41 protein-coding genes (1 of these 41 running past the window's edge) are annotated in these 48613 nt (G+C 65.4%); 26 read left to right on the plus strand and 15 right to left on the minus strand.

Annotated elements, in window-relative coordinates:
• From UB48_RS16090 to UB48_RS16165, 16 genes are all read left to right on the plus strand, one after another.
• Positions 1-689, plus strand: partial view of a class II aldolase/adducin family protein gene (locus tag UB48_RS16090; RefSeq protein ID WP_045198799.1) — the 3' portion only. The gene continues 67 nt to the left of window position 1, outside the view; the window shows 689 of its 756 coding nt (coding positions 68-756); its start codon lies off the left edge, out of view; it ends in the stop codon at positions 687-689.
• Positions 690-895: 206 nt separating this feature from the next.
• Positions 896-1540 carry a TetR family transcriptional regulator C-terminal domain-containing protein gene (locus tag UB48_RS16095; protein WP_045198801.1) on the plus strand — a complete coding sequence of 215 codons (645 nt, stop codon included), beginning with the start codon at positions 896-898 and terminating at the stop codon, positions 1538-1540.
• 69 nt (positions 1541-1609) lie between these two features.
• On the plus strand, positions 1610-2326 hold the full coding sequence (locus UB48_RS16100; RefSeq protein ID WP_045198803.1) for a response regulator: 717 nt from the start codon (positions 1610-1612) through the stop codon (positions 2324-2326).
• Between the two features lie 4 nt (positions 2327-2330).
• On the plus strand, positions 2331-3104 hold the full coding sequence (locus tag UB48_RS16105) for an ABC transporter substrate-binding protein (protein WP_045198805.1): 774 nt from the start codon (positions 2331-2333) through the stop codon (positions 3102-3104).
• Positions 3101-5356: a hybrid sensor histidine kinase/response regulator gene (locus UB48_RS16110; RefSeq protein WP_045198806.1), complete on the plus strand. Its 2256-nt coding sequence runs from the start codon at positions 3101-3103 to the stop codon at positions 5354-5356. The genes UB48_RS16105 and UB48_RS16110 overlap by 4 nt, the downstream gene beginning before the upstream one ends.
• A gap of 202 nt (positions 5357-5558) precedes the next feature.
• Positions 5559-6962 carry an amino acid permease gene (locus UB48_RS16115; RefSeq protein ID WP_045198808.1) on the plus strand — a complete coding sequence of 468 codons (1404 nt, stop codon included), beginning with the start codon at positions 5559-5561 and terminating at the stop codon, positions 6960-6962.
• Positions 6963-7198: 236 nt separating this feature from the next.
• Positions 7199-7990: an enoyl-CoA hydratase/isomerase family protein gene (locus UB48_RS16120; RefSeq protein ID WP_045198810.1), complete on the plus strand. Its 792-nt coding sequence runs from the start codon at positions 7199-7201 to the stop codon at positions 7988-7990.
• 31 nt (positions 7991-8021) lie between these two features.
• Positions 8022-9182 carry an acyl-CoA dehydrogenase family protein gene (locus tag UB48_RS16125; protein WP_045198812.1) on the plus strand — a complete coding sequence of 387 codons (1161 nt, stop codon included), beginning with the start codon at positions 8022-8024 and terminating at the stop codon, positions 9180-9182.
• Between the two features lie 14 nt (positions 9183-9196).
• Positions 9197-11287, plus strand: a complete 2091-nt coding sequence (locus tag UB48_RS16130) for an acetate--CoA ligase family protein (RefSeq protein WP_045198813.1) — start codon at positions 9197-9199, stop codon at positions 11285-11287.
• Between the two features lie 10 nt (positions 11288-11297).
• Entirely contained in the window at positions 11298-12905 is a 1608-nt protein-coding gene (locus tag UB48_RS16135; RefSeq protein ID WP_045198815.1) for a 5-guanidino-2-oxopentanoate decarboxylase, read from the plus strand.
• A 28-nt stretch (positions 12906-12933) separates the two neighbouring features.
• On the plus strand, positions 12934-14124 hold the full coding sequence (locus tag UB48_RS16140; protein ID WP_045198817.1) for a pyridoxal phosphate-dependent aminotransferase: 1191 nt from the start codon (positions 12934-12936) through the stop codon (positions 14122-14124).
• Complete coding sequence (locus UB48_RS16145) at positions 14117-15532, plus strand: aldehyde dehydrogenase family protein (protein WP_045198819.1); 1416 nt, start codon at positions 14117-14119, stop codon at positions 15530-15532. Before UB48_RS16140 ends, UB48_RS16145 begins: the two co-directional genes overlap by 8 nt.
• 40 nt (positions 15533-15572) lie before the next feature.
• Complete coding sequence (locus UB48_RS16150; RefSeq protein WP_045198821.1) at positions 15573-16274, plus strand: NAD(P)H-dependent oxidoreductase; 702 nt, start codon at positions 15573-15575, stop codon at positions 16272-16274.
• A gap of 113 nt (positions 16275-16387) precedes the next feature.
• Complete coding sequence (locus tag UB48_RS16155) at positions 16388-17491, plus strand: polyamine ABC transporter substrate-binding protein (protein ID WP_045198823.1); 1104 nt, start codon at positions 16388-16390, stop codon at positions 17489-17491.
• A gap of 32 nt (positions 17492-17523) precedes the next feature.
• Positions 17524-18942: an aminotransferase gene (locus tag UB48_RS16160; protein WP_045198825.1), complete on the plus strand. Its 1419-nt coding sequence runs from the start codon at positions 17524-17526 to the stop codon at positions 18940-18942.
• Positions 18943-19015: 73 nt separating this feature from the next.
• Complete coding sequence (locus tag UB48_RS16165) at positions 19016-19837, plus strand: helix-turn-helix transcriptional regulator (protein ID WP_045198827.1); 822 nt, start codon at positions 19016-19018, stop codon at positions 19835-19837.
• A 7-nt stretch (positions 19838-19844) separates the two neighbouring features.
• Here the strand turns inward: UB48_RS16165 and UB48_RS16170 are convergent, their stop codons facing one another.
• From UB48_RS16170 to napE, 10 genes are all read right to left on the minus strand, one after another.
• Positions 19845-20741: a universal stress protein gene (locus UB48_RS16170; RefSeq protein WP_045198828.1), complete on the minus strand. Its 897-nt coding sequence runs from the start codon at positions 20739-20741 to the stop codon at positions 19845-19847.
• Between the two features lie 74 nt (positions 20742-20815).
• Positions 20816-21361 carry a PqiC family protein gene (locus tag UB48_RS16175; protein WP_045198831.1) on the minus strand — a complete coding sequence of 182 codons (546 nt, stop codon included), beginning with the start codon at positions 21359-21361 and terminating at the stop codon, positions 20816-20818.
• A 16-nt stretch (positions 21362-21377) separates the two neighbouring features.
• Complete coding sequence (locus tag UB48_RS16180; protein WP_045198833.1) at positions 21378-23030, minus strand: intermembrane transport protein PqiB; 1653 nt, start codon at positions 23028-23030, stop codon at positions 21378-21380.
• Entirely contained in the window at positions 23023-23649 is a 627-nt protein-coding gene (locus UB48_RS16185) for a paraquat-inducible protein A (RefSeq protein WP_045198835.1), read from the minus strand. Before UB48_RS16185 ends, UB48_RS16180 begins: the two co-directional genes overlap by 8 nt.
• Entirely contained in the window at positions 23646-24245 is a 600-nt protein-coding gene (locus UB48_RS16190; protein ID WP_045198836.1) for a paraquat-inducible protein A, read from the minus strand. The genes UB48_RS16185 and UB48_RS16190 overlap by 4 nt, the downstream gene beginning before the upstream one ends.
• Before the next feature lie 205 nt (positions 24246-24450).
• Positions 24451-25047 (minus strand): cytochrome c3 family protein, encoded by a 597-nt coding sequence (locus UB48_RS16195; protein WP_045198838.1) that lies wholly within the window; start codon positions 25045-25047, stop codon positions 24451-24453.
• A gap of 9 nt (positions 25048-25056) precedes the next feature.
• Positions 25057-25542: a nitrate reductase cytochrome c-type subunit gene (locus UB48_RS16200; protein ID WP_045198840.1), complete on the minus strand. Its 486-nt coding sequence runs from the start codon at positions 25540-25542 to the stop codon at positions 25057-25059.
• Positions 25543-25553: 11 nt separating this feature from the next.
• On the minus strand, positions 25554-28058 hold the full coding sequence (gene napA, locus UB48_RS16205; RefSeq protein WP_045198842.1) for a nitrate reductase catalytic subunit NapA: 2505 nt from the start codon (positions 28056-28058) through the stop codon (positions 25554-25556).
• The gene (locus UB48_RS16210) at positions 28055-28315 is read right to left on the minus strand and encodes a chaperone NapD (protein ID WP_045198844.1); all 261 of its coding nucleotides are present in this window, start codon (positions 28313-28315) and stop codon (positions 28055-28057) included. The genes napA and UB48_RS16210 overlap by 4 nt, the downstream gene beginning before the upstream one ends.
• Before the next feature lie 22 nt (positions 28316-28337).
• A complete protein-coding gene (gene napE, locus UB48_RS16215) occupies positions 28338-28508 on the minus strand; it encodes a periplasmic nitrate reductase, NapE protein (RefSeq protein ID WP_045198846.1) in 171 nt (56 codons plus the stop codon).
• A 150-nt stretch (positions 28509-28658) separates the two neighbouring features.
• Here napE and UB48_RS16220 point away from each other — a divergent pair, with 150 nt between their 5' ends.
• Together UB48_RS16220 and UB48_RS16225 are read left to right on the plus strand one after the other, a co-directional pair.
• A complete protein-coding gene (locus UB48_RS16220) occupies positions 28659-29027 on the plus strand; it encodes a DUF3302 domain-containing protein (RefSeq protein WP_045198848.1) in 369 nt (122 codons plus the stop codon).
• Positions 29028-29029: 2 nt separating this feature from the next.
• A complete protein-coding gene (locus UB48_RS16225) occupies positions 29030-29989 on the plus strand; it encodes an HlyD family secretion protein (protein ID WP_045198850.1) in 960 nt (319 codons plus the stop codon).
• Between the two features lie 28 nt (positions 29990-30017).
• Here the strand turns inward: UB48_RS16225 and UB48_RS16230 are convergent, their stop codons facing one another.
• Positions 30018-30758, minus strand: coding sequence for a Crp/Fnr family transcriptional regulator (locus UB48_RS16230; protein ID WP_045198852.1), 741 nt, complete (start codon positions 30756-30758; stop codon positions 30018-30020).
• A gap of 60 nt (positions 30759-30818) precedes the next feature.
• The gene (locus UB48_RS16235; protein WP_045198854.1) at positions 30819-39410 is read right to left on the minus strand and encodes a glycoside hydrolase family 94 protein; all 8592 of its coding nucleotides are present in this window, start codon (positions 39408-39410) and stop codon (positions 30819-30821) included.
• 155 nt (positions 39411-39565) lie between these two features.
• Here UB48_RS16235 and UB48_RS16240 point away from each other — a divergent pair, with 155 nt between their 5' ends.
• The 4 genes from UB48_RS16240 (at position 39566) to UB48_RS16255 (ending at position 43298) form a co-directional block, all read left to right on the plus strand.
• Positions 39566-40126, plus strand: a complete 561-nt coding sequence (locus UB48_RS16240; protein ID WP_045198856.1) for a YSC84-related protein — start codon at positions 39566-39568, stop codon at positions 40124-40126.
• Between the two features lie 66 nt (positions 40127-40192).
• A complete protein-coding gene (gene xth, locus UB48_RS16245; RefSeq protein WP_045198857.1) occupies positions 40193-40972 on the plus strand; it encodes an exodeoxyribonuclease III in 780 nt (259 codons plus the stop codon).
• A 132-nt stretch (positions 40973-41104) separates the two neighbouring features.
• Complete coding sequence (locus tag UB48_RS16250; RefSeq protein WP_045198859.1) at positions 41105-42016, plus strand: aldo/keto reductase; 912 nt, start codon at positions 41105-41107, stop codon at positions 42014-42016.
• 4 nt (positions 42017-42020) lie between these two features.
• The gene (locus UB48_RS16255) at positions 42021-43298 is read left to right on the plus strand and encodes an NTP/NDP exchange transporter (RefSeq protein WP_045198861.1); all 1278 of its coding nucleotides are present in this window, start codon (positions 42021-42023) and stop codon (positions 43296-43298) included.
• On the opposite strand, the gene UB48_RS16260 is transcribed toward UB48_RS16255, so the two are convergent.
• On the minus strand, positions 43295-43492 hold the full coding sequence (locus UB48_RS16260; RefSeq protein ID WP_143013287.1) for a hypothetical protein: 198 nt from the start codon (positions 43490-43492) through the stop codon (positions 43295-43297). The genes UB48_RS16255 and UB48_RS16260 overlap by 4 nt on opposite strands.
• A gap of 125 nt (positions 43493-43617) precedes the next feature.
• Here UB48_RS16260 and UB48_RS16265 point away from each other — a divergent pair, with 125 nt between their 5' ends.
• The 3 genes from UB48_RS16265 to UB48_RS16270 all read left to right on the plus strand — a co-directional run bounded on the left by UB48_RS16265 (position 43618) and on the right by UB48_RS16270 (position 45153).
• Positions 43618-44352 carry a TraX family protein gene (locus UB48_RS16265; RefSeq protein ID WP_045198865.1) on the plus strand — a complete coding sequence of 245 codons (735 nt, stop codon included), beginning with the start codon at positions 43618-43620 and terminating at the stop codon, positions 44350-44352.
• 88 nt (positions 44353-44440) lie between these two features.
• Entirely contained in the window at positions 44441-44587 is a 147-nt protein-coding gene (locus tag UB48_RS27730; protein ID WP_156160215.1) for a hypothetical protein, read from the plus strand.
• 35 nt (positions 44588-44622) lie between these two features.
• Positions 44623-45153, plus strand: coding sequence for a cupin (locus UB48_RS16270; protein ID WP_045198867.1), 531 nt, complete (start codon positions 44623-44625; stop codon positions 45151-45153).
• 4 nt (positions 45154-45157) lie between these two features.
• Here UB48_RS16270 and UB48_RS16275 read toward each other — a convergent pair whose 3' ends face one another.
• Entirely contained in the window at positions 45158-46279 is a 1122-nt protein-coding gene (locus UB48_RS16275; RefSeq protein ID WP_045198869.1) for an aryl-sulfate sulfotransferase, read from the minus strand.
• Positions 46280-46342: 63 nt separating this feature from the next.
• On the minus strand, positions 46343-47296 hold the full coding sequence (locus UB48_RS16280) for an ABC transporter substrate-binding protein (protein ID WP_045198871.1): 954 nt from the start codon (positions 47294-47296) through the stop codon (positions 46343-46345).
• A 33-nt stretch (positions 47297-47329) separates the two neighbouring features.
• Between UB48_RS16280 and UB48_RS16285 the strand changes: the two genes are divergently transcribed.
• Entirely contained in the window at positions 47330-48388 is a 1059-nt protein-coding gene (locus UB48_RS16285; protein ID WP_052676530.1) for a GlxA family transcriptional regulator, read from the plus strand.
• The last annotated feature ends 225 nt before the right edge of the window (positions 48389-48613 follow it).

Consider the following 48613-nt stretch of genomic DNA (forward strand, 5'->3'; position numbering starts at 1 on the left):
GCATGACCGATCTGATCTTCACCCATATCTCGGTGCGCATTCCCGGCCCCGAGCATCATTTTCTGATCAACCCCTATGGTTTGATGTTCGATGAAATCAGCGCCTCTAACCTGGTCAAGATCGACCTGGCGGGCAGGGCGGTGGAGGCTTCGCCGTACCCGGTGAACCCGGCCGGTTTTGTCATTCACAGTGCCATCCACGGTGCCCGCGAAGACGCCCAGTGCGTGCTGCACACTCACACCAAGGCTGGCTGCGCGCTGGCGGCGCTCAAGTGCGGGTTGCTGGCGGTCAACCAGATTTCCATGGAATTCCACGGCAAGGTTGCCTACCACGACTACGAAGGCATCGCCCTGGACATGGCCGAACAAGCGCGCCTGGTCGATGACCTGGGTGACAAGGCGGTGCTGATTTTGCGCAACCATGGCTTGCTCAGTGTCGGGCGCAGTGTCAGCGAGGCGTTCCTGCGCATGTACTACCTGGAAAAAGCCTGCGAGATCCAGCTCACGGCGATGGCGGCCGGCGAGCTGGTGCTGCCGTCGGAAGAAGTCTGTGCCCACACCGAACGCCAGTTCAACGAACCGGCGCGGCCGCTGAAGGAAGGTGAGCTAAGCGATCCGGACGGCATGCAACTGGCCTGGTCGGCATTGCTGCGTCTGCTCGATCGGGTGGCGCCGGGCTATCGCGACTGATCAGCAGTTGTTGTACAGTCGTTCAATACGCAATCCTGTGAGAGCGGGCCTTGCCCCGCGATCTGCTGCGAAGCAGCAGTAAAACCTGTCGACACGGTGCAAACAGACACACCGCATTGGCCGCTTTTACGACCGCTTCGCGCTCGATCGCGGGGCAAGGCCCGCTCCCACCGGGTTCCTGCAACTCACTCTGTTCGAGAAACCCTATGTCTCAGGAAGCCCGTTACAGCCGTATGGTCCCGGAGTTGCGCAAGGCCAACCTGGTCGAAGCGACCCTGGTGTGCCTGAAACGCCACGGCTTCCAGGGCGCCTCGATCCGCAAGATCTCCGCCGAGGCCGGCGTCTCGGTGGGGTTGATCAGCCATCACTATTCGGGCAAGGACGAACTGGTCGCCGAGGCCTACATGGCGGTCACCGGCCGGGTCATGGGGCTGATCCGCGAAGCCATGGCCCAGGCCGCGCCCAATGCCCGCGAACGGCTGTCGGCGTTCTTTCGCGCCTCGTTCTGCGCCGAATTGCTCGACCCGCAACTGCTCGATGCCTGGCTGGCGTTCTGGGGCGCGGTGAAAACCGCCGAGGCGATCAACCAGGTGCACGATCATTCCTACGGCGAGTACCGCAACGAACTGGGCCGGCTGCTGGCGGACATGGCCACAGAGGAGGGCTGGCAGGCGTTCAACGCCGACCTCGCGGCCATCAGCCTGAGCGCCTTGCTCGACGGCCTGTGGCTGGAATCGGGGCTCAACCCCGGGACCTTCACCCCGGAGCAGGGCGTGCAGATCTGCGAGGCCTGGGTCGATGGTTTGCAAGCCGGTGGGCGCCGGCGCTTCACCCTGATCGAGGGCTGTTGATCGGTCGTTCAGTAATGGGTACGCTGCTGTCGTGAGTCATACAACAATTCCTATAAGAGACAACACGCAATGACGCCTCGGGTACTGGTCGTCGATGACGATCCGCTGATTCGCGACTTGCTGCACGCCTACCTGTCCCAGGAAGGCTACGACGTGCACTGCGCCGCCACGGCGGAGCAGGCCGAGCATTTTCTTGGCGAGCAGGCCGTCGACCTGGTCATGCTCGACATCCGTCTGCCGGGCAAGGATGGCCTGACCCTGACCCGCGAACTGCGGGTGCGCTCGGAAGTCGGCATCATCCTCATCACTGGCCGCAACGACGACATCGACCGCATCGTTGGCCTGGAATGCGGCGCCGACGACTACGTGATCAAACCGCTGAACCCGCGCGAGCTGGTGTCGCGGGCCAAGAACCTGGTGCGCCGGGTGCGCCATGCCCAGGCCGGCAAGCCGCCCAGTGGCGCCAATCATCCGCTCAAGCAGTTTGCCGACTGGGCCCTGGACACCGACCGCCGGCGCCTGATCGACCCCCAGGGCGGCGAAACCCTGCTGACCCATGGCGAGTTCCAGCTGCTCAGCGTGTTCCTGCGCAACAGCGGCCATACCCTGAGCCGCGACCAGTTGATGGACCAGATCCGCAACCGCGAATGGGTGCCCAACGACCGTTCCATCGATGTGCTGGTCGGCCGCTTGCGGCGCAAGCTGCACGATGACCCGGCCGAACCGCAGCTGATCATCACCATTCACGGCGCCGGTTACCTGTTTACCGCCAGCGTGGCGGCCTGAGCGCATGTGGCGGCTGTTCTGGCTCGCCCTGCTGGTGCTCGGCGCCCAGGCCCAGGGCGCCGAGCGCATCCGCTATTGCGACTACCCGGTGTACCCGCCGGTCTCCTGGAGTGACGGCAAGCAGGTGCGCGGCCTGGCGCCGACCGTGGTACGCCAGTTGTTCGCGCGCCTGGGCTATGAGGTGGAGATCGTCGTGCTCGGCAACTGGAAGCGCTGCCTGCTCGATGCCGCCGAAGGCCGGGTCGACGTGGTGTTGGCCTACAACAGCGACCAGCGCGACCAGGGCATGCGTTTTTCCACGGTGCCAGTGCTGCGCGAAGAGGTGGCGGTGTTTTTCAACCGCCAGCGGCCGGTGAAATTCGAGCGCCTTGAGGACCTTGCCAGCTACCGCGGCGGGCTGTTGTTCGGCGAAAGCTACGGCCCTGACTTCGACCGCTTCGTCGCCCGCCACCAGAACATCGAGTGGGTCTCCGACAGCCAGCAGAATTTCGGCAAGCTGATTCGCGGGCGCATCGATTTCGTCATCCAGGAGCGGCGCACCGGCCAGTTGTTCGTCGAACACCTGCCTGGCGCCCAGGACATCCAGGCCTTGCCCACCGCGCTGAGCGTCGACTACCTGCGGGTGGCGGTGTCGCGTCATTCACCCTTGAGCCAGCACATGGCGCAAATCGATGAGCAGTTGCAGCGCATGACCGACAACGGTGAGATCCAGCGCTGGCTGGAACAAAGCGAAGTCACCTACCGCGACATGGTCAACCTGCCGGCGGACGCCCGTTGATGCGCCTGCAACCCGGTGGCCTGCTGCGGCGCCTGCTGCTGTTCATCCTGTTGTTCAGCCTGTGCTTTACCGTGCTGGCCAGCACCGTGCAGTTGTATTTCGAGTACCGCCGCGAGATGCGCGACATCGATTCGCGCATGGCGCTGATTCGCGCCGGCTACCTGGCAAGCCTTGAGCGCAGCCTCTGGGACCTCAACCAGGAGCAACTGAACGTGCAATTGCGCGGCCTGGTGGACTTTTCCGATGTGGCGCGGGTGCGCCTGAGCAGCGCTGATTTCGACTTGCTGCAGGGCGAGGCCGCGCCGCAAGGGCCGCTGCGCATCGAGCGTTTCGCCCTCGACTACCAGCCGCCGTCAGGGCCGCCACGCCATTTGGGCGAGCTGGAAGTCAGCATCGACCTGGGCGCGGTGCACCGGCGCCTGTTCGCCACCGGGCTGACCAGCCTGTTGTGGATGAGCGTGTTCCTCTGCGGCCTGGCCGTGGCCCTGTCGGGGTTGTTCTACCGCCTGGTCACCCGCCACCTGCAGGTGATGGCCGAGTTTGCCCGCCGTATAGGCGCCGGCGATTTGCAGGAGCCGCTGCGCCTGGACAAGCGGCGCTCCAGCCGCGAAGACGAAATCGATACCGTGGCCCACGCCCTGGACGACATGCGGCGCAATATTCTCAGCGATATCGATCGCCGTGAAATCGACCGCCTGGCCCTGCAGGACAAACGCGACGAACTGCAGAAGATGGTCGAACGGCGCACCGCCAGCCTGATGCATGCCAAGGAGGAGGCCGAGGCGGCGAACCTGGCCAAGTCGCGCTTCCTGGCAACCATGAGCCATGAACTGCGCACCCCGCTCAACGGCATCCTCGGCATGGCCGAACTGCTGCGCGAAGCGCACCTCGACGCCCGTGACCGCAAGCGCCTGGATGCCCTGTACAAAGCCGGCGAAGGTTTGCTGACCATCCTTAACGAAGTGCTGTATTTCGCCCGCCTGGAAGAGGGCGAAAGCCACCCGGAGCCGGTGGATTTCTCCCTGCGCCAGTTGTGCGACGAGGTCATGACCCTGCTCGAGCCGCGAGCGCTGAACAACGATACGGTGCTGCGCTGTCGCATCGATAGCCAGTTGGCGCCTCGCCAGCACGGCGCCGAGCAGTTTTTGCGTCAGGTGCTTAGCAACTTGCTGGCCAACGCCATCAAGTTCACCGAGGCCGGCGAGGTGAGTGTCGATATCCAGGTGCTGGACCAGGCGCAAGGCCGCCAACAGTTGCGGGTCAGCGTGCGTGACAACGGCATCGGCATCGCTGCGCCAGTGCAGGGGCGGATTTTCGATCGCTTCGTCCAGGCCAGCGACGCCGTGGCCCGGCGGTACGGCGGCACCGGCCTGGGCCTGGCGATCTGCAAGCACCTGGTCGAGCTGCTCGGCGGGCGCATCGGCCTTGAAAGCGTCGAGGGCCAGGGCAGTTGTTTCTGGTTCGAGCTGCAGCTGCAAGCGGCGGCCGCCGAGGCCCCGGCGCTGCTGCCGGCAGCAGCGGTGCAGGCCCTGGATATTCTTGTGGTCGAAGACGTCGAGCTCAACCGTGAGGTGGTGCGCGGCCTGCTGCAGCGTGACGGCCACCGCTTGTGGATGGCCGAAGACGGTGAACAGGCGCTGGAGCTCTGCGCCCAGCGGCGCTTCGAACTGATCCTGCTCGATGTGCACCTGCCGGGTATCAGTGGCGTCGAGCTGTGCCGGCAGATCCGCCGCATTCCCGGGCCGAACCGCGCTTGCCGGATCCTGGCGCTGACCGCCAGCGTGCAACCGGCGCTGGTGCGCGGATTTCTTGCGGCGGGCATGCAGGGCATCCTCGCCAAGCCGCTGAAGCTCGACAGCCTGCGCCAGGCGCTGGCGCAACAGGGGGTGGTGGTCGAGGCGGCGACGGCCGGGCAGGGCATGGACTGGGCGCTGCTCGACACCCATCGCAGCCTGCTCGGCGAACAGAAAGTCCAGGGTTTGCTGACGGTGCTGCGCGATGCCCTCGAACAGCACCAAGGCGCGCTGGCCGAGGCGCTCAAGGCCGGTGACTGCACCGAGGTCGCACACCTGGCCCATCGCCTCGCCGGCAGCAGCGACTCCCTGGGTTTTAGCGGCCTGGCGACGGTACTGCGCGGGCTCGAGGCAGCAGCGCTGGGTAAGCACCAGGCGGCCCTGAATGCATTGCAAGCACCCCTGACCGAGCAGTTGCGCCTGGCCGCACAGACCCTCAAACAGTTGATCCAGAGCTGACGTACAAAAACCTTACGACTTTTTACATCTTCGATCTTCAGGTACAACGCCAGCTTACATCGCTTTCCAATAATCGACGGCAACCGCTGCACGCGGTCTTCGAAGCTTATTGGAGATAATAATAATGAACTGCCGTAAAGCTCAGCCGTCCTCGCACCATCGCCTGTCCCTCCCGCGCTTCAACCACTGTTGAGGTGCCGACATGACTGACTCTACTGACCGTAAAGGCATCCACCTGACCCGTGCGCTGAAAAGCCGGCACATCTTCATGCTGTCGCTGGGCGGGGTGATCGGTACCGGGCTGTTCATGGGCTCGGGGGTGACCATCAACCAGGGCGGGCCCATGGGCGCGATCCTCGCCTACCTGGTGGCCGGTTTTCTGATGTACCTGGTGATGGTCTGCCTGGGCGAGCTGTCGGTGCAGATGCCGGTGTCCGGCTCGTTCCAGACCCACGCGACCAAATTCATCGGCCCGGCCACCGGCTTCATGATCGGCTGGGTGTACTGGATGAGCTGGGCCACCACCGTCGGCCTTGAGTTCACCGCGGCCGGCATGCTGATGGTGCGCTGGTTCCCCGAGGTGCCGATCTGGTACTGGTCGGCGCTGTTCGTGGTGGTGCTGTTCGGCCTCAATGCCCTGGCCACCCGCGCTTTTGGCGAAGCCGAGTACTGGTTCTCGGGGATCAAGGTGGCGGCGATCCTCGGGTTTATCATCGTAGGCGTGCTGGTGATCTTCGGCGCGATCCCGCTGACCAGCGGCGAGCCGGCGCCGATGATGAACAACCTGATTGGCGACTCGATGTTCCCCAACGGCCTGTCGGCGGTGTTCGCAGTGATGATGACCGTGGTCTATGCCTTCCAGGGGTGCGAGATCATGGGCGTGGCCGCCGGTGAAACCGACCAGCCAGAAAAGAGCATCCCGCGGGCGGTGCGCAACGTGGTGTTCCGCGTACTGATCTTCTACGTGCTGGCCATCGTCGTGCTTTCGGCCATCGTGCCGTGGCAGCAGGCCGGGCTGATGGAGAGCCCGTTCGTGCAGGTGTTCGACATGGTCGGCATTCCCTACGCCGCCGACCTGATGAACTTCGTCATCCTTACCGCGATCCTGTCGGTGGGCAACTCCGGCCTGTATGCCTCGACGCGCATCCTCTGGGCCATGTCCAAGACCGGCATGGCGCCCAAGAGCCTGTCGCCCTTGAGCAAGCGCGGCGTGCCGCTGCGGGCCCTGAGCATCACCCTGTGCTTTGCCCTGGTGTCGCTGATGACCAGCTTCGTTGCCGCCGACACCTTGTTCATGGTGCTGATGGCGGTGAGCGGCATGTCCGGCACCGTGACCTGGATCGTCATTGCCCTGGCCCAGTACAAGTTCCGCCGTGCGTACCTGCGCGATGGCGGCAAGCTGGCCGACCTTAAGTACCGCGCGCCGCTGTTCCCGCTGGTGCCGCTGCTGTGCATCACCCTGTGCAGTTCGCTGTTCGTGTTCCTGGCCCTGGACGAAACCCAGCGGCCGTCGCTGTACTGGGGTTTTGGTTTCATCGCCGTGTGTTACGCGGCGTACTTCATCATCCACCGCAAGCGCCAGGCGGTGTTGGCGCCGTCGGTGTAAACCCATCGCGGGGCAAGCTAGGAGCGGCTTGCCCCGCGATAGGTTGTACAAAGTTGTAACAGGCGCGGCCATTACTTCTCAGTGTAAGTATTTAAATCTCATAAAAACAAGCAATTAGCTCTGTAACTTCATCTGTTACAGCAAGTTATCCAGCCGATTGTCTCCTTGTTGAACACTCGTTTAGTATGGCCTCACGTCATACCTCTCACGGCAACCACAATAATTCGAGGCCACCCATGACCCCTCCTGCGTCGCTGCTCAGCCAGGTCGAAGCCGGCATTGCCTGGATCACCCTCAACCGCCCCGACCAGCGCAACGCGCTGGACATCCCCAGCCTGAAAAACCTGCATGCCTTGCTCGACGCCCATAACGCCGACCCGGCCGTGCGTGTGGTGGTGCTGACCGGCACGGGTCGCAGCTTCTGCGCCGGCGCCGACCTTGCCGAATGGGCCGAGGCCGAATCCCGCGGCGCGCTGGAAAGCTACGGCTGGACCGAAACCGCCCATGCCCTGATGCAGCGCCTGCACAGCCTCGACAAGCCCACCATCGCCGCCATCAACGGCACCGCCGTCGGCGCCGGCATGGACCTGACCCTGTGCTGCGACCTGCGTATTGCAGCGGCCTCGGCGCGGTTCAAGGCTGGCTACACCAGCATGGCCTACAGCCCGGATGCCGGCGCCAGCTGGCACCTGCCACGGCTGATCGGCAGCGAACAGGCCAAGCGCCTGCTGTTTCTCGATGAGCTGTGGGGCGCCGAGCGGGCCCTGGCGGCCGGGCTGGTCGGCGAGGTGTGCGCCGATGAGCAGTTGCTGGCGGTGACCGCAGACCTTGCCGGGCGCCTGGCCAAGGGCCCGACCTTCGCCTTCGCCCAGACCAAGCAGCTGATCCGCGACGGCGCCCAGCGCACCCTGGGCGAGCAGCTACAGGCTGAGCTTGCCGCCGGGCTGCTGTGCGGGCGCAGCGCAGACGGCGCCGAAGCGTTGCGCGCCGCCGTCGAGAAGCGCACTGCTAATTTCGTTGGTAAATAAACACTTACAAGCACTTCTTCAGGATCGACTCATGAATTTCCAACTGACCCAAGAACAACAAATGTTGGTGGAAGCGGTACGCAGTTTTGTCGCCAAGGAGTTACTGCCCCATGAAGAGGCCGTCGACCGCGCCGACGAGGTCTCGCCAGAGCTTGCCGCGCAGATTCGCGGCAAGGCCATCGCCGCCGGCTTCTATGCCTTCAACATGCCCGAGGAAGTCGGCGGTGGCGGCCTCGACTACCTGTCCCAGGCGCTGATCGAACGCGAGCTGTCGAAGGTGTCGTGGGCCCTGCACGTGTTTGTCGCGCGGCCGTCGAAGATCCTCATGGCTTGCAAGGACGAACAGATCAACGATTACCTGCTGCCGTGCATCCAGGGCGAGAAGACCGACTGCTTTGCCCTCACCGAGCCTGGCGCCGGCTCCGATGCCAATGCGATCAAGACCCGCGCCGTGCGCGAGGGCGACAACTTTGTGCTCAACGGCAGCAAGCACTTTATCAGCCATGCCGGGCATGCCGATTTCGCCATTGTCTTTGCCGTCACCGACACCTACCAGCACAACGGCAAGACGCGCAATGCGGTGACCGCCTTCCTGGTCGACCGCGGCACCCCGGGCATGACCATCCGCCGCGGGCCTAAATGCGTGAGCAATCGCGGCTATCACACCTTCGAGCTGTTCTTCGATGACTGCAAGGTGCCGGCCAGCAAGGTGCTCGGTGAGGTCGGCAAGGGCTGGGAAGTGGCCAACGCCTGGCTGACCGCCGGGCGGGTGATGGTTGCCGCCAACTGTGTTGGCCAGGCCCAGCGCGCCCTGGATGTGTCGCTGCAATGGGCGGCCGACCGCAAGCAGTTCGGCCAGCCGATCGGCACCTACCAGGGCATTTCGTTCAAGCTCGCCGACATGGCCACGCAAATCCGCGCCGCTGAGCTATTGACCCTGCACACTGCCTGGAAAATGGACCAGGGCACGATGACCGACGGCGAGGCGGGCATGGCCAAGCTGTTTGCCAGTGAAGTGCTCGGCAAGGTCGCCGATGAGGCGGTGCAGATCTATGGCGGCATGGGCCTGATGGACGAAGGGCCGGTCGAGCGGATCTGGCGCAATGCGCGCATCGAGCGGGTCTGGGAGGGCACCTCGGAGATCCAGCGGCACATCATTTCCCGTGAACTGCTGCGCCCGCTGCTGCGCTGACCAGGAGCCTGCTCATGTTACGAGACAACCTCAAACGCCTGCTCGCCCCGCGCCACCTGGCCTTCGTCGGCGGGCGCAGCATGGCCCGGGCCTTCAAGCGCTGCGCCGAAGGCGGCTACCCAGGGCAGATGTGGCTGGTCAACCCGCAGCACGACAGCCTCGATGGCGTGCCGTGTGTGCGCAGCGTCGCCGAACTGCCCTGTGCGCCGGATGCGGTGTTCATCGCCACCAACCGCGAACTGACCCTGACCTGCGTGGCCGAGCTGGCCGCCAAGGGCGCCGGCGGGGCCATTTGCTACGCCTCGGGCTTTGCCGAAACCGGCGCCGAAGGCCTGGCCCTGCAACAGCAACTGCTCAAGGCCGCCGGCGACATGGCGCTGCTGGGCCCCAACTGCTATGGCTTGCTCGACTACCTGCACAGCTCGGCGCTGTGGCCGGTGGCCCATGGCGGCAAGGCGGTGGAGAAGGGCGTGGCGGTGCTGACCCAGAGCGGCAACTTTGCCTACAACCTGTCGATGAGCGACCGCTCGCTGCCGGTGGCCTACATGGCCTCGGTGGGCAACCAGGCGCAGATCGGTATCGCCGAACTGATGGACGCGCTGCTCGATGAGCCGCGGGTGACCGCCATCGGCCTGCACCTGGAAGGCCTGAAGAACGTGCCGGGCTTTGCCCGCGCCGCGCACAAGGCACTGGAAAAGGGCATCCCGATCATCGCCCTGAAAACCGGGGTGTCGCAGATCGGCGCGCAACTGGCGCTGAGCCACACCAGCTCGCTGTCCGGCTCCGATGCCTTGTACGACAGCCTGTTCGAGCGCCTCGGGGTGATCCGCGTCAGCGGCCCGGTGAGCTTTGTCGAAACCCTCAAGGCCGCCGCCTGCGGCCAGCTGCCCAAGGGCGGCAGGCTGATTGCCCTGGCCTGCTCCGGTGGTGACGCCGGGCTGATTGCCGACTATGCCGAACGCAACGCGCTGAGCCTGCCGAAGCTGGATGACGGCCAGGTCGGCGAGCTGGCCCAGGTGTTGCCAAGCTATGCCAACCTGGTCAACCCGCTGGACTTCACCACGGCGATTTGGGGCGACGCCTGCGCGCTTGAGCGCATGCTCGACAGTGCCCTGCGCACCGAGGCCGATGCGGCCATGCTGGTGCTCGACTACCCGGCCGAGTTCACCGGCGAGCGCAAGGAGTGCGACCTGCTGCTGGAGCTGTACTGCGCGGCGCTCAAACGCCACGGCAAGAGCGGTTTTGTCACCTCGGCCTTGCCCGAGCTGCTGCCGGCCGTTGCCCGCGAGCGCCTGCATGGCCACGGCATTGCCGCGCTGCAGGGCGTCGAGGATGGCCTGGCGGCCTGGGGGCGAATTGCCGCGTACCAGGCCAGGCGCCAGGTGCTGCTTGATCTGGGCGAGTCGGCATTGGCGCCGTTGTGCCCGCAGGCACTGCATGGCGAGGGCGAGCTGCTCACCGAGTGGCAGTCCAAGCAAGCCTTGCAGGCGTTCGGCCTGGCGGTGCCCAAGGGCGTGTTGAGCAGCCCTGAGCAAGCCCTCAAGGATGCTGAAACGGTCGGCTATCCCTTGGTGCTCAAAGCGGTCAGTGCGCAACTGCCGCACAAGACCGAAGCCGGTGCCGTTGCTCTCAACCTGCGTGACCCGCAGGCCCTGGGCGCGGCCCTGGAACAGATGCGTACGCGGATCGCGGCCTATGCGCCGGGTGTAGTGTTCGACCAGGTGCTGCTCGAACCCATGGCCAGCGCGCCGCTGGCCGAGCTGATCGTCGGCATCAAGCGCGAGAACGACTTCGGCCTGGCGCTGGTGATCGGCGCGGGCGGCATCCTCGTCGAGTTGCTCAAGGACAGCACCAGCCTGCTGCTGCCGACCACCGACGGCGCCATCCGCAAGGCCGTGCTCGGCCTGCGCAGCGCCGCCTTGCTCCAGGGCTTTCGCGGCCGTGAAGCGGCCGACCTCGAGGCGCTGGTGGCGGCGATTCGTGCGGTGGCCGACTACGCCTGTGAGAACGCCGCGCAATTGCTCGAACTGGATGTCAACCCATTAATGGTCGGTGCCCAGGGCACCACCGCGGTCGATGCGTTGATTCGCCTCGGCCAGGTGTAAGGAGATGAACATGCACAACAGCCCATTGACCGGTGGCCAGGCCCTGGTGCGCCTGTTGGCCAACTACGGCGTCGATACCGTGTTCGGCATTCCCGGGGTACACACCCTGGAGCTCTACCGCGGCCTGCCCGGCAGCGGCATCCGCCACGTGCTGACCCGCCACGAGCAGGGCGCAGGCTTCATGGCCGACGGTTATGCGCGGGTCAGCGGCAAGCCGGGGGTGTGTTTCGTCATCACCGGCCCCGGGGTTACCAACGCCGCCACCGCCATCGGCCAGGCGTACGCCGATTCGATTCCGATGCTGGTGATTTCCAGCGTCAACCATACCGCGAGCCTCGGCAAAGGCTGGGGTTGCCTGCACGAAACCCAGGACCAGCGCGCCATGACCGCGCCGATCACAGCGTTTTCTGCGGTGGCCCTGAGCGCCGAGGACCTGCCCGAGCTGATCGCCCGGGCTTACGCAGTGTTCGACAGCGAACGCCCGCGCCCGGTGCATATTTCGGTGCCGCTGGATGTGCTGGCCGCACCGGTCGCCCGCGACTGGAGCAATGAAGTGGTGCGCCGCCCGGGCCGGGGCGTGCCGGCCAGCAGCGCGCTGGATCAGGCCGCAGGCAAATTGGCTGGCGCAAAACGGCCGATGATCATCGCCGGTGGCGGTGCCCTGGCCGCGGCCCAGGAGCTGCAACAACTGAGCACCCGCCTGGCCGCGCCGCTGTTCACCAGCGTTGCCGGCAAAGGCCTGCTGCCACCCGATGCGCCGCTCAATGCCGGCTCATCGTTGTGCGTGGAGCCAGGCTGGCAACTGATCGCCGAGGCCGATGTGATCCTTGCGGTCGGCACCGAAATGGCCGACACCGACTTCTGGCGTGAACGGTTGCAACTCAATGGCGAGTTGCTGCGGGTGGATATCGATCCGCGCAAGTTCAACGACTTCTACCCCTGTGCGGTGGCCTTGCAGGGCGATGCCCGGCAGACCGTCGCGGCGTTGCTCGAACGTTTGCCGCCAGCACCGCGTGATGCCGCTGCCGCCAGTGCTGCGGTCGCCAGCCTGCGCCAGGCGGTCAAGGCCAGCCATGGCCCGCTGCAGGCAATCCACCAGGCAATCCTGGACCGGGTTGCCGCAGCGCTTCCGGCCAACGCCTTTATCAGCACCGACATGACCCAGCTGGCCTACACCGGCAACTATGTCTATGCCAGCCGCGCGCCCCGTAGCTGGCTGCACCCCACCGGCTACGGCACCCTCGGTTACGGCTTGCCTGCCGGTATCGGCGCCATGTTCGCCACGGCTGACCGCCCGGGCCTGGTGCTGGTCGGTGATGGCGGGTTCCTCTACACCGCCCAGGAACTGGCCACTGCGGTCGAAGAACTGGAGCGCCCGCTGGTGGTCCTGCTGTGGAACAACGATGCCCTGGGGCAGATTCGCGACGACATGCTCGGCCTGGATATCGAGCCGATCGGCGTGCTGCCGCGCAACCCGGACTTCATCGGCCTGGCCCGGGCCTTTGGCTGCAACGTGGCGCAGCCACACAGCCTGGATGACCTGCAACGGGAACTGCGCAGCGGCTTTGCCCGCAATGGCGTGACCCTGATCGAGCTCAAGCACGCCTGCGCGCGCTGAGCCTACACCGTATTTTTGGGAGACTGCCATGCGTTTTTCCGCTCTGACCCAACGTATCGCCGGTGACGGCGCCGCTGCCTGGGAGATTCACTACCGCGCCCTTGAGCTGCTGGAAAAAGGCCAGGACGTGTTGCTGCTGTCGGTCGGCGACCCGGATTTCGACACCCCGGCGCCGATCGTTGAGGCCGCCATCGACAGCCTGCGCAGCGGCCACACCCATTACTCCGATGTGCGCGGCAAACTGGCCCTGCGCCAGGCCATTGCCCGCCGCCATCAGCAACGCAGCGGCCAGCCGACCGGCGCCGATCAGGTAACCGTACTGGCCGGCGCTCAGTGCGCGCTGTTCTGCGTGGCCCAGTGCCTGCTCAACCCCGGTGATGAGGTGATTGTCGCCGAGCCGATGTATGTCACCTACGAAGCGGTGTTCGGCGCCTGTGGCGCCACGGTGATCCCGGTGCCGGTGCGCCCGGAGAACGGCTTTCGGGTCCAGGCTGAAGATGTCGCCGCGCGCATCACCCCCAAGACCCGCGCCCTGGCTCTCAACAGCCCGCACAACCCCTCCGGCGCCAGCCTGCCGCGCAGCACCTGGGAGGCCCTGGCCGAATTGTGCATGGCCCATGACCTGTGGCTGATTTCCGATGAGGTCTACAGCGAGCTGCTGTACGACGGCGAGCACATCAGCCCCGGCAGCCTGCCGGGCATGGCCGAGCGCACCGCAACCTTGAACAGCTTGTCCAAGTCCCATGCCATGACTGGCTGGCGGGTGGGCTGGGTGGTCGGCTCGCAGGCTTTGGCCACGCACCTGGAAAACCTCGCACTGTGCATGCTCTACGGCTCGCCGGACTTCATCCAGGACGCCGCCGTGGTGGCTCTGGAGCAACAACTGCCGGAGCTTGCGGCCATGCGCGAAGCCTACCGCCAGCGCCGTGACCTGGTCTGCGAGTGCCTGGCCGATTGCCCGGGCCTGCGTGCGCTCAAGCCTGATGGCGGCATGTTCGTGATGGTCGATATCCGCGAAACCGGCCTTAGCGCCCAGGCGTTCTCCTATCGCCTGCTCGATCACCATGGCGTCTCGGTACTTGCCGGCGAAGCCTTCGGCCCCAGCGCCGCCGGGCATATCCGCCTGGGCCTGGTGCTCGGCGCCGAACCGCTGCGCGAGGCCTGCCAGCGTATTGCCCGCTGCGCCGCCGAACTGATGGAGGGCAAGACCCATGCGTGACTATTCGCGGCTGTTTATCGATGGCAGCTGGCAACTGCCGTCGGGGCAGGGCCTGGCGGAGGTGATCAACCCGGCCACCGAAGCCGTGGCCGGCAGGGTGCCGCTGGGCGACGAGCACGACGTCAACCGCGCGGTGGCAGCAGCGCGCCATGCCTTTGGCAGTTGGTCGCAAACCCCGTCCAGCGTGCGCGCAGGTTTCATCCTCGCCCTGGCCGAGCAGCTCAAGGCCCGCGCCGATGAGATGGCCGCCGTGATCACCAGCGAGCTGGGCATGCCGGTGCAATGGTGCCGGGCGGTGCAGGTCGACGGGCCGATTGTCGGCCTTGAGCAGTACATCGAACTGGCCGGGCTGATGGATGAGGTGCGCGAGGTCGGCAACTCGCTGGTGGTGCGCGAGGCCGTCGGTGTGTGCGCCTTCATCAACCCCTGGAACTACCCGCTGCACCAGTTGATCGGCAAGCTCGCCCCGGCCCTGGCCGCCGGTTGCACGGTGGTGCTCAAGCCGAGCCAGGAAACCCCGCTGCATGCCTTTTTGCTGGCCGAGATGATCGATGCCATCGGCTTGCCGGCCGGGGTCTTCAACCTGGTCAGCGGCCCCGGCGCCAAGGTCGGCGAGGCGCTGGCCCGCCACCCGCAAGTCGACATGGTGTCGTTCACCGGCTCTACCGGCGCCGGTGTGCGCGTGGCCCAGGCCGCGGCGCCGTCGGTCAAGCGCGTGTGCCTGGAGCTGGGCGGCAAGTCGCCGTTGTTGATCACCGCCGACGCCGACCTTGAAGCCGCGGTGCGCTATGGCGTGCAGGACGTGATGATCAACTCCGGGCAGACCTGCACGGCGCTGACGCGCATGCTGTTGCCGGCCAGCCGTTATGAAGAAGCCCTGGCAATCGCCGTGGATGAAACCCGCAGCCTGGTCATGGGCGACCCGCAAGACCCCGGCAGCTTCCTCGGCCCGATGTGTTCGGCAGCGCAGCGGCGCACCGTGCTGGACTACATCCGCATCGGCCAGGAGGAGGGCGCACGGCTGCTGTGTGGCGGCGACACGGCGCCAGGTTTCGAGCGTGGCTTCTACGTGGCGCCAACGCTGTTCGCTGACGTCGACAACCGCATGCGTATCGCCCAGGAAGAGATCTTCGGCCCGGTGCTGTGCCTGATCCCCTATGCCGATGAGGCGCAAGCGCTGGCCATCGCCAACGATTCGCCCTTTGGTTTGTCCAGCGCAGTGTGGGCGGCCGACCGCGAGCGGGCCCTGCACCTGGGCCGGCAACTGCGCGCCGGGCAGTGCTTCATCAATGGCGCGGCGTTCAACTACCAGGCGCCGTTCGGCGGCTACAAGACCTCGGGCAATGGCCGCGAATGGGGCGAGGAGGGCCTGGCCGAGTTCGTTGAAGTCAAGGCGATCCAGTGCTGATGCGCTCTGTGTTTTTGTCCCAACCATTTAAGGACCCCTTATGAATGTACTGATCGTTCACGCTCACCCCGAGCCGCAATCCTTCACTGCCGCCCTGCGCGACCAGGCCGTTGCAACCTTCACCGCCCAGGGTCACCAGGTGCAGGTCAGCGACCTGTATGCGATGAACTGGAACCCGGTGGCCAGCGCCGCTGACTTCGTCAGCCGCGAGAACCCCGATTACCTGGTGTATGCCCTGGAGCAGCGCCTGGGAGTCAAAAGTCAGTCGATTGCCGCCGACATCCAGCAGGAGCTCGACAAGCTGCTGTGGGCGGACCTTGTGGTGCTGAATTTCCCGATCTTCTGGTTCTCGGCACCGGCCATGCTCAAGGGCTGGATCGACCGTGTGCTGGTGTCCGGGGTGTGCTACGGCGGCAAGCGCTTTTATGACCAGGGCGGGCTGGCGGGCAAGAAGGCGCTGGTCACCGTGACCCTCGGCGGGCGCGAGCACATGTTCGGCGAAGGGGCGATTCACGGGCCGCTGGAGGACATGCTGCGACCGATCCTGCGCGGCACCCTGGCCTACGTCGGCTTCGAGGTGCTGGAGCCGTTCGTGGCCTGGCACGTGCCGTATATCAGCGACGAGGCGCGCAAGGACTTTTTGCGCAGCTATCAGCAGCGCCTGGAGCATCTGTCCGATGACCAGCCGCTGGTGTTTCCGCGCCTGGCGCAGTTTGATGAGGCGTTGTATCCGTTGGCTTGACCCGCGATAAAAACGACACCTACCCATTCGGGGTATGGTCGCCATCACCGGCTCCCGCGATAGTAACTCCGTCGGCTCACACCGAGCAGATCTGGTGACACGACGGAGTGGCTATGCGAAAGACACTGAAGGTGATTTCCAGTCTGTTGCTCGCGCCCCTGGCAGCGGCGGCCCTTGCCGCCGACGACGGGGCGGGCAACACACTCAGGCTGTACAACTGGACGGACTACATCGGCGAAACGACCCTCGCCGACTTTGAACAAGCCACCGGCATCAAGGTCATCTACGACACCTTCGACGGCTACGAAACGGTGCAGACCAAACTGCTGACCGGGCGCTCGGGCTACGACCTGGTGGTGCTCAACGCCTCCCTGGTGCCGCCGCTGATCAAGGCCCGGGTATTCCAGCCGCTGGACAAAAAGCAGCTGCCCAGCTGGAACAACCTCGACCCGCAGGTGCTCAGCACCCTGCAAGGCTACGACCCGGGCCTTGCGTATTCGGCACCCTACACCTGGGGCAGCTCGGGGGTGACCTACAACGTCGACAAGATCAAGGCACGCATGCCCGATGCGCCCATCGGCTCGCTGGCCATGCTGTTCGACCCGAAGATCGTCTCGCGCTTCGCCGACTGCGGCGTGACCTTGATGGATGCACCCAGCGAAGTCATCCCGCTGGCCCTCAAGTACCTGGGGCGCGACCCCAACAGCGCCAGCGCCGATGACCTCAAGGCGGCCCAGCAGTTGCTGCTCGGCGTGCGGCCGTTCATCAACAAATTCGACTCGGTCAACTACCTGACCAGCCTGCCCAACGGTGATACCTGCCTGGCATTGACCTGGTCCGGCGACTACGCCACCGCCCAGGCGCGGGCCGAGGAGGCGAAGAACAACATCAAGCTGTCGTTCTTCATCCCGCAGGAAGGCTCGCTGATCTGGTTCGACAACCTTTACCTGCCCAGCGACGCGCCGCACCCGGCCAACGCCCACCGTTTCATCGAATTCCTCCTGCAGCCGCAGAACATCGCCAAGGTCAGCAACTACATCCACTACGCCAACAGCAACGCCGCTGCCACGCCCTTGGTGCAGGCCGAGATTCGCGACGACCCGGCGATCTACCCGGACGCCGCCACCCGCCAGCGCCTGTTCGCGCAGAAAACCCAGAGCGGCAAGGACATGCGCGCCATCACCCGGGTCTGGAGCACGGTCAAGAGCGGTAGCTGACATTTCAATTTCCCTTCGCCAAGGACACTGCCATGGCCACGCCAAACCAAGCCTTGCCAACAAATGCTGCCAACGATGCCCTGGTGGCCGCCGACAAAGCCCACTACATGCACGGATACCACGTGTTCGACGAGCATGCCGAGCAAGGCGCGCTGAACATCGTCGAAGGCGAGGGCGCCTATATCTACGACACCGAGGGCAACCGCTTTCTCGACGCTGTCGGCGGCATGTGGTGCACCAACATCGGCCTGGGCCGCGAAGAGATGGCCCTGGTCATCGCCGACCAGGTACGCCAGCTGGCCTATTCCAACCCGTTTTCGGACATGGCCAACAACGTCGCCATCGAGCTTTGCGCAAAACTGGCCAGCCTGGCCCCGGGCGATCTCGATCACGTGTTCCTCACCACTGGCGGCTCGACCGCGGTCGATACCGCCTACCGGCTGATCCAGTACTACCAGAACTGCCGTGGCAAGCCGGATAAAAAGCACGTGATCGCCCGCTACAACGCCTACCACGGCTCGACCTGCCTGACCATGTCGATCGGCAACAAGGCCGCCGACCGCGTGCCCGAGTTCGACTATGCCAACGAGCTGATCCACCACGTCTCCAACCCCAATCCGTACCGGGCGCCGGATGACATGGACGAAGCAGAGTTTCTCGACTTTCTGGTGGCCGAGTTCGAAGACAAGATCCTCTCGCTCGGCGCCGACAACGTCGCGGCGTTCTTTGCCGAGCCGATCATGGGCTCGGGCGGGGTGATCATCCCGCCCAAGGACTACTTCCTGCGCATGTGGCAGGTGTGCCAGACCTACGACATCCTCTTCGTGGCCGACGAGGTGGTGACCTCATTTGGCCGCCTGGGCAAATTCTTCGCCAGCGAGGCGCTGTTCGGCGTGCAGCCGGACATCATCACCACCGCCAAGGGCCTGACTTCGGCGTACCTGCCGCTGGGCGCGTGCATCTTCTCGGCGCGCATCTGGAAGGTCATCGCCGAGCCGGGCAAGGGCCGCTGCTTCACCCATGGCTTTACCTACAGCGGCCATCCGGTGTGCTGCACGGCGGCGCTGAAGAACATCGAAATCATCGAGCGCGAGCAGCTTCTGGCCCATGTCGATGAGGTGGGTGGTTATCTGGAGCAGCGTCTGCAGAGCCTGGCCGGGCTGCCGCTGGTCGGCGAGGTGCGCTGCATGAAGCTGATGGCCTGCGTCGAGTTCGTCGCCGACAAGCGCACCAAGGCACTGTTTGCCGATGAGGTGAACATCGGCGAGCGCATCCACCGCCGGGCCCAGGCCAAAGGCTTGCTGGTGCGGCCGATCATGCACCTGAACGTGATGTCGCCGCCGCTGATCATCACCCGCGCGCAGGTCGACGAGATCGTTGAAACCCTGCGCCAGTGCATCATCGAAACCGCTGAAGAACTGCGCCGCGAAGGGTTGTACGCGGGTGCATGACAAGCGCTTGCGGGAGCCGGCCTTGCCGGCGATGGGCTGCATCGCAGCCCCCCGGCGGGTTAGACTGCCGGGCATGACCCGAGCCACTGCCGACACCCCGATCTGCCTGTCGTTCTCAGCCCTGCAGCAATGGCATGCGGCGCTGCAGCATGCCATTGCCCGCAGCGGCGAGGCCGACGCCCTGGCAAGCCTCGCCGCCGCCCTGAGCCAACTGGTGGCGGTCGAGTCGATGATGATCAGCCTCGAGCGCCAAGGCCAGCCACCGCAACTGTTGTACCAGCAGGGCATCCCCGAGCGTCACCGCGACGCCATCCTCAACCGTTACTTCAGTGCCGGCTACCTGCTCGACCCGTTCTGCCTGGCGGTAGAAAAAGGCCTGGCCCAGGGTTTTTACCACCTGCAGGACATCGCCCCGGACCACTTCTTCGACAGCGACTACTACAAGACCTACTACCTGGGCACCGGCTGCAGCGAAGACAGCTACTACATCGTCGACATCGACCCGCACAGCAAAATATCCCTGAGCCTGTTCCAGGGCTGTGGCGGCAGCAGCCTGAGCGTCGAGCAACTGCACGTGTTGCAGGCGGTCGAGCCGATGGTCCGCGAACTGATCCGCCGCTTTGCCCAGCATGGCCTTGAGCCCGGCAGTGAAGCGGCCAGCCAGGGCAGCGTCCAGGCCGCCTTCGACAGCTTCGGCTGCAACAAACTGACCGAGCGCGAACGGCAGGTGGCGCAGATGATCCTGCGCGGCCACTCGGTGAAGTCCACCGCCGGCGAAATGGGCATATCGCCAGAAACCGTGCGCATGCACCGCAAGAACCTCTATCTGAAGCTTGAGATCAACTCCCAGTCCGAGCTGTTCGCGCGTTTTATCGACTGGCTGCGCCTAGGCTGAGGCTGTCTCACGCCGCGGCCCTGATCGCCAAAACATTGCACAAGCGCTGTTCCAGCACATGCTCGGTGGTGCTACCGGTCAAGCGTTCGAGCAGTTTGCGCGGGTGGTTGCCCATCACCAGCACGTCGGCGCGGCTGTGGGCGATGAACTCGGCGATGCTGCGGGTGATCGGCGCCGACAAAAAGTGCTGGCGCTCAACCGATACGCCATGGCGCGCGGCCATTTGCTCGAAAGCCTTGTGGATCGACTTGCGCACGTCACTGCCAAAGCCCGGCATGGTCACGGTGCCGGCGCCGAAGTCGGCCATGTGGGTGTGGGTGCTGTCGCACACGTGCAACAGGTGCAGCTCGGCGTTGCACTGGCGGGCGAGGTCCGCCGCGGCGTCGATCACGCTTTCGTTGAGATCGTCATGCGGGTGTTCGGGGTGGGTCGGGTCGACAGCGGCAATCACGATGCGCGGCAGCGGGCAATGCACGTCGGTTACCAGGTGCACCGGGCACGGGCATTCGCGCAGCAGTTGCCAGTCCAGCGGCGCGACCACCAGGCGCTTGAGCAGCGGCTCGTGCTGCACGTCCTTGATCAGCAGGTCCGGGTCGATCTCGGTGACCTGGGTCAAGGCTGCTTGAAGCACGTCACGGGCCAGGATCACTTCGGTACTGACGCGAATGCCGTTTTCGTGTAGCAAGGTCGCTTCATCGGCCAGCCACTGGCGGTTGTCCTGCAGCAGGGTATCGAGGCGGTGTTCGTCACCGCTCATCAGCCCGAGGGTATCGATTTCGTCGACAAAGGCGCAGATATGCAAGGTGGCGCCGGTGGCGTGGGCCAGGGCAGCGGCGCGCTCCAGCGCCGGGGTGTGGCGCAGGTCGGAACCTTCCATCAGGAACAGGCGTTGGTACGGGCTCATGGGGCACCTCCGGTAGCGTTGTGTTGCCAGCCCCCCGGTGCTTGAAGTCTAGTCCATGACAGCCCCGGCGCCGCTCAGCGCAGTGCCGGGCAGCGATTGGCGCCGCCGCTGGCCGCCTGGCTGACCAGTTCGGTGAAGCGCTTGAGGTTCTGCTGGTGGGCCAGCACCAGCGCGTCGATGCTGGCGCCTGCCTGCGTCTGGATCACGCTGCGGCAGTTAAGCGTAGCGCCGCCGTTGCCGGCCCGCAGACGCCAGCGGGCATCGAACAGGGCGTATTGCCCAGGCACCGAATCAAAGCGCTGGACTTCCACGCGCAGGCCCAGGCGTGGCTGAGCGCTGCTGCTGGCGAACTGGTTGACCAGGGCGTTGCGCAGCTCGTCGGCGAGGCTTGCGCCCCACCATTCGGTCTCGAGGATCGCCAGGCTGCTGTTGCCCTGGCGAATCACCACCTGCGGGCGATCGACCTGCGGCGGCACACTGACCTGTTCCAGTAGCACATCGGCACTGCTGGCCGCGGCCGGCTGTTGCGGGATCAGCGTGTGGTAGTGGATCGGGTCGCTGCGGCAAGCGGCCAGCAGCAAGGCCAGGCTCAACACGGCAATCTTGAAGGCATGCGCCATGGGTGTGCTCCTGCGGTCAGTTGCGCGACGAAGGTTTCAAAGCGTCAGCGGGTGCATCCTTGGGCCGGCCACGCAACAGCGACTCGGGGTTACGCCCCAGGTAGTCGGCCAGCTCCCGCAGCGAGCGCGACATGCGCCCCAGCTCGTCGAGGGTCTGGGTCAGTTGCTCGCGTTGCGGCGAATCCTCGGCCAGGGTCGAGTTGGCCGACTGCAGGGTCTTGCTGACCTCCTGCAAGGTGCCCTGGACGCCCGGCAAGGTACGGCTGTTGAACTGCTGCAGGCCCTTGCGCAGTTCCACCAGGTTGGCGTCGAGGTTGTTGGCGATGCGCTCGATCGGCAGGCGGTTGAGCTTCTCGACCATGGCCTGGAACTGCTCCTGCAGTTGCTCCAGGCTACCCGGTACGGTGGGGATGGTAATCGGCCGGGCGCTCGGGTCGAACACCACTTTCGGCGCCTTGGGGTCGAAATCCAGGGCGATGTACAACTGCCCGGTGAGCAGGTTGCCGCTGCGCGCCTGGGCCCGCAGGCCGTTGTCGACGAAGGTGCCGAGCAACTGCGCGGCGGCTTTTTCGTCGTCGGGGTCGTGGTTCAGCGCCTTGAGCAGCTTGGTGTGGGCGCGGCCCAGGCGCTGCGGGTAGATGACGATGCCGACATTGACCGGGAAGGTACGCTTGTCGACGTCGAAATCGAGGTTGACCGACACCACCGAGCCGATCTCGACGCCGAGGAACTCCACCGGCGCTCCGACCTTGAGGCCGCGCAGCGCCTGGTCGAAACGCAGGCTCAGGTACTGCGCCTTGCCATGCGGCGGCGACAGGGCCCGGGCGCGATCGTCGAACAGTTCGAACTGGCGGTCTTCGGCGGCCACCTGGTCATCGGGGCTGTAGTCGGGGGCGCGAAAGGCAATGCCGCCGACAATCACCGACGACAGCGATTCGGTACGAAAGGCAAAGCCGTTGGCGCCGACCTCGACATCGACGCCGCTGGCGTTCCAGAACCGCGTGTTGTCGGTGACGAAGGCGTCATTGGGCGAGTTGATGAACACCTCGATACTCACCCCTTTGCCGTTCTCGTCGAGGTTATAGGCGACCACCTGGCCGACCGGGATCTTGCGGTAGTAGACCGGCGAACCGACCCCCAGCGAGCCGAGGTCGCTGGCGTGCAGGAAAAAGCGCTTGCCGGGCTCGCCGTAGGTGATCGGCGGCGGCGATTCGAGGCCGACGAAAGCCTTGGCGCGGGTGTTCGATTCGCCGGAATCGGCGCCGATGAAGTCGCCGGACAGCAGGGTGTCGATGCCCGACACGCCGCCGGCGCCGATGCGCGCGCGCACCACCCAGAACTTGGAGTCCTCGCGGGTAAAGTTGTCGGCCTGCTTGACCAGCTTGACCGTGGCGGTGACGCTCTTCTGGTCTTTGCTCAGCTCCACCGCAGTAACCTGGCCGATCACCACGTTGCGGTACTTGACCGCGGTCTTGTTGGCCTCCAGGCCCTGGCCGGTCTTGAAAGTGATCTCGATGGTCGGGCCTTGCTGCATGACGTTATGGACCACCAGCGACAAGCCCACCAGCACCGCCACCAGCGGCACGATCCACACCAGCGAGATGCTGAAGCGCCGGGTCTTGACCCCGGGCTGGCCGGGTTGGGGGCTGTCTTGGCGGGTATCAGTCATCGGCCTGCTCCTTGTCGTGCTGCCAGATCAGTCTAGGGTCGAAGCTCATTGCCGCAAGCATGGTCAGTACCACCACCATGCCGAAGAACAGAATGCCCGGGCGCGGTTCGATGTCGCCCAGGGCCTGGAACTTGACCAGCGCCGCCACCAGGGCGACCACCAGCACATCGAGCATCGACCAGTAGCCGATCAGCTCGACGAAGCGGTACAGGCGCGCCCGTTGCGTCTGCGCCCAGGTGCTGCGCCGCTGCACGGTGATCAGCAGCAGGGCCAGGGCAACGAACTTGGTCGCCGGCACGGCGATGCTGGCGATGAAGATGATCAGGGCGATGTCCCAGGCGCCATGCTCCCAGAACTCCATGACGCCGCTCATGATGGTGCTGTCGGCGCCGCTGCCGAACAGCGTGGTGTTCATCACCGGCAGCAGGTTGGCGGGGATATAGAGCACCAGCGAGGCGACCAGGTAGGCCCAGGTGCGGGTCAGCGAATCGGGCTTGTGCGCATGCAGCGGCGCGCCGCAGCGTTCGCATTCGTGCGGCTGATGAGTGTTGTCGCAGGCCATGCCGCAGGCATGGCAGAGCACCAGGTTGAGCTCGGCGGCGCGCGGTGGGCGGCTCATGGCAGCAGGTCCCAGAGCTCGCGGATGTCGCGCCCGGCGATGCGCAGAATCAACAGGCTCAGGGCCGCCAGTGCCAGCAGGCCGATGCCCGGCAGCACATCGAGCATGCCGGCCAGCTTGAACACCGCGACCATGGCGCCGAGCAGGCAGACTTCGAGCATGCTCCACGGGCGCAGGGTTTCCAGCCAGCGCATGCACAGGCTGAAGCCCGGGGCGCGGCCGCCGGCCAGGGCAAAGCCGAGCACCCAGATCAACAGCAGCAACTGGAACACCGGGGCGATGATGATCGAAATCGCCGCCACCAGGGCGATAAAGGTGATCGGCCCATTGGCCAGGGCCCGCACCGAGTCCCACAGGGTGGCGCTGTTGTGCAGGCCTTTGAGGCTGATGCTCATGATCGGGTAGAAATTGGCGAACACCCAGAGGATTAGCGCGGTGACGCTCAGGGCCAGGCGTTGCTGCACGCTCAGGCCGTTATAGCGTTGCAGCACGGCGCCGCAGCACTGACACAGGGCCTTCTGATGTTTGCCGAGGCTGACTTTCTGGTACACGCAGTCGCAATGTTCGCAGATGATCAACTGATGGGTATCCAGCATGGCGCGCGCTCTGGCTGCGGGCGGGGACTAGCTCAATATAGTCGGCGCTGGCGCGGGGCTTCGGATTTTTTACCCACTGCAGGAGCTGGCTGCACCGGCCTCATCGCGGGTCAAGCCCGCTCCCACAGGTCCGGTGTACACAGTTCCACTGTAGGAGCGGCGGTGCGGCGACCCGACTTGACCCGCGATGAGGCCGGTGCAGCGGCTACCAACCCGGCACCCCGCGCATGTCCGGCAGTTTGTGGGCGATGCCCTTGTGGCAATCGATACAGGTCGCCTGCCCGCTGGCCAGCGAGGTCGAGTGCATGGCTGCGGCGCGTTTGCTCTGGCGGGTGAAATCCATGAACTCGAAGTTGTGGCAGTTACGACATTCGCGCGAATCGTTGGCCTTGAGCCGCGCCCATTCGTGCTCGGCCAGTTCACGGCGGTGCGCGAGGAATTTGTCGCGGGTGTCGATGGTGCCGAAAATCTTGCCCCAGACTTCCTTGGACGCCTGCATCTTGCGCGCGATCTTGTGTGTCCATTCGTGCGGTACATGGCAATCCGGGCAACTGGCGCGTACCCCGGAGCGGTTGCTGTAGTGAATGGTCTCCTTGAGTTCGACAAAGACGTTGTCGCGCATCTCATGGCAGGAGGTGCAGAACTTCTCGGTGTTGGTCACCTCCAGGGCGGTGTTGAAGCCGCCCCAGAAGATGATCCCGGCGACGAACCCGCCGAGGGTCAGAAAGCCCAGGCTGTAGTAGACACTGGGCCGCCAGAGAATGCCCCAGTATTGCTTGAGTAGCCCGAACAGTGCTCGCATGGCGCCTCCTCAGGGTTTTTGCGCGGCGTTGGCGTCGTCTTGCAGCAGCTTGTCAATGGTTTCGAAGCTGTTGCCCACCAGTGGCTGCACCTCTTTTTGCGGCACATGACACTGGGTGCAGAAGTAGCGCCGTGGCGATACCGCCGCCAACGCCTGGCCGTCGCGGTCCATGTAGTGGGTGATGCTGATCATGGTCGCCTGGCTGCGCGCACTGTTGGCGCGGCTGTGGCAGGACAGGCACTTGTTGCCGTTGAGGTCGACCTGATAGCCGCGAATCGTGTGGGGGATGGTCGGCGGCTGGTCGGGGTAATTGCGTTCGCGCTTGAGGTCCTTGTTCTCGTCGTTGGCCAGCGGCGGCGCCGGCAAACTCTGGGTCAGGGTGCCGCCCGGGCGCCGGCCATCGGGGCCGGGGGCATCGAGGGGGTAATCGACTTCGGCGGCGACCACCAGGCCGATGAACGCGAACAGCAGCAAAGGCAGGCTGCGAATGGGCATGACGGTTCTCCTCAGGCCGCGCTGATCAGCTCGATGCGTATGGCGCATTTCTTGTAATCGGTTTGCTTGGAGATCGGGTCGGTGGCGTCCAGGGTGACTTTGTTGATCAGCTTGTTGGCATCGAAAAACGGCACGAACACCAGGCCGCGCGGCGGCTTGTTGCGCCCGCGGGTTTCGATGCGCGCGCGAATCTCGCCGCGCCGGCTGATCAGTTTCACTTCGCTGCCGCGCCGTGCATTCAGGGCCTTGGCATCGTCAGGGTGCATGTACACCAGGGCATCGGGCACTGCTTTGTACAACTCTTCAACGCGCTGGGTCATGCTCCCGGTGTGCCAATGCTCCAGCACCCGGCCGGTACTCAGCCAGAACGGGTAGTCGGCATCCGGTGCTTCGGCCGGCGGCTCGTAGGGCAGGGCGAAGATGATCGCCTTTTTGTCCGGGTAACCGTAAAACTGCACTTCACTGCCTTTCTCCACGTACGGGTCGAGGCCTTCGCGGTAGCGCCAGCGGGTTTCCTGGCCGTCGACCACCGGCCAGCGCAGGCCGCGCTCGCTGTGGTAGCGATCAAACGCGGCCAGGTCGTGACCATGGCCCCGGCCGAACTGTGCGTACTCTTCGAACAAGCCCTTTTGCGGGTAGAAGCCAAAGGCCTTGGCTTCATCGTTGTGGTAACCGGCTTGCAACTGCTCGACCGGGAACTGGTCGACCTGACCATTCTTGTACAGCACCTCAAACAGGGTCTTGCCTTTGTATTCGGGGGCCTTGGCCAGCAACTCGGCAGGCCAGACCTCGTCGGTGGTGAAACGCTTGGAAAACTCCATCAGTTGCCACAGGTCTGAACGTGCTTCGCCCGGGGCGGTCACCAACTGATGCCAGAACTGGGTGCGGCGCTCGGCATTGCCATAGGCGCCTTCCTTTTCTACCCACATGGCGCTGGGCAGGATCAGGTCGGCAGCCTGGGCCGACACCGTGGGGTAAACGTCCGAGACAATCACGAAATTGTCCGGCTTGCGCCAGCCCGGCAGGACTTCCTGCATGATATTGGGCCCGGCGTGCATGTTATTGCTGGCCTGGGTCCAGTAGACGTTGAGCACCCCGTCCTTGAGCATGCGGCTCTGTTGCACGGCATGAAAGCCGACTTTCTCCTGGATAGTGCCGGCGGGCAGCTTCCAGATTTTTTCGGCGCTGGCGCGGTGCTTGGGGTTGGTCACCACCAGGTCGGCCGGCAAGCGGTGCGAGAAGGTCCCGACCTCGCGGGCGGTGCCACAGGCCGAGGGCTGACCGGTGAGCGAGAAGGGGCTGTTGCCCGGCTCGCTGATCTTGCCGGTGAGCAGGTGGATGTTGTAGATCAGGTTGTTGGCCCACACCCCGCGGGTATGCTGGTTGAAGCCCATGGTCCAGAACGACACCACCTTGCGCTTGGGGTCGGCATACAGCTCGGCCAGCGCCTTGAGGCGCTCTTGCGGCACGCCCGATTCGGTGGCTGCGCGCTCAAGGGTGTAGGGCCGCACAAAGGCGGCGAACTGCTCGAAATCGATGTCGCTCCAGGTGTTGGCCTTGTCGGCGTTCCTGGCCTTGGCTTCGCGTGGATCGTCGGCGCGCAGGCCGTAGCCGATGTCATCGGCGCCGAGGGCGAAGCGTGTGTGCTTGCTGATGAAGTCCTTGTTCACCGCGCCGCTTTCGATGATGTGGTTGGCGATGTAGTTGAGGATCAGCAGGTCGGTTTGCGGCTTGAACACCATGGGAATGTCGGCCAGGTCGAAGCTGCGGTGTTCGAAGGTCGACAGCACCGCGACCTTGACCTGCGGCTGGCTCAGGCGCCGGTCGGTGACCCGGCTCCAGAGGATCGGGTGCATTTCGGCCATGTTCGAGCCCCACAGCACAAAGGCATCGGTGGCTTCGATGTCGTCGTAACAGCCCATGGGTTCATCCATGCCGAAGGTGCGCATGAAGCCCATCACCGCCGAAGCCATGCAGTGGCGGGCATTGGGGTCGATGTTGTTGCTGCGAAAGCCGGCCTTCATCAGTTTGTTGGCGGCGTAGCCTTCCCACACCGTCCATTGCCCGGAGCCAAACATGCCGATCGATTCCGGGCCTTTGTTGTGCAGCGCTTGCTTGTACTTTTCGGCCATGATGTCGAAGGCTTTTTCCCAGCTGATCGGCTGGAATTCGCCCTGCTTGTGGTATTGGCCGTTACGCATGCGCAGCAGCGGTTGGGTCAGGCGGTCATTGCCGTACATGATTTTCGACAGAAAATAGCCTTTGACGCAGTTCAGGCCGCGATTGACCTCGGCTTTGACGTCGCCGTGGGTGGCCACCACGCGGTTGTCGCGCGTCGCCACCATGACGCTGCAACCGGTGCCGCAAAAGCGGCAGGGCGCCTTGTTCCAGTTCAGGGTCACCAGGTCGGCTTCGGTCACCAGGTTGCTGGCGCTGGTGAAGATCGGCAGGCCCGCCGCCGCGGCGGCAATGGCGGCGGCCTGGGCCTTGGCAAATTCACGGCGGGTCATGCTCATGGTGAGTCTCCCTCTGGGGCGAGGAGTTCGTGGTAGATCAGCGCGGCATTGAGCACCCCGGGCAGGTTGTTGATCTGCTCGATGCGCTGCAGGATCTGCTGTTCATGGTGGGCTTCGAGCACCACCACCAGCTTGCCGGCGGGGCTGTGCTGGTGCAGTTCGAGGTTGTCGAGCAGCAGCAGGTTGGCCTTCACTGCCTCGAACAGTTCGGGACGGGCATGTACCACCAGGCTGGCAATGTGCAGAACGTCGTCCATGGGCGGGCTCCGGCAGTCTCGGCTAGCCGTTGGGAGGGCCGGGAGGGCCGTACAGCAACTGGAAAAACCAGACGAGAAAACCGTAGCCGCCAACGATGGCGACCGACATCAAGGGGAACAGGCAGACGATCAGAAACAGGAACAGCAGCGTTTCTTTTCTGCGGGCGATTTTCTGTTCTTCAGCCAATGACATGGAGCGGCCTCCTGTCGAGCGTGAACTGAGCCTAGATCAGCGTGCTCTGCCCACGCCGGCTGGCGCGACCAACGGTCAACACGGCCTTGAAAACACTACAGGTGAACTACACTGCTGGCACGGACCCCCTGGCTGCGGTGGAAAGCGAACATGCTTGATTACTTCGCGTTGGGTATTTTGATTTTTGTCGGCCTGGTGCTGTTCTACGGGATCATCGTCCTGCACGACATTCCCTATGAAATCGCCGTACACCGCAACCACCCGCACCAGGATGCGATCCACGCCACCGGCTGGGTCAGCTTGTTCACCCTGCATGCGCTGTGGCCGTTCCTGTGGATCTGGGCAATGCTCTACCGCGAAGATCGCGGTTGGGGTTTTCGCGATGGCAAGTCGCCGCAAAACCACGTGGTGCGCCTTGAACAACAGGTCGCCGAACTGCAGCAACGCATCGCCCGTCTCGAAGGCGTAGCGCCCGCCGAGCCTGCGCCCGGCCACGACGATGGCAACGGAGGGCACTGAGCATGGACTTGCTGCTGATCCTCACTTACGCGGCCATTTGCGTGGCGATCTTCAAGCTGTTTCGCATCCCCCTGAACAAGTGGACAGTGCCCACGGCGGTGCTGGGTGGCATCGTGATGATCGGCGCGCTGATCTTCACCATGAACTACAACCATCCGTATTCGGAAGTGGCGCGTTCCTACTTCGTCTCGGTGCCGGTGATCCCGGCGGTTACCGGCCAGGTGATCGAGGTGCCGGTCAAAGGCAACCAGCCGCTGGAGAAGGGCGATGTGCTGTTTCGTATCGATCCGGCGCCGTTCGAGTACCGGGTGCGCTCGCTCAAGGCGCAGATCGTTGCGGCGCGGGGCGATCTGTACCGCATCAACGAACTGATCAAGCGCAACTTCGGTACCCGCCGCGAGCAGGAAGCGGCCATCGCCCAGGTCGATGACCTGCAGGCGCAACTGGACAACGCCCAGTTCGAACTCGACAGCACCGTGGTGCGGGCGCCGAGCAAGGGTTACGTCACCCATGTGTCGCTGCGCACCGGGATGCGCGCGAGCGCCTTGCCGCTGCGCCCATCGATGGTGTTCATTCCCCAGGAAGGCCAGTACTTTGCTGCCTGGATGCGCCAGAACAGCCTGCTGCGCCTGGTGCCCGGGGATGAGGCGGAAGTGGCCTTCGACGGCATTCCGGGCAAGGTCTTTCATGGCAAGGTCAAGAACGTCATCGCGGTGATCGCCGAGGGCCAGGTGCAGCCGTCCGGCACCCTGATCGGCTACACCGGTTCACCGCCACCCGGGCGGGTGCCGGTCATCATTGAAATCGACGACCCGGCGTACGCCCAGTACAGCGCGCAGATGCCCGGTGGTGCCTATGGCCAGGCGGCGCTGTACAGCAAGCACTTTCCGCACATCGCCACCATGCGCAAGATCCTCCTGCGCATGGCGGCGTGGATGAACTACATCTTCCCGTTCCACTAGTGGAGTACAAATGTACTCCGCGCCGGGTTCACGCCTGCGGCCGGGTCGGTAGATACGGCAGCAGGCGCTCGGTTTCCTTTCTGACCACCGCATAGCACTCGCAGCTCAACTGCTCCAGGCGCGCCCGATCAAGGACCTTGATATGCCCGCGGCTGTACTCGATCACGCCCAGGCGCTGCAGCTTGCCGGCGGCATCGGTGACGCCTTCGCGGCGCACCCCGAGCATGTTGGCGATCAGCTCCTGGGTCATGGTCAGCTGGTTGCCTTTGAGCCGATCCAGCGACAACAGCAGCCAGCGGCACAGTTGCTGGTCAATCGAGTGATGACGATTGCACACCGCGGTCTGCGCCATCTGCGTGATCAGCGCCTGGGTGTAGCGCAGCATCAGCACCAGCAGCTCGCCGTGGCGGTTGAATTCGTCTTTCAGGCGCTGGCCGGGCAGGCGGTAGGCGTGGCCGGCGCTCTGCACGATGGCGCGGCTCGGGGTGCTTTCGCCGCCCATGAATACGGCAACGCCGATCAGGCCTTCGTTGCCGACCACGGAGATCTCCGCCGAGGCGCCGTTTTCCATCACGTACAGCAGCGAGACGATGGAGTTGGTCGGGAAGTACACATGGCGCAAGGCATCGCCAGACTCATAAAGCACCTTGCCCAGCGGCAGGGCGACCAGTTCCAGGTGTGGCAGCAGGCGCTCCAGCGCGGTTGTCGGCAGGGCCGCCAGCAGGTGATTGTCCTGTGGCCTGACCTGTGGCTTGGGTGATGCGGGCATACGGAGCCACCGATGGCAGACGAGAGCTGTCTGGCCTCAGGGTACTCCTATCCGCGCAGGCTAGGGGAGGCTGGCAGTGGCCGGCAGGCAATGCGCGCTGATCTGGTGGGTTTGACCGTCATCCACGAGCCTGACCACGCCGTCGGCCAGGGGCAGGCCATCCAGGCTCAGGCTCAGTGCGCCGGCGCCCGCATGGCGCACTTCGATGCGGTAGCGGCTGGCGCCATAACGATAGTGCAGCAGGTAACCCGGCCATTCGGCCGGCAGCAGCGGTTGCAGGCTCAAGGTTTCGCCGCTGCGCTGCAAGCCCAGCAGTGACTCGACGATCAGCCGGTACATCCAGCCAGCGGCGCCGGTGTACCAGCTCCAGCCGCCGCGCCCGGCATGGGGCGGCGCGCCATAGACATCGGCGGCCATCACGTACGGCTCGACCTTGTAGGTGTCGATACGCTCGGTGCTGCCCTGGCGCAACGGGTTGATCAGGCGCAGCAGTTCCCAGGCCCTGGCGCCGTCGCCCAGGCGGGCAAAGGCCATGCTCGCCCAGACGGCGGCATGGCTGTACTGGCCGCCGTTCTCACGCACGCCGGGCACGTAACCCTTGATGTAGCCAGGGTCCAGGCTGCCCTGGTCAAAGGGTGGATCAAGCAGCTTGACGATACCGATGTCGCGGCGCACCAGGTAACGGTCCAGCGCCTCCATGGCCAGGCGGCCCCGTTCAGGGGCGGCGGCGCCCGAGAGCACTGCCCAGCTCTGGGCGATGGAGTCGATGCGGCATTCTTCATTGCTCGCCGAACCCAGCACCTGGCCGTCATCGAAATAGGCGCGCCGGTACCAACCGCCGTCCCAGCCATGGGCTTCGAGGTTGCCACGCAGGGTGGCGGCGCGCCTGTTGCAGTCCTCGGCGAACGGGCCGTCACCCTGGCGCTGGGCGGTGCGGGCGAACTGCTGCAGCACCTCGACGCCGAAAAAGCCCAGCCACACACTTTCGCCCAGGCCCTGTTCGCCGACGCGGTTCATGCCGTCGTTCCAGTCGCCGCTGCCCATCAGCGGCAGGCCATGCACGCCGCACTGCAGGCCGTGTTGCAGCGCCCGCTGGCAATGCTGGTAGAGGTTCTCGGTGAGTGCCGAACGGTTCGGCAGGTCGTAGTAGGACTCCTCGCCAGGGTTCAGCGCGCGACCTTCTATATAGCCGACCTGTTCATCGAGCACGCCGAGGTCGCCGGTCACCTGCACATAGCGGCTGGTGGCCAGGGGCAGCCAGAGCATGTCGTCGGCGCAACGGGTGCGCACGCCGCGCTGCAGCGGCGGGTGCCACCAATGCTGGACGTCGCCTTCGCGGTACTGATGGCTGGCACACAGCAGCAAGTGCTGGCGCGCCGCGGCCGGGTCGGCGTGGATCATCGCCATGCTGTCCTGCAACTGGTCGCGGAACCCGAAGGCGCCACCGGACTGGTAAAAACCACTGCGCGCCCAGAAGCGGCAGGCAATCACCTGGTACATCAACCAGCCATTGACCAGTACATTCAGGGCCGGCTCCGGGGTTTCGATGCGGATGGCGCCGAGTACTTCGCGCCAGTGCGCGCGCACCCGTTCCAGTTCGACCGCCGCCGCGCGCAGCCCGCGGTACTGCTGGACCCGGCGGGTGGCGGCCGTGGCGTCGTGCTCGGCGCCCAGGCGGAACACCACCTCCTGGCTTTCACCGTCGGCCAGCTCCAGGGCCACCTGCAACGCCGCGCAGGGGTCCAGGCCACCGCCGCTGCGCCCGGAGAGCCGGGCCCGGCCCATGGCTGCCGGCGCGCCGAGATTGCCGTTGCGGCCAATGAACTCCAGGCGGTCGCAACTGAGGCTGCGGTAGGGCAGGTCGCTGTCGAGGAACGCCACCCGCGCGGAAAACTCGATGGAGTAGGCATTGCGCGCAAACAGCGCGCCACTGAACGGGTCGGCCTCGCTGACCACATGCATGGCCGCCTTACTGCGCAGGTCGCCCAGCACCCATTCCACATAGCTGGTTACCGACAGCCGGCGCGCTCGGCCCGAGGTGTTGCGCAGCTTCAGGCGCGAGAACTTCACCGGTGCGTCGAGGGCGACAAACAGCCACAGCTCGCTGTGCAGGCCGTCCTCGTCATGCTCGAAGACGCTGTAGCCAAAGCCGTGGCGGGTGCGGTAGCTGCCCTGGCCAGGGCACGGCTGCGGGGTTGGCGACCAGTAGCGGCCGCTGTCTTCGTCGCGCAGGTACAGGGCCTCGCCGCTGGGGTCGCTGACCGGGTCGTTGTGCCAGGGCGTCAGGCGAAACTCGTGGGCATTGTCGCCGAAGGTGTAGGCGCCGCCGCTTTCGCTGATCACCGAGCCGAACTGTGGGTTGGCCAGCACGTTGACCCAGGGCGCCGGCGTCGGCTGGCCGGGGCGGTGATTGATGATGTACTCGCTGCCATCGGCGCTGAAACCGCCGTAGGGGTTTTCCATCAGCAGCCCCGGCTGCACGCTCGGCGCTGGCCGTACCGGCGCCGGCACCAGGCTGGCCGGGTTGGGCTCGAAGCGCGGCAAGGCGTGTTCGCTGCGCCGCTGATGCACCTGTTCGGCGAGGCTGCCACGGCTGTCGCTGAGCACCAGGCGGGCAACACTGAGCATCAGTGTGCGGTCTTCGCTGGACAACTGCTGGGCCGGACGTACGAAGATCCCGCCGGGCCGGTCGAGCAGCGCCGCTTCGCTGCCCGAAGTCACCAGGCCCATGATCAGCTCCTGCAGCTGCTGGCGGTAGCCGGCCTGGTCTTCGTTCCAGATCACCAGGTCCAGGCTCAGACCTTTCTGCCGCCAGTAGGCATGGGCCTGGACCATCTGGCGCACCAGTTCGATGTTGGCCGGGTCGCTGATCTGCACCAGCACGATTGGCAGGTCGCCGGAAATCGCCTGGCCCCAGAGCCCGGACTGGTTGCGCCGGTTGCTCGCCAGCACTGCGCTTTCACTGCGTAGCGACGGGTTGGCATAGATCACCGAGGCGGCCATCTGCTCGAACAGCCGCGCATCGGCCAGGGACGCATTGAGCTGGCGCAGCAGCACCTGGCTGTGGGTCCAGGCCAGGTCAAAGACCCGGTCTGCCAGGTGCCGGTCGCGGTACTTGTGGATCTGCTGCAGGCAGCTTTCGCGGCTTGGGGCGATGCCGGTGACCAGGTCGATGGTCGCACTCTGTCCGGGATCAAGGCTTATCCGGCAGCGAATGGCGACGATCGGGTCGAGCACCGCCCCGGCGCTGTCGGACAACCGCTCAACCTCAGGCAGCAACGCCGCCGGGGCCTTGAGCGTGCGGCCACGGCCGATGAAGCGGGCACGGTCGGTTTCGTACGAGAGCGCTTCGATGTCCACACCATGGGCGGCCAGCAGGTGGCACAGCCACGGCACCGGCTCTTGCTGCGAACGCGGCCGGCGGCTACAGACAATGGCCTGCAGCGGGCGCAGCAGCTCGGTCTGCACGAACAGCTTGCTGAACGCCGGGTGCAGGGCATCGCTGATCGCCGGGGCCAGCACCACCTCGGCGTAGCTGGTCAGTTCAAGTTGGCGGCGCTGGCGGCCATGGTTGGTCAGGTGCAGGCGGCGCAGTTCGACGTCGTCCTCGGGGGAGACGACGATTTCAGTGTGGCAATCGATGTCGCGTTCGCGCAGGCGAAACTCGGCCCGCGCGTCACTGAAGATCGCCTCCTGGCTTTGTGGCCGGTACAGGGTTGGCTGGTGCGCCGTGGACCAGAACGCACCGCTGGCAACATCGCGCAGGTAGCAGAAGATGCCGAGAGTATCGCTGGCGATATCCTCGTGCCAGCGGGTCACGGCCAGGTCGTTGCAACGGCTGTAACCGGCGCCAGCGTTGTTGACCATCACGTGGTAACGGCCGTTGGACAGCAGTTGCACGGCCGGGCAGCGCCGGTTGGGCTCGGTGAACACCCGCAACTGTTGCTCGCCTGCGCTGGCGTCTTCGCTGACCGGGGCCTGGGCGGCGTGCAGGTAGGCGGCGGCAGTCTTCGGCACGCGCTCCTGCAGCAGCAGAGCGCTGGCCTGGAACTGCGGGTCGGACTCGAAACGCCGCTGCATCGGGCGATCGAGCAGCAATGAGGTCAGGGCAAGCAGGCTCATGCCCTGGTGGTGGGCCATGAACGACTTGATCACCACCGCCTCCTGCCCGGGCGGCAGCCGTGCTTCGCTGTAGTCCACCGCTTCATACAGCCCGAAGCGCCCGGCAACCCCCTGTGCGGCCAGGCGCTGGAGGTTGGCGCAGGCCGCCGCGGGCGCCACCAGCAGCGCCAGGGCACTGGCATAGGGCGCCACCACCCGGTCTTCGCCCAAGCCGCGCTTCAGACCCAGGCCGGGCACGCCGAAGGCCCGGTACTGGTAGTTGAAGTGGGTATCGAGGCTGTTGTAGGCCGACTCCGATACCCCCCAGGGGATGCCCAGCTGGTTGCCGTAGGCGATCTGCCGGTTGACCGCCGCGCGGCAGGACTGCTCCAGCAGCGTGCCCGGGTAGGAGGGCATCACCAGCATCGGCATCAGGTACTCGAACATCGACCCCGACCACGACAACAATACCGGCTCACCGGCATTGCTGGTGAGCAGGCGGCCAAGGGCGAACCAGCTGTCCTGAGGCACCTGGCCCTGGGCAATGACGACGAAGTTGGTCAGGCGCATTTCCGAGGCCAGCAGGTCGTAGAAGGCGCTGTCCAGGCGTTGTTCGTCGACGTTGTAGCCGATCACGAAAAGGTCGCGCTGCAGATCGTAGAGAAAGCGGAAATCCATGTTGGCCAGGGCGCCAGCCTGTTCGGCCAGGTGCGCCGCGCTGGCGATACGCTCGCGAGCGAGGTTGCGCACGGCATTAACCCGCGCGCGCTCGGCTGGCGGCCAGCGCTGGGCGTCGAGCTGCGCCAGTTGCCGCCAGCTCAGCGGTAGCTGCGCTGCCGGGTCGTCGCCAGCAGGCAGCTCGAAGGCGCGCAATTCATCGAGCAGGTCCTGGCAGTGCTCCTGCAGCGCAGCGCGCCAGAAGGCGCAATCGCCGCTGGGCTCGGCTGGCGACAGCGGGCAGTCGAGCAGCTGTTGCAGCAGCGTCGGCAGTTGCTGCGGTGCTTGGTTGATCTCGAGCTCGGCGCGCAGCACCTGCCATTGCTCATCGGCAATGCCCGCCGCCTTGTAGGCTTGCAGCAGCACATCGAGGCTGTCCAGCAGCCCCTGGCGCAGGCGCCCATCGAGCAGCGGCGCATCGCCCAGAGCCAGCAGGCCGGGGCGTAATGTCAGCAGCAGGCCGGCGAGGTTGCCGCTGTCCACCGTCGAGACATACAGGGGGTGCAGCGCCAAGCCGCTGCGGGTGTCGTACCAGTTGTAAAAGTGCTGCTGGTGACGCTCCAGGCTGTGCATGCTCTGTAGCATCGCTGCCAGGCGCTGCAGCAGGCGCGCGCTGCCCAGGTAGCCGAAGTCATGGGCGGCCAGGTGGGCCAGCAGGGCCATGCCCATGTTGGTCGGCGAGGTGCGGTGGGCGACGTTGGCGTAAGGCGCTTGCTGGATGTTGTCCGGTGGCAGCCAGCGATCTTCGGCATTGACGTATTGGTTGAAAAAGGCCCAGTTGCGCCGGGCCAGCAAGCGCAGAAACTGCACGCCCTGGGGCGAGATGGCTTGGCTGGCGCCGCTGTCGGCGCGGCTGACCCACCAGGCCAGGGCCGGGCCAGCCAGCCACAGCAGCAAAAACGGTGCGGCGAGGGCGAGCAGGCCCGGCGTTGGCGCCAGCACGGCGATCAGCGCCAGGGCCAGTGCCGGCGCGACCCACAGGGTGCGATACAGCCCCGCCAGGCTGTTGACGCTGGTGCGCTCGACCTCCCGCGACGGGCTCCATTGCAACAAGCGCCGTTTGCTCACCAGCATGCGCCACAGCGTGCGGGCAATCGCATCCAGGCTGTAATGGGCCTCGAACGGCAACCAGGCCAGGTTGAAAGTGGCGCGTATGCCGTGCTGGGCGGCGCCGTGCAGCACCGCCAGCAGGTGCTCGGCCAGCGGCACGTCGGTGGTTTTGCCCAGCAGCGCGAGCAAGCTGTCCAGCAGCGGCTGAGTCAGCAGCAGGGCGACCACGGCCAGGGACCACAGCCCCGGTTGCGGGGCAATCAACCAGGCGCACAGCAGCACACCGAGGAACGCCGCCGGCTCCAGGCTGCGGCGCAGGTTGTCGAACAGCTTCCAGCGCGCCAGGGCGCTGAGGTGGTTGCTTTGCAAGCCGCTACAGCACGGCGCCCAGGGCAGCAGCCACGGCAGCAGTTGCCAGTCGCCGCGAATCCAGCGGTGCCGGCGCTTGACGTCGGCGCTGTAGCGGGCCGGGTATTCCTCGAACAGTTGCACGTCGCTGAGTAGCCCGGAATGGGCGTAACAGCCTTCGATCAGGTCATGGCTGAGGATGCGGTTCTCGGCAAAGCGGCCGTCCAGTGCCTGTTCGAAGGCATCGACCGCGTAAATGCCTTTGCCGATGAACGAGCCGTGCAGGAACAGGTCCTGATACACGTCGGACACCGCGCGGGTGTACGGGTCGACCCCGGCATCGCTGCCGAACAGCCGCGCATAGCGCGAACGGGCGGCGCTGGGCAGGCTGATGCCGACCCGCGGTTGCAATATGGCGTAGCCGCGATGGATCCGCCCCTGGACGTCGAAGTGTGGCTGATTGAGCGGGTGCTGCATGGCGCCGATGAACTGGCGGGCAGCATCGCGGGGCAACTGAGTGTCGGTGTCCAGGGTGATGACATAGCGCACTCCTGGCAGCGCCGCGATATCGCCGACGATCAGCGCAAAGCGCTCAACGCCGTGCCCGCGCAGCAGCGCATTTAGCTCGGCCAGCTTGCCGCGCTTGCGCTCGTAACCCATCCAGGCGCGTTCGGCGGGGTTCCAGCGCCGCGGCCGGTGCAACAGCAAAAACCGCTCGCCAAGCAACGCCGGGTACTTGCGGTTCAAGGCGCCAATGCGCTCGCTGGCCTCGGTCAGCAGGCCGGCGTCCTGCTCCTGCACCTCGACCGGGCTATCCATGAAGTCGGTGAGCAGGGCGAAGTACAGCTGCTCGTCGCGGTTGGCGAGAAAACGCACCTCAAGCCCTTCGACCAGTTCCTCGACATCGGCACTGCTGGCCATCAGCGTCGGCACCACCACCAGGGTGCGGGCCTCGGCCGGCAGGCCTTCGCGGTAGTCCAGGCGCGGCAGCTGGCACGGCGCAACAGTGAGGGTCACCAGCCAGTTGATCAGGCCGATGGCCAGGCGGCTGGTCATCAGCAGCAGCGCCACGGCCAGCAGTGCCAGGCCCCAGCCCGGCCAGCCGGCGTGATAACCGTCGAGCAGGAACGGCCAGGCGAAGCCCAGCGACAACAGCGCTACCGGGACCAGAAAGAACGTCAGCGGCGCGCGGTGCAACAGCCGTTGCCAGCGCTGGGCCAGCGGCACGCGGGCATTCAGGTGCTGCTCCAGTTGCTCAAGGCCCGGGCCGATCAGGTAGAAGCCGACATGCCCGGCGACGTCAGCGGCGGGCGGCGGCTGGCCGCGCTGCTGAGCGAGGTTGACGGCCATTTGCGCGACCTGTTCTTCGCTGTGCGGGCAATGCCGCGCCAGGCGCTCGATGACATGGCGGTAGTGATCGCGGCTGGCGAAATCCATCCGTGCGTAGGCGCCTGCCGGGTCGTTGTGCAACTGCCGTTCGACCTGGCTCAGGCGCTCGACGAAGGCCCGCCAGTCGCTGGTCGAGAGCAGCCGCAGGCTGGCGATGCTGTTGCTGATCGACACCTGGTCGGCGGCCTGCTGCTGGGCATCCAGGTGCACCAGGCGCTCGATGGTCAGACCGGATTCGCCCAGCGATTGCTCGATCCAGGTCAATGGCTGGATCAAGGTTGCGCTCTGGCCCTGTAGCCGGCGGGTGAGTTCAGCAACGAAGGCGGCGGTCATCGGCGGCTCGGAACGGGCCATGTCGGCCACCACCAGCACCACGCTCTTGACGTCGCGCTCGGCGGTTTCGCTCAGGCGGTCGGCCCAGTCATTGGCCAGGTTGCGGTCAGCCCAGCTGGCCATGACCCGCGCAGCGATGCGCCGCAGGTTCTCGATCAGGGCCAGGCGCAGCATGATCGGAATCGCCCACAACTCGCCCAGGGTCAGCGCGGTGACGCTCTGGTAGGCCTCGACGAAACGCCCCAGGCTTTCGTCATCGACCCGGCCATCGCCGTGGCTGATGGTTTCCAGGGCGATGTCGTAGACCCTCGGCAAGCCGGTCGACGGGCCGTTGCCCAGGCGCGGCAACTGGCGGCTGTAGCCTTTGGGCAAGTGGGTCTTGGCCAGGCGGATATGGGCTTCGACCAGGTAGTAGTTGTCCAGTAGCCATTCGGCGGCGGGGGTCACTCGCCGGCTGCTGGGCTGGGCGTCGATGAAGCGTGCGCAACTGCTGGCCAGGACCCGTTCATTGTCGGCCAGGCGGGCTAAAAGGCCATCGGCACGGGGCGTCGGGTCCAGCCGGTGCTGGCGGGCGAGCAGGGTGCCATGGCTGGCCATTTGTTCGGCGCTCAGCAGCTCCGCGCGCAGCAGCGCCTCGTAGCCGAAAGTACGCGGTGCGGATCGCCATGACAGGCGCTTGAGCAGCATCAGGGCACGGGGCCAGGGGTTGTCCATGATGTCCTTGTATGGGCTGAGGCTGACAGCTCCAGTGTGCCGCGCGCGTTGTGGCGGGGTCTGTACGCTAGCGAACAGACCGCTTGGCCCATTGCGCTTAGCCTGAGGTGTGTCATCCATTGAATGCCGGCAGCGGCCGGTGTTGGAGCACAGCCATGAACCATCCATTGCGAATTCTCTTCGCCCTCGTGCTTTCGTTCGTCGCCCTGGCCGCCGTGGGCCTGAACAACAGCGCCAGTGCCGCCACCGCCGAAGACCTCGACAAAGACGCCCGCCAGGCGTTGCAAATCCTCTACAAGGCCCACCCGCTGGCTGAAACCATGTCGCGCACGGCCAAGGGCGTGCTGGTGTTCCCGAAAGTGGTCAAGGCCGGGCTGGTGTTTGGCGGCAGCTATGGCGAAGGGGTGCTGTACAAAGGCAGCAAGGTTTCCGGCTACTACAACTCGGTCACCGGCTCCTGGGGCTTGCAGGCCGGGGCGCAGTCCTATGCCTATGCGGTGTTTCTGATGACCGACAAGGCGGTCAAGTACGTGCAGGACACCAAAGGCTGGGAAGTGGGTGTCGGGCCGACCGTGGTGCTGGTTGACCAGGGCGTGGCGAAAAACCTCTCGACCTCGACCCTCAAGCAGGATGCCTACGCCTTCGTATTCGACCAGCAGGGGCTGATGGCCGGGGTGAGTATCGAAGGGACGAAAATCTCGTTGATCAAACGCTGACGGTGGTGGTCTGAGGCTTTGCGGGCTGCGCTGCAGCCCATTGCTGGCAAGCCAGAGGAAGACCCCTTGAAGATCGCCACCTTCAATATCAACGGCATTCGCGCGCGGCTGCCCAACCTGCTCGACTGGCTGCGGCGCGAACAGCCCGATGTGGTCTGCCTGCAGGAACTCAAGGCCGCCGATGCTGCGTTTCCGGCCGCCGATTTCGAGGCCCTTGGCTATGGCTCGCTGCACCACGGCCAGGCCTCGTGGAATGGCGTGGCGATTCTTGCCCGCGAGGCCCAGCCGCTGGAGATCCGCCGCGGCCTGCCGGGCCTTGAGGACGACAGCCAGAGCCGCTACCTGGAGGCCGCCGTACAGGGCATTCATATCGCCTGCCTGTACCTGCCCAACGGCAACCCGCAACCGGGGCCGAAGTTCGCCTACAAGCTGGCCTGGTTCGAGCGGCTGATCGCCCATGCCAAGACCCTGGTCGGCAACGATCACCCGGTGTTGCTGGCCGGCGACTTCAATGTCGTGCCCACCGATTTCGACATCTACAACACCCGCTCCTGGCTCAAGGACGCCTTGCTCCAGCCCGAGAGCCGCGACTGCTACCAGCGCCTGTTGGCCCAGGGCTGGACCGATGCCATCCGCCAGCTGTACCCGGATGAGCGGGTCTACACCTTCTGGGACTACTTTCGCCAGCACTGGCAGAAAAACGCCGGCCTGCGTATCGATCACCTGCTGCTCAACCCGGCCCTGGCCACGCAGCTGAAAAACGCCGGGGTCGATGCCTGGGTGCGCAACGAAGCGCACGCCAGCGATCATGCGCCGGTGTGGATCGAGCTCAAGGTCCGGGCGTGAGCCTGCGTACAACGGCCCTCGGGATTGAGTGCAGCTAGCGACTACATATGCAGTTACGAATACTGCGGTGCAAAGCGCTCTCGCGCACTAAGCTTTTAGCCCTTGAGTGCAGGCTTTATCAGGAGGTGTGCCATGCCCACCCGTCGCCACTTTCTTGCCGCCAGTGCCACCCTGGCCGCCGGGCTGGCCCTCACTGGCTTGCCCTTGGCCCAGGCCAGCAGCGCAATGCTCACCCGCAAGATCCCGTCCACGGGTGAGGCGCTGCCAGTGATCGGTGCCGGTACGTCTGGCAGTTTCGAGGTCGAGGCGGGTTCGCCTGAGTACCAGCAGCTCAAGCAAGTGCTCAAGGTGTTTTTCAATGGCGGCGGCCGGGTTATCGACACCTCGCCCAACTACGGCGGCGCCGACGCCATCCTTGGCCAGCTGCTGGAGGAGGGCGGCTGGCGGGACAAAACCTTTATCGCCACCAAGATCGCCGCCGACAGCCGCGCCGACGCCCAATCGCAGTGGGCCGGGACCCTGCAAAAGCTGCGCACCGACAAGGTCGACCTGCTGCAAATTCACAACCTGCGCGACTGGCAACGCCAGTTGCCCTATGCCCGCGAACTCAAAGCCCAGGGCCTGACCCGCTATGTCGGCGTGACCCACTACATTGACAGTGGCCTGGAAGCGCTTGAGCACATTCTGCGCAGTGAAGCCCTGGACTTCCTCCAGATCCACTACTCGGTCAATTCGCCCAAGGCTGCGCGCACCGTGCTGCCCCTGGCCCAGGACAAAGGCGTGGCGGTGTTGATCAACCGCGCCTTCGACGATGGCCGGCTGTTTGCCAAGGTCAAGGGCCAGGCGCTGCCTGGCTGGGCGACCGAGGCGGGCATCGGTAGCTGGGCGCAGTTGTTTCTCAAGTTCGCCATCAGCCACCCGGCGGTGACCACGGTGATCCCGGCCACCAGCCGCCCGGACCGCCAGCTTGACCAGCTCAAGGCCGGTAGCGGGCCACTGCTCACCAGCGCGCAGCAACAAGACCTGATCAAGCAGTTCGCCTGAAGCCATGAAACGCCTGGGCACCCGCGTGTTCAACGTCAGGCCTGGCGAGGCGCCGGCGGTGGTTGCCGGTTTGGCGCTGTTCTTTTTGCTGTTCGCCGGTTACTTCATGCTGCGCCCGGTGCGCGAAACCATGGGCGTGGCCGGTGGCGTGGACAACCTGCAGTGGCTGTTCACCGGGACCTTTGTCGTCACCCTGATCGCCTTGCCGCTGTTCGGCTGGCTGGCCTCGAAAGTACAGCGCCGGCGCATCCTGCCCTGGACCTACGCGTTCATGGCCAGCAACCTGTTGCTGTTTGCGGCCTTGTTCGCCGTGCAACCCGATAACCTCTGGGGCGCGCGGGCGTTCTATATCTGGTTGTCGATGTTCAACCTGTTGACCATCTCCCTGGCCTGGAGCGTGCTCGCCGACCTGTTCTCCAGCGAGCAGGCCAAGCGCCTGTTCGGCCTGCTGGCGGCGGGGGCGAGCGGCGGTGGCTTGCTCGGGCCATTGCTCGGGACGTTGCTGGTGGGCCTGATCGGTCACGCCGGGCTGGTGCTGCTGGCCACGGTGTGCCTGCTCGCCAGTGTGGTGGCGGCCATGTACCTGCAGCACTGGCGCGACCTGTACCCGCTGCCGGCGCAAACCGAGCATCCGCGTTCACAGGCGTTGGGCGGCAACCCCTTTGCCGGTGCCAGCGAGGTGTTGCGTTCGCCCTACCTGCTGGGTATAGCGCTGTTCGTGGTGCTGCTGGCCAGCGTCAGCACCTTCTTGTATTTCGAGCAGGCGCGGCTGGTGGCCGCGCACTTCACCAGCCGTACCGAACAGACCCAGGTGTTCGGCCTGATCGACAGCGCCGTGCAGGCCCTGGCGATCCTCACCCAGCTGTTTGTCACCGGGCATGTCGCCCGCAAGCTCGGGGTCGGGGTGTTGCTGGTGGCGGTGCCGCTGGTGATGGTGCTGGGGTTCATCTGGCTGGCCCTGGCGCCGCTGTTTGCCGTGTTCGTGCTGGTCATGGTGGTGCGCCGGGTGGGCGAGTACGCGCTGGTGCGGCCGGGACGCGAAATGCTCTACACCGTGGTTGAGCCCGGGCACAAGTACAAGGCCAAGAACTTTACCGACACCGTGGTTTATCGCGGTGCCGATGCCGTGAGTGGCTGGCTCAAGCGCGGCCTGGATGTGATGGGCGATCACCCGCAGCTGGCGATGCTCATCGGCGCGGGGATTGCCCTGGGCTGGGCAGGCAGCGGCTGGTGGCTGGGGCGTCAGCAGCGCCGGCGCGAGGATCAGCCGGGCCATGATTAACTGCTGCGCACCCCGCGCAACTGCGCGGCAAGCTCGGCATTGATCGCCACCAGCTTGGCAATGTTCTGCCGGGCCTTGAGCAGTTCGCTGTTGAGGTACTCGGCTTCGTTGGTCATCAGGACCACCTGATGCTTCCACATTTCCACCAGGGTCGGTGAGTCCGGTGCGGCGAAGTCTTCTTCGTAGTCGGTCATCATGGTTACTCGTTGTTGCTGTATGCATATACAGTAATCCATATTTGCAACCTTTTGCCAGCCCAGCCGACAAACTGCAGGTGCCTGTGGCATTGTTCGCTAACCTTTTTCCGAGCGGGACGGACATGAGCGAGCAGCGTGGCGCCCAGCGGCACATCAGCCTGGACCTGCTCAAGTGGCTGGCGATCATCAGCATGATCGCCGATCACCTGCGTTTTATCTGGCCGGCCGAGCATTGGCTGTTTGTCGTCGGCCGCCTGGCGTTCCCGTGGTTTTGCTTGGCGATTGCCGCCAACGTGGCCCGCGCCCCACCCGGGCAGGCCTTTACCGCGGGCACGGCGCGCTACCTGCAAGGGCTGGTGATTTTTGCCGTGCTGTCGCAGTGGCCGTATCGCTGGCTCAACGGCCCGTCGCCGACGCTCAACATCATGCCGACCCTGGCGCTGGGCCTGTTGATTGCCTGGGGCCTGCACCATCACCGTCGGCGCAGCAGTGTGTGGGTTGCCCTGGCAACAGCTGTGGTGGCGACGCTGGCAGCCGACGGGTTGATGTACGGGCTTGCCGGGGTGCTGCTGCCGGCGGCATTCCTGCTGGCCCTGCGCCTGGGGCCGCTAGCGTGGCTGCTGCCTGCAGGCCTGGCGGTGGCGGCCAACCTGAGCAACCTCTGGCTGCGCGCCCATCCGCTGCAGGCGATCTCGCTCATGGCCCTGGGCGCCGCACTGCTGTCGGCCCCGCTCGGCCTCGGGCTGTTGCGCCTGCAGCTGCAACGTCAGGTATGGCGCGTCGGGCGCTGGGGCTACTGGTTCTATCCGCTGCATCTGTTGCTGATCAAACTCATTACCATCATTGACTATACTTGAGCTTCAGGTACTGGCTCACCGGTCGAAGTCGCGCGGACCCAGGTGTATCGATCAGTGAGGGCTTGATTCGGGCCCCAGGTGTCGCAGCATGATGGAAGTTCACTGGGGCTACTTGCTGTTGGCGGCGATGCTGATCGCCTCGGTCGGGGTACTGGCCTGGGGCGCGGCGTTGGCCCGGCGCCGACGGCGCGAAGAGCGCATCGCCCGCGAGCACGAGCGCGACAATCAGCGCTAAGGGTGCCAGCAGCGCAGGTCAGATGGACAACCGTGATGAACCCGCACCTCAGTGAGATCGACCCGCAAACCATGCTCGGCAATCGCCGGCTGTTGTATTTCGAGGATGACGGCGCGACCCCCAACAGCCGCTTGCCGGTGCTGCTCTATCATCTTCGGCTCGCGCCGCAGAGCGACGCCGCGGCGGGCTTCGAAGCCTTGTTCCGCGCCCATCAATGGCCACCCTTGTGGCGTGCGGGCATCTTTGCCTACCAGCATTATCACTCCAACGCCCACGAAGCCCTGGGCGTTGCCTGCGGGCACGCCCAGGTGATGCTCGGCGGTGCGCAGGGCCAGCTCCTGGGGCTCAAGCGCGGCGATGTGCTGGTGCTGCCGGCCGGTACCGGGCACTGCAGCATCGACAGCAGCGAGGACTTTCTGGTGGTCGGCGCTTACCCGCTGGGCCAGCAGGGCTACGACATCCAGCGCCCCAGCGCCAAGACCCATGAGGCGTGCCAGGCGCGCATCGCCCAGGTGCCGTTACCTTGCCAGGACCCGGTGATCGGCGCCGGCGGCTGGCGGATCTAAAACGCTAGTCGCGTTGCAGCCAGGCGATATCCTGCGCCTGGTAACGGTGCGCACGGAAGATCGCATTGTTTTCACCCGGCAGGTAAGCCTGTGAGGCGGCGTCGGGGTAGGCGGCAAAATGCGGGTTGATGTATTCCCAGACCACCTCGCCAGCACGGGTAACCTCGAACAGGCGGCCGAAGTTGGCCTCGGTGATCAGCGTGTTGCCGTTGTGCAAACGCTGGGCGCCGCCCATGAACGGGGTGAAGAAGGCGTAGCCTGGGGTATCGGCATATTGCCATTCGATGCGCTGGCGCACGGGGTCGATCTCGATCACCCGCGAATGCGGCATCGATACCTGCGGGCGCGAGATGCCGTTGTCGAACACCAGGATACGGCCGTCCGCCAGCTCGCTGGGGCAATGCTGCTGCGCCACCAGGTCATGGCCCAGGCGCCAGAGTACGCGGTCGCTGGCTTTGTCGACGGCGATTACCGAGGACACGCTGCGCAGGCTGAGGATGACCTTGCCGTCGCGCCCCGGCGTCACGCTGTTGGTCATCGGCCAGTGATAGCGCTCGAAGCAGGCGTGCAGCGGGTAGTCCTCCGGGGCCAGGTGTTCCCAGCTGCGCCATTGCCAGAGCAGGTTGCCGGCGCGATCGACTTCCTTGACCACATCACCGTAGATCACCCCGCCAGGCGCTTCGCTGCCGGGGATACCGCCTTGCACGCGGCGGGCGATGTCCAGCGGCAGCGGCTCGGCGGTGGTGTACAGCAGGTTGCCGTTGGCCAGCCACTGGGCGTCATGATGATGGCCGAGATCGGTGTGCTGCCAGACTACTTCACCCTCGGGCGTCACCTCGCTGAAGGCGCCGCCATGCCACACCGACCAGCCCGGAAACAGCTCGGGCGAATCCGGGTGATTGCCGTTGTAGCCAAGGTTGCCGTTGGCGAGGATCACCGCGTCGCGCCCGGGGCGCTGGGGCAGTTGCCAGCGGTGCACTTCTTCGCCGTGCAGGTCGATCAAAAACACCTTGCCGCCGGCGGTTTGCGGGGCAAACAGGGTGTAGCCGCCGGCCGAACGCTCGGCGTCGACGGCCAGCAGGCCGGTGGCTTGGCGGCGCAAGGTTGTGTTATCGAGGGTGGGCATCACATTTCTCCAGATGAACGCCGCCCTGCCGGCGTTTGCGGCATGGCGACAAGGGCAGGGGGGTTAGGGCAGCAGGGGGTTGTAGCGGTCGTCGAAGGCCTCGGCGACCTTGATCGGCCGCGGAACCAACCGTGCCTGGGCAAAGCTGTCGGCCAGGCGTTGCTGCAGGCCGATGACCCGGGCGTCCAGGGCCACGTACTGCAAGTGCTGCTGGGCAAGCATGTCGCGCACCAGCGGCAAGGGCAGGCGGGTAACCCTGGCCAATTGTTGCGCCCAGGCTTCGGGGTTGGCCGTGGCCCAGGCCTGGGCGCGAGCCAGGCGCTGGACGAAATCACCCAGCGCCTCGGCTTTGTGCGGATCGTCGAGGGCGGCGAGGCTTGCCACGGTAAAGTTCAGCCCGGTTTCCGGCCACTGGCTGCCGTCCAGCAGTTTTTGCGCACCGCGCGCGGTGGCCTGGCCGACAAAGGGGTACCACACCGCCCAGGCATCGAGCTTGCCGCTGGCAAAGGCGCTCTGCGCATCCACCGGGCTTGCATAGACCACGTTGACGTCACTGAGCCGCAGCCCGGCGCGGGCGAGGGTGGCCAGCAGCAGGTAGTGGCCGCTGCTGCCTTTGGCCACGGCGATGCGCTTGCCCTTGAGGTCGGCCGCCTGGCGAATCGGCGAGTCCGCCTGCACCAGCAGCGCGTTGTTGTTCTGTGCACCTTCAGCCGCGGCGACCACGCGCACCGCAAAGCCGCCGGCCTGGGCAAACACCGGTGGCGCGTTACCGACTACACCCACGTCGATGGCAGCGGCATTGAGCGCTTCCATCAGCGCGGTGCCGGCGCCGAACGGGTGCCAGTCGAGGCGGTAGGCAAGCCCCTGGTCTTGGCCGGCGGCCACCAGCAGCGCCTGGGTCAGGCCGCTCTGGTCGCCGACTTCAAGTTCCGGCGCGGGCGCGGCCCAGACCTGCAAGGTGGCCAGCAGGCTGGTCAGCAACACAAGGTGCTTGGCAGTGAAGGACTTTCTCGGCATCGTCTGGGCTCTCGAATCACGTGTGCCTTGAGTATGTCGACGCAACCTGCCAGCCACCATGCCAAACACCCCACCTTTTCTGCCATGCACAGCGCCCGGACGGTGCTGGTACTGGCATTTCCCGGCGCGCTGCTGCTCAACGCCGCCGGGCCCCTTGAAGTATTTGCCGCGGCGTCGCGGGTGCTCGGCGGCGAACTGGCCGATAACCCGCCTTACCGGGTGATACTGGCGTCGGCCCAGGGCGGCGAGATCGAGACGATCTCCGGGATTGGCGTGATGACCCGTTCGTTGGCCGAGGTCGACAGCGCGCTTGCAATCGACACCTTGATCGTCATCGGTGGGCCGGGGGTTGCCGAGCTTGAGCGTGACCAGCAGGCAATCGCCTGGCTGCAACGCCGGGCGCCGACGGCGCGGCGCCTGTGTTCGATCGGCACCGGCGCCTTCGCCCTGGCCGCCGCCGGGCTGCTGGACGGACGCCGGGTGGTCACCCACTGGCAGTTTGCCCAGGCTCTGCAACACAGCTACCCGGCGCTGCGCGTGGAACACCAGGCGTTGTACCTGCATGATGAGCGCTTATGGACCTGCGGCGGCGCCGCGGCCGGCATCGACCTGGGCCTGGCCCTGCTCGAACAGGACCTGGGTGCCCAGGCGGCATTGGCCCTGGCGCGTTACTTCACCGTGTTTTTGCAACGCTCGGCCGAGCAGGCCCAGCTCAGCGCGCCGCTCAAGGCGCAAAGCCAAGCCCTGCACCGCGACCGTGACCAGCGCCTGGTGCGCCTGCATGCCTGGATCGCGGCAAACCTTAATGGCGACCTGCGGGTTGAACGCCTGGCCGAAAAACTCGGCATGAGCCCCCGGCACTTTGCCCGCGCCTATGCCGCGGCTACGGGCGGCACCCCGGCGCAAACCGTCGAAACCCTGAGGCTTGAAGCCGCCTGCCGCTTGCTCGAAACCAGCCAGGAACCGATCAAGCGCATCGCCGAAACCACCGGCTTCGGTAACGAAGAACGCATGCGCCGCAGTTTTCAGCGGCAACTGGGCACCAGCCCGCTGGGCTACCGTTCACAGTCAAGGCTGCAGCTTGCGCGCTAGCAGGTTTCATCGCCGGCAAGGCGGTTCCCACAGGTGGCGTAGGCCTTGAGAGGCGTGAGCGGATCCATTGGCAACGCTGCTCACACTTCACCTTTACGCTTTCGTGGCGGGCTACGAGTGGTGGTGAATGGACCGGCGATGCACGAAAAGCGAAAGCAAAAAAGCGCTTTGCTTCTAGATGTACGTAATCGCAGGCGCCACCTATCGTCCCTTGCAGAAGGCCGA

Origin of the sequence: Pseudomonas sp. 2(2015) (assembly GCF_000955865.1) — a bacterium.
In the GTDB taxonomy this organism is placed as follows: domain Bacteria; phylum Pseudomonadota; class Gammaproteobacteria; order Pseudomonadales; family Pseudomonadaceae; genus Aquipseudomonas.

What these genes read in the sequence shown, in the direction of transcription:
- UB48_RS16095 (WP_045198801.1), top strand. Translation starts at nt 896, where the DNA reads ATGTCTCAGGAAGCCCGTTACAGCCGTATGGTCCCGGAGTTGCGCAAG.
- UB48_RS16100 (WP_045198803.1), top strand. Translation starts at nt 1,610, where the DNA reads ATGACGCCTCGGGTACTGGTCGTCGATGACGATCCGCTGATTCGCGAC.
- UB48_RS16105 (WP_045198805.1), top strand. Translation starts at nt 2,331, where the DNA reads ATGTGGCGGCTGTTCTGGCTCGCCCTGCTGGTGCTCGGCGCCCAGGCC.
- UB48_RS16115 (WP_045198808.1), top strand. Translation starts at nt 5,559, where the DNA reads ATGACTGACTCTACTGACCGTAAAGGCATCCACCTGACCCGTGCGCTG.
- UB48_RS16120 (WP_045198810.1), top strand. Translation starts at nt 7,199, where the DNA reads ATGACCCCTCCTGCGTCGCTGCTCAGCCAGGTCGAAGCCGGCATTGCC.
- UB48_RS16125 (WP_045198812.1), top strand. Translation starts at nt 8,022, where the DNA reads ATGAATTTCCAACTGACCCAAGAACAACAAATGTTGGTGGAAGCGGTA.
- UB48_RS16130 (WP_045198813.1), top strand. Translation starts at nt 9,197, where the DNA reads ATGTTACGAGACAACCTCAAACGCCTGCTCGCCCCGCGCCACCTGGCC.
- UB48_RS16135 (WP_045198815.1), top strand. Translation starts at nt 11,298, where the DNA reads ATGCACAACAGCCCATTGACCGGTGGCCAGGCCCTGGTGCGCCTGTTG.
- UB48_RS16140 (WP_045198817.1), top strand. Translation starts at nt 12,934, where the DNA reads ATGCGTTTTTCCGCTCTGACCCAACGTATCGCCGGTGACGGCGCCGCT.
- UB48_RS16145 (WP_045198819.1), top strand. Translation starts at nt 14,117, where the DNA reads ATGCGTGACTATTCGCGGCTGTTTATCGATGGCAGCTGGCAACTGCCG.
- UB48_RS16150 (WP_045198821.1), top strand. Translation starts at nt 15,573, where the DNA reads ATGAATGTACTGATCGTTCACGCTCACCCCGAGCCGCAATCCTTCACT.
- UB48_RS16155 (WP_045198823.1), top strand. Translation starts at nt 16,388, where the DNA reads ATGCGAAAGACACTGAAGGTGATTTCCAGTCTGTTGCTCGCGCCCCTG.
- UB48_RS16160 (WP_045198825.1), top strand. Translation starts at nt 17,524, where the DNA reads ATGGCCACGCCAAACCAAGCCTTGCCAACAAATGCTGCCAACGATGCC.
- UB48_RS16165 (WP_045198827.1), top strand. Translation starts at nt 19,016, where the DNA reads ATGACCCGAGCCACTGCCGACACCCCGATCTGCCTGTCGTTCTCAGCC.
- UB48_RS16170 (WP_045198828.1), bottom strand. Translation starts at nt 20,741, where the DNA reads ATGAGCCCGTACCAACGCCTGTTCCTGATGGAAGGTTCCGACCTGCGC.
- UB48_RS16175 (WP_045198831.1), bottom strand. Translation starts at nt 21,361, where the DNA reads ATGGCGCATGCCTTCAAGATTGCCGTGTTGAGCCTGGCCTTGCTGCTG.
- UB48_RS16180 (WP_045198833.1), bottom strand. Translation starts at nt 23,030, where the DNA reads ATGACTGATACCCGCCAAGACAGCCCCCAACCCGGCCAGCCCGGGGTC.
- UB48_RS16185 (WP_045198835.1), bottom strand. Translation starts at nt 23,649, where the DNA reads ATGAGCCGCCCACCGCGCGCCGCCGAGCTCAACCTGGTGCTCTGCCAT.
- UB48_RS16190 (WP_045198836.1), bottom strand. Translation starts at nt 24,245, where the DNA reads ATGCTGGATACCCATCAGTTGATCATCTGCGAACATTGCGACTGCGTG.
- UB48_RS16195 (WP_045198838.1), bottom strand. Translation starts at nt 25,047, where the DNA reads ATGCGAGCACTGTTCGGGCTACTCAAGCAATACTGGGGCATTCTCTGG.
- UB48_RS16200 (WP_045198840.1), bottom strand. Translation starts at nt 25,542, where the DNA reads ATGCCCATTCGCAGCCTGCCTTTGCTGCTGTTCGCGTTCATCGGCCTG.
- napA (WP_045198842.1), bottom strand. Translation starts at nt 28,058, where the DNA reads ATGAGCATGACCCGCCGTGAATTTGCCAAGGCCCAGGCCGCCGCCATT.
- UB48_RS16210 (WP_045198844.1), bottom strand. Translation starts at nt 28,315, where the DNA reads ATGGACGACGTTCTGCACATTGCCAGCCTGGTGGTACATGCCCGTCCC.
- napE (WP_045198846.1), bottom strand. Translation starts at nt 28,508, where the DNA reads ATGTCATTGGCTGAAGAACAGAAAATCGCCCGCAGAAAAGAAACGCTG.
- UB48_RS16220 (WP_045198848.1), top strand. Translation starts at nt 28,659, where the DNA reads ATGCTTGATTACTTCGCGTTGGGTATTTTGATTTTTGTCGGCCTGGTG.
- UB48_RS16225 (WP_045198850.1), top strand. Translation starts at nt 29,030, where the DNA reads ATGGACTTGCTGCTGATCCTCACTTACGCGGCCATTTGCGTGGCGATC.
- UB48_RS16230 (WP_045198852.1), bottom strand. Translation starts at nt 30,758, where the DNA reads ATGCCCGCATCACCCAAGCCACAGGTCAGGCCACAGGACAATCACCTG.
- UB48_RS16235 (WP_045198854.1), bottom strand. Translation starts at nt 39,410, where the DNA reads ATGGACAACCCCTGGCCCCGTGCCCTGATGCTGCTCAAGCGCCTGTCA.
- UB48_RS16240 (WP_045198856.1), top strand. Translation starts at nt 39,566, where the DNA reads ATGAACCATCCATTGCGAATTCTCTTCGCCCTCGTGCTTTCGTTCGTC.
- UB48_RS16250 (WP_045198859.1), top strand. Translation starts at nt 41,105, where the DNA reads ATGCCCACCCGTCGCCACTTTCTTGCCGCCAGTGCCACCCTGGCCGCC.
- UB48_RS16255 (WP_045198861.1), top strand. Translation starts at nt 42,021, where the DNA reads ATGAAACGCCTGGGCACCCGCGTGTTCAACGTCAGGCCTGGCGAGGCG.
- UB48_RS16260 (WP_143013287.1), bottom strand. Translation starts at nt 43,492, where the DNA reads ATGACCGACTACGAAGAAGACTTCGCCGCACCGGACTCACCGACCCTG.
- UB48_RS16265 (WP_045198865.1), top strand. Translation starts at nt 43,618, where the DNA reads ATGAGCGAGCAGCGTGGCGCCCAGCGGCACATCAGCCTGGACCTGCTC.
- UB48_RS27730 (WP_156160215.1), top strand. Translation starts at nt 44,441, where the DNA reads ATGATGGAAGTTCACTGGGGCTACTTGCTGTTGGCGGCGATGCTGATC.
- UB48_RS16270 (WP_045198867.1), top strand. Translation starts at nt 44,623, where the DNA reads ATGAACCCGCACCTCAGTGAGATCGACCCGCAAACCATGCTCGGCAAT.
- UB48_RS16275 (WP_045198869.1), bottom strand. Translation starts at nt 46,279, where the DNA reads ATGCCCACCCTCGATAACACAACCTTGCGCCGCCAAGCCACCGGCCTG.
- UB48_RS16280 (WP_045198871.1), bottom strand. Translation starts at nt 47,296, where the DNA reads ATGCCGAGAAAGTCCTTCACTGCCAAGCACCTTGTGTTGCTGACCAGC.
- UB48_RS16285 (WP_052676530.1), top strand. Translation starts at nt 47,330, where the DNA reads ATGTCGACGCAACCTGCCAGCCACCATGCCAAACACCCCACCTTTTCT.